The organism is Sediminibacillus massiliensis, assembly GCF_900156915.1.
Classification (GTDB): domain Bacteria; phylum Bacillota; class Bacilli; order Bacillales; family Amphibacillaceae; genus Sediminibacillus_A; species Sediminibacillus_A massiliensis.
The window spans coordinates 4,113,571-4,170,902 of sequence record NZ_LT732535.1 but is presented as its reverse complement, the minus strand read 5'-3'; the positions used below and the strand labels follow the sequence as shown (position 1 = coordinate 4,170,902).

Annotated in this window: 62 protein-coding genes and 2 riboswitches (1 of these 64 running past the window's edge); of the genes, 17 read left to right on the top strand and 45 right to left on the bottom strand. The window is 41.7% G+C overall.

Going from position 1 to position 57,332, the window contains the following annotated elements; translation table 11 throughout:
- Positions 1–26, bottom strand: the beginning of a protein-coding gene (locus CZ434_RS21265) for a YuzD family protein (protein WP_077624953.1). The gene continues 304 nt to the left of window position 1, outside the view; the window shows 26 of its 330 coding nt (coding positions 1–26); its start codon is at positions 24–26; the stop codon falls past the left edge of the window.
- 215 nt (positions 27–241) lie between these two features.
- Between CZ434_RS21265 and CZ434_RS21260 the strand changes: the two genes are divergently transcribed.
- Positions 242–466, top strand: coding sequence for a NifU family protein (locus CZ434_RS21260; RefSeq protein WP_425442088.1), 225 nt, complete (start codon positions 242–244; stop codon positions 464–466).
- A 64-nt stretch (positions 467–530) separates the two neighbouring features.
- On the opposite strand, the gene thrB is transcribed toward CZ434_RS21260, so the two are convergent.
- From thrB to CZ434_RS21240, 4 genes are all read right to left on the bottom strand, one after another.
- Positions 531–1,430: a homoserine kinase gene (thrB, locus tag CZ434_RS21255; RefSeq protein ID WP_077624952.1), complete on the bottom strand. Its 900-nt coding sequence runs from the start codon at positions 1,428–1,430 to the stop codon at positions 531–533.
- Positions 1,427–2,488, bottom strand: a complete 1,062-nt coding sequence (gene thrC, locus CZ434_RS21250; protein WP_077624951.1) for a threonine synthase — start codon at positions 2,486–2,488, stop codon at positions 1,427–1,429. Before thrC ends, thrB begins: the two co-directional genes overlap by 4 nt.
- Positions 2,489–2,490: 2 nt before the next feature.
- A complete protein-coding gene (locus tag CZ434_RS21245) occupies positions 2,491–3,786 on the bottom strand; it encodes a homoserine dehydrogenase (RefSeq protein WP_077624950.1) in 1,296 nt (431 codons plus the stop codon).
- 161 nt (positions 3,787–3,947) lie between these two features.
- A complete protein-coding gene (locus CZ434_RS21240) occupies positions 3,948–4,922 on the bottom strand; it encodes a protein kinase family protein (RefSeq protein WP_077624949.1) in 975 nt (324 codons plus the stop codon).
- 136 nt (positions 4,923–5,058) lie between these two features.
- Here CZ434_RS21240 and CZ434_RS21235 point away from each other — a divergent pair, with 136 nt between their 5' ends.
- Positions 5,059–5,568 (top strand): phosphatidylglycerophosphatase A family protein, encoded by a 510-nt coding sequence (locus CZ434_RS21235; protein ID WP_077624948.1) that lies wholly within the window; start codon positions 5,059–5,061, stop codon positions 5,566–5,568.
- 49 nt (positions 5,569–5,617) lie between these two features.
- Here the strand turns inward: CZ434_RS21235 and CZ434_RS21230 are convergent, their stop codons facing one another.
- From CZ434_RS21230 to CZ434_RS21215, 3 genes are all read right to left on the bottom strand, one after another.
- Positions 5,618–6,388 carry a TIGR01457 family HAD-type hydrolase gene (locus tag CZ434_RS21230; protein WP_077624947.1) on the bottom strand — a complete coding sequence of 257 codons (771 nt, stop codon included), beginning with the start codon at positions 6,386–6,388 and terminating at the stop codon, positions 5,618–5,620.
- 33 nt (positions 6,389–6,421) lie between these two features.
- Entirely contained in the window at positions 6,422–6,643 is a 222-nt protein-coding gene (locus CZ434_RS21225) for a helix-turn-helix domain-containing protein (protein ID WP_077624946.1), read from the bottom strand.
- A 545-nt stretch (positions 6,644–7,188) separates the two neighbouring features.
- Positions 7,189–7,626, bottom strand: a complete 438-nt coding sequence (locus CZ434_RS21215) for a DUF86 domain-containing protein (protein WP_077624944.1) — start codon at positions 7,624–7,626, stop codon at positions 7,189–7,191.
- Positions 7,627–7,798: 172 nt separating this feature from the next.
- Here CZ434_RS21215 and CZ434_RS21210 point away from each other — a divergent pair, with 172 nt between their 5' ends.
- Positions 7,799–8,068: a DUF3055 domain-containing protein gene (locus CZ434_RS21210; RefSeq protein ID WP_077624943.1), complete on the top strand. Its 270-nt coding sequence runs from the start codon at positions 7,799–7,801 to the stop codon at positions 8,066–8,068.
- A 63-nt stretch (positions 8,069–8,131) separates the two neighbouring features.
- Positions 8,132–8,413 (top strand): hypothetical protein, encoded by a 282-nt coding sequence (locus CZ434_RS21205; protein ID WP_077624942.1) that lies wholly within the window; start codon positions 8,132–8,134, stop codon positions 8,411–8,413.
- A gap of 53 nt (positions 8,414–8,466) precedes the next feature.
- On the opposite strand, the gene CZ434_RS21200 is transcribed toward CZ434_RS21205, so the two are convergent.
- Positions 8,467–8,742, bottom strand: a complete 276-nt coding sequence (locus CZ434_RS21200; protein WP_077624941.1) for a YutD family protein — start codon at positions 8,740–8,742, stop codon at positions 8,467–8,469.
- 151 nt (positions 8,743–8,893) lie between these two features.
- Between CZ434_RS21200 and CZ434_RS21195 the strand changes: the two genes are divergently transcribed.
- Together CZ434_RS21195 and CZ434_RS21190 are read left to right on the top strand one after the other, a co-directional pair.
- Positions 8,894–9,499: a YhcN/YlaJ family sporulation lipoprotein gene (locus CZ434_RS21195; protein WP_077624940.1), complete on the top strand. Its 606-nt coding sequence runs from the start codon at positions 8,894–8,896 to the stop codon at positions 9,497–9,499.
- 148 nt (positions 9,500–9,647) lie between these two features.
- On the top strand, positions 9,648–10,622 hold the full coding sequence (locus tag CZ434_RS21190; RefSeq protein ID WP_077624939.1) for a M23 family metallopeptidase: 975 nt from the start codon (positions 9,648–9,650) through the stop codon (positions 10,620–10,622).
- 37 nt (positions 10,623–10,659) lie between these two features.
- Here the strand turns inward: CZ434_RS21190 and CZ434_RS21870 are convergent, their stop codons facing one another.
- The 17 genes from CZ434_RS21870 to CZ434_RS21115 form a co-directional block, all read right to left on the bottom strand.
- Complete coding sequence (locus CZ434_RS21870) at positions 10,660–10,767, bottom strand: methionine/alanine import family NSS transporter small subunit (RefSeq protein ID WP_143262155.1); 108 nt, start codon at positions 10,765–10,767, stop codon at positions 10,660–10,662.
- Positions 10,767–12,284 (bottom strand): sodium-dependent transporter, encoded by a 1,518-nt coding sequence (locus tag CZ434_RS21185; RefSeq protein WP_077624938.1) that lies wholly within the window; start codon positions 12,282–12,284, stop codon positions 10,767–10,769. The genes CZ434_RS21870 and CZ434_RS21185 overlap by 1 nt, the downstream gene beginning before the upstream one ends.
- Before the next feature lie 212 nt (positions 12,285–12,496).
- On the bottom strand, positions 12,497–14,050 hold the full coding sequence (locus tag CZ434_RS21180; RefSeq protein WP_077624937.1) for a Na+/H+ antiporter NhaC family protein: 1,554 nt from the start codon (positions 14,048–14,050) through the stop codon (positions 12,497–12,499).
- A gap of 215 nt (positions 14,051–14,265) precedes the next feature.
- Positions 14,266–14,444, bottom strand: a riboswitch (Lysine riboswitch).
- 54 nt (positions 14,445–14,498) lie between these two features.
- Complete coding sequence (gene yunB / locus CZ434_RS21175) at positions 14,499–15,260, bottom strand: sporulation protein YunB (protein ID WP_077625296.1); 762 nt, start codon at positions 15,258–15,260, stop codon at positions 14,499–14,501.
- Positions 15,261–15,338: 78 nt separating this feature from the next.
- Positions 15,339–16,439 (bottom strand): HD-GYP domain-containing protein, encoded by a 1,101-nt coding sequence (locus tag CZ434_RS21170; RefSeq protein WP_077624936.1) that lies wholly within the window; start codon positions 16,437–16,439, stop codon positions 15,339–15,341.
- Positions 16,440–16,554: 115 nt separating this feature from the next.
- Entirely contained in the window at positions 16,555–16,860 is a 306-nt protein-coding gene (locus CZ434_RS21165) for a YunC family protein (RefSeq protein WP_077624935.1), read from the bottom strand.
- Between the two features lie 68 nt (positions 16,861–16,928).
- Positions 16,929–18,320, bottom strand: coding sequence for a bifunctional metallophosphatase/5'-nucleotidase (locus CZ434_RS21160; protein ID WP_077624934.1), 1,392 nt, complete (start codon positions 18,318–18,320; stop codon positions 16,929–16,931).
- Between the two features lie 11 nt (positions 18,321–18,331).
- Positions 18,332–19,153, bottom strand: coding sequence for a sulfite exporter TauE/SafE family protein (locus CZ434_RS21155; protein WP_077624933.1), 822 nt, complete (start codon positions 19,151–19,153; stop codon positions 18,332–18,334).
- Positions 19,154–20,064: 911 nt separating this feature from the next.
- Positions 20,065–21,462, bottom strand: coding sequence for a Fe-S cluster assembly protein SufB (sufB, locus tag CZ434_RS21150; protein ID WP_077624932.1), 1,398 nt, complete (start codon positions 21,460–21,462; stop codon positions 20,065–20,067).
- A 37-nt stretch (positions 21,463–21,499) separates the two neighbouring features.
- Entirely contained in the window at positions 21,500–21,940 is a 441-nt protein-coding gene (gene sufU / locus CZ434_RS21145) for a Fe-S cluster assembly sulfur transfer protein SufU (RefSeq protein WP_077624931.1), read from the bottom strand.
- Positions 21,930–23,150, bottom strand: a complete 1,221-nt coding sequence (locus tag CZ434_RS21140) for a cysteine desulfurase (RefSeq protein WP_077624930.1) — start codon at positions 23,148–23,150, stop codon at positions 21,930–21,932. The genes sufU and CZ434_RS21140 overlap by 11 nt, the downstream gene beginning before the upstream one ends.
- Positions 23,150–24,457, bottom strand: a complete 1,308-nt coding sequence (gene sufD / locus CZ434_RS21135) for a Fe-S cluster assembly protein SufD (RefSeq protein ID WP_077624929.1) — start codon at positions 24,455–24,457, stop codon at positions 23,150–23,152. Before sufD ends, CZ434_RS21140 begins: the two co-directional genes overlap by 1 nt.
- Before the next feature lie 17 nt (positions 24,458–24,474).
- Entirely contained in the window at positions 24,475–25,260 is a 786-nt protein-coding gene (gene sufC / locus CZ434_RS21130; RefSeq protein WP_077624928.1) for a Fe-S cluster assembly ATPase SufC, read from the bottom strand.
- 300 nt (positions 25,261–25,560) lie between these two features.
- A complete protein-coding gene (locus CZ434_RS22345; protein WP_179107339.1) occupies positions 25,561–25,731 on the bottom strand; it encodes a YuzK family famiily protein in 171 nt (56 codons plus the stop codon).
- A gap of 208 nt (positions 25,732–25,939) precedes the next feature.
- Complete coding sequence (locus CZ434_RS21125) at positions 25,940–26,812, bottom strand: MetQ/NlpA family ABC transporter substrate-binding protein (RefSeq protein ID WP_077624927.1); 873 nt, start codon at positions 26,810–26,812, stop codon at positions 25,940–25,942.
- 21 nt (positions 26,813–26,833) lie between these two features.
- Positions 26,834–27,502 (bottom strand): methionine ABC transporter permease, encoded by a 669-nt coding sequence (locus CZ434_RS21120; protein ID WP_077624926.1) that lies wholly within the window; start codon positions 27,500–27,502, stop codon positions 26,834–26,836.
- On the bottom strand, positions 27,492–28,520 hold the full coding sequence (locus CZ434_RS21115; protein ID WP_077624925.1) for a methionine ABC transporter ATP-binding protein: 1,029 nt from the start codon (positions 28,518–28,520) through the stop codon (positions 27,492–27,494). Before CZ434_RS21115 ends, CZ434_RS21120 begins: the two co-directional genes overlap by 11 nt.
- Positions 28,521–28,665: 145 nt before the next feature.
- A riboswitch (SAM riboswitch) is annotated at positions 28,666–28,776 on the bottom strand.
- A 188-nt stretch (positions 28,777–28,964) separates the two neighbouring features.
- Here CZ434_RS21115 and CZ434_RS21110 point away from each other — a divergent pair.
- Positions 28,965–29,381 carry a TlpA family protein disulfide reductase gene (locus CZ434_RS21110; protein WP_077624924.1) on the top strand — a complete coding sequence of 139 codons (417 nt, stop codon included), beginning with the start codon at positions 28,965–28,967 and terminating at the stop codon, positions 29,379–29,381.
- A gap of 10 nt (positions 29,382–29,391) precedes the next feature.
- Here CZ434_RS21110 and CZ434_RS21105 read toward each other — a convergent pair whose 3' ends face one another.
- The 10 genes from CZ434_RS21105 to CZ434_RS21060 form a co-directional block, all read right to left on the bottom strand.
- A complete protein-coding gene (locus CZ434_RS21105) occupies positions 29,392–29,718 on the bottom strand; it encodes a hypothetical protein (protein WP_077623585.1) in 327 nt (108 codons plus the stop codon).
- A gap of 112 nt (positions 29,719–29,830) precedes the next feature.
- Entirely contained in the window at positions 29,831–30,139 is a 309-nt protein-coding gene (locus CZ434_RS21100) for a thioredoxin family protein (RefSeq protein ID WP_077623584.1), read from the bottom strand.
- A 697-nt stretch (positions 30,140–30,836) separates the two neighbouring features.
- Entirely contained in the window at positions 30,837–31,463 is a 627-nt protein-coding gene (locus CZ434_RS21095) for a transporter associated domain-containing protein (protein WP_245831043.1), read from the bottom strand.
- 511 nt (positions 31,464–31,974) lie between these two features.
- Positions 31,975–32,322 carry a ribonuclease M5 gene (locus tag CZ434_RS21090; RefSeq protein WP_077624922.1) on the bottom strand — a complete coding sequence of 116 codons (348 nt, stop codon included), beginning with the start codon at positions 32,320–32,322 and terminating at the stop codon, positions 31,975–31,977.
- A 190-nt stretch (positions 32,323–32,512) separates the two neighbouring features.
- Positions 32,513–32,896, bottom strand: coding sequence for a glycine cleavage system protein GcvH (gene gcvH, locus CZ434_RS21085; protein WP_077624921.1), 384 nt, complete (start codon positions 32,894–32,896; stop codon positions 32,513–32,515).
- Between the two features lie 167 nt (positions 32,897–33,063).
- Positions 33,064–33,426 (bottom strand): arsenate reductase family protein, encoded by a 363-nt coding sequence (locus CZ434_RS21080; protein ID WP_077625295.1) that lies wholly within the window; start codon positions 33,424–33,426, stop codon positions 33,064–33,066.
- A 168-nt stretch (positions 33,427–33,594) separates the two neighbouring features.
- On the bottom strand, positions 33,595–35,379 hold the full coding sequence (locus tag CZ434_RS21075) for an acyl-CoA dehydrogenase family protein (protein ID WP_077624920.1): 1,785 nt from the start codon (positions 35,377–35,379) through the stop codon (positions 33,595–33,597).
- A gap of 27 nt (positions 35,380–35,406) precedes the next feature.
- Entirely contained in the window at positions 35,407–36,582 is a 1,176-nt protein-coding gene (locus CZ434_RS21070; RefSeq protein WP_077624919.1) for an acetyl-CoA C-acetyltransferase, read from the bottom strand.
- Between the two features lie 35 nt (positions 36,583–36,617).
- Entirely contained in the window at positions 36,618–39,017 is a 2,400-nt protein-coding gene (locus tag CZ434_RS21065; protein WP_077624918.1) for a 3-hydroxyacyl-CoA dehydrogenase/enoyl-CoA hydratase family protein, read from the bottom strand.
- A gap of 204 nt (positions 39,018–39,221) precedes the next feature.
- A complete protein-coding gene (locus CZ434_RS21060; RefSeq protein ID WP_077624917.1) occupies positions 39,222–40,139 on the bottom strand; it encodes a proline dehydrogenase family protein in 918 nt (305 codons plus the stop codon).
- A gap of 263 nt (positions 40,140–40,402) precedes the next feature.
- Here CZ434_RS21060 and CZ434_RS21055 point away from each other — a divergent pair, with 263 nt between their 5' ends.
- Both CZ434_RS21055 and CZ434_RS21050 read left to right on the top strand, forming a co-directional pair.
- A complete protein-coding gene (locus CZ434_RS21055; RefSeq protein WP_077624916.1) occupies positions 40,403–40,657 on the top strand; it encodes a hypothetical protein in 255 nt (84 codons plus the stop codon).
- A gap of 16 nt (positions 40,658–40,673) precedes the next feature.
- Positions 40,674–41,009 (top strand): spore coat protein, encoded by a 336-nt coding sequence (locus CZ434_RS21050; RefSeq protein ID WP_077624915.1) that lies wholly within the window; start codon positions 40,674–40,676, stop codon positions 41,007–41,009.
- Between the two features lie 39 nt (positions 41,010–41,048).
- Here the strand turns inward: CZ434_RS21050 and copZ are convergent, their stop codons facing one another.
- Entirely contained in the window at positions 41,049–41,255 is a 207-nt protein-coding gene (gene copZ, locus CZ434_RS21045; protein ID WP_077624914.1) for a copper chaperone CopZ, read from the bottom strand.
- 1,021 nt (positions 41,256–42,276) lie between these two features.
- On the opposite strand from copZ, the gene CZ434_RS21040 reads away from it, so the two are divergent.
- The 4 genes from CZ434_RS21040 to CZ434_RS21025 are packed head-to-tail and all read left to right on the top strand — an operon-like array spanning position 42,277 to position 45,276.
- Complete coding sequence (locus CZ434_RS21040) at positions 42,277–43,221, top strand: metal ABC transporter solute-binding protein, Zn/Mn family (protein WP_077624913.1); 945 nt, start codon at positions 42,277–42,279, stop codon at positions 43,219–43,221.
- Positions 43,222–43,243: 22 nt separating this feature from the next.
- Positions 43,244–43,999 carry a metal ABC transporter ATP-binding protein gene (locus tag CZ434_RS21035; RefSeq protein ID WP_095742948.1) on the top strand — a complete coding sequence of 252 codons (756 nt, stop codon included), beginning with the start codon at positions 43,244–43,246 and terminating at the stop codon, positions 43,997–43,999.
- Positions 44,000–44,011: 12 nt separating this feature from the next.
- Positions 44,012–44,866 carry a metal ABC transporter permease gene (locus CZ434_RS21030; protein ID WP_077624912.1) on the top strand — a complete coding sequence of 285 codons (855 nt, stop codon included), beginning with the start codon at positions 44,012–44,014 and terminating at the stop codon, positions 44,864–44,866.
- Entirely contained in the window at positions 44,863–45,276 is a 414-nt protein-coding gene (locus tag CZ434_RS21025) for a Fur family transcriptional regulator (protein WP_077624911.1), read from the top strand. The genes CZ434_RS21030 and CZ434_RS21025 overlap by 4 nt, the downstream gene beginning before the upstream one ends.
- A gap of 41 nt (positions 45,277–45,317) precedes the next feature.
- Here the strand turns inward: CZ434_RS21025 and CZ434_RS21020 are convergent, their stop codons facing one another.
- Positions 45,318–45,587 (bottom strand): glutaredoxin family protein, encoded by a 270-nt coding sequence (locus CZ434_RS21020; RefSeq protein WP_179107338.1) that lies wholly within the window; start codon positions 45,585–45,587, stop codon positions 45,318–45,320.
- A 134-nt stretch (positions 45,588–45,721) separates the two neighbouring features.
- Positions 45,722–46,522 carry a VLRF1 family aeRF1-type release factor gene (locus CZ434_RS21015; RefSeq protein ID WP_077624909.1) on the bottom strand — a complete coding sequence of 267 codons (801 nt, stop codon included), beginning with the start codon at positions 46,520–46,522 and terminating at the stop codon, positions 45,722–45,724.
- 138 nt (positions 46,523–46,660) lie between these two features.
- On the opposite strand from CZ434_RS21015, the gene CZ434_RS21010 reads away from it, so the two are divergent.
- The gene (locus tag CZ434_RS21010; protein WP_077624908.1) at positions 46,661–47,110 is read left to right on the top strand and encodes a GtrA family protein; all 450 of its coding nucleotides are present in this window, start codon (positions 46,661–46,663) and stop codon (positions 47,108–47,110) included.
- Between the two features lie 136 nt (positions 47,111–47,246).
- Here CZ434_RS21010 and CZ434_RS21005 read toward each other — a convergent pair whose 3' ends face one another.
- From CZ434_RS21005 to CZ434_RS20990, 3 genes are all read right to left on the bottom strand, one after another.
- Positions 47,247–47,666 carry a universal stress protein gene (locus CZ434_RS21005; protein WP_077624907.1) on the bottom strand — a complete coding sequence of 140 codons (420 nt, stop codon included), beginning with the start codon at positions 47,664–47,666 and terminating at the stop codon, positions 47,247–47,249.
- Between the two features lie 510 nt (positions 47,667–48,176).
- A complete protein-coding gene (locus tag CZ434_RS20995) occupies positions 48,177–48,725 on the bottom strand; it encodes a TRAP transporter small permease (RefSeq protein ID WP_095742923.1) in 549 nt (182 codons plus the stop codon).
- 1,418 nt (positions 48,726–50,143) lie between these two features.
- Positions 50,144–51,616, bottom strand: coding sequence for a SulP family inorganic anion transporter (locus tag CZ434_RS20990; RefSeq protein ID WP_077624905.1), 1,473 nt, complete (start codon positions 51,614–51,616; stop codon positions 50,144–50,146).
- 312 nt (positions 51,617–51,928) lie between these two features.
- On the opposite strand from CZ434_RS20990, the gene CZ434_RS20985 reads away from it, so the two are divergent.
- Positions 51,929–52,420 carry a YndM family protein gene (locus CZ434_RS20985; protein ID WP_179107337.1) on the top strand — a complete coding sequence of 164 codons (492 nt, stop codon included), beginning with the start codon at positions 51,929–51,931 and terminating at the stop codon, positions 52,418–52,420.
- 38 nt (positions 52,421–52,458) lie between these two features.
- Here CZ434_RS20985 and CZ434_RS20980 read toward each other — a convergent pair whose 3' ends face one another.
- Both CZ434_RS20980 and CZ434_RS20975 read right to left on the bottom strand, forming a co-directional pair.
- On the bottom strand, positions 52,459–53,421 hold the full coding sequence (locus CZ434_RS20980) for a D-2-hydroxyacid dehydrogenase (protein WP_077624903.1): 963 nt from the start codon (positions 53,419–53,421) through the stop codon (positions 52,459–52,461).
- 185 nt (positions 53,422–53,606) lie between these two features.
- Positions 53,607–54,527 carry a M14 family metallopeptidase gene (locus CZ434_RS20975; RefSeq protein WP_077624902.1) on the bottom strand — a complete coding sequence of 307 codons (921 nt, stop codon included), beginning with the start codon at positions 54,525–54,527 and terminating at the stop codon, positions 53,607–53,609.
- A 132-nt stretch (positions 54,528–54,659) separates the two neighbouring features.
- Between CZ434_RS20975 and crcB (CZ434_RS20970) the strand changes: the two genes are divergently transcribed.
- Together crcB (CZ434_RS20970) and crcB (CZ434_RS20965) are read left to right on the top strand one after the other, a co-directional pair.
- Positions 54,660–55,049, top strand: coding sequence for a fluoride efflux transporter CrcB (gene crcB, locus CZ434_RS20970; RefSeq protein ID WP_342745734.1), 390 nt, complete (start codon positions 54,660–54,662; stop codon positions 55,047–55,049).
- Positions 55,046–55,411 carry a fluoride efflux transporter CrcB gene (gene crcB, locus CZ434_RS20965; RefSeq protein WP_077624900.1) on the top strand — a complete coding sequence of 122 codons (366 nt, stop codon included), beginning with the start codon at positions 55,046–55,048 and terminating at the stop codon, positions 55,409–55,411. The genes crcB (CZ434_RS20970) and crcB (CZ434_RS20965) overlap by 4 nt, the downstream gene beginning before the upstream one ends.
- Positions 55,412–55,456: 45 nt before the next feature.
- On the opposite strand, the gene CZ434_RS20960 is transcribed toward crcB (CZ434_RS20965), so the two are convergent.
- Complete coding sequence (locus CZ434_RS20960) at positions 55,457–56,623, bottom strand: acyl-CoA dehydrogenase family protein (RefSeq protein WP_077624899.1); 1,167 nt, start codon at positions 56,621–56,623, stop codon at positions 55,457–55,459.
- Positions 56,624–57,332 lie beyond the last annotated feature (709 nt).

The window sequence follows — 57,332 nt, the reverse complement described above, 5'->3', positions numbered from 1 at the left end:
GTAAGAAAAACGTTGTTTTGATTCATCCCGACTCCCCCATTTCTAATATCCAACTACTTTCATTTTACAAAATCAGGTGAAAAATATAAAATAAAAGTAGCTGTAAAAGCATCTTGAGAAAGCGTAACTGAATATCTGCATGAGGTTATATCGCAGAATTAAACAAAAGGACACAATACCCGATAGATTTTTAGAACCAAACATTTTATAATAGGTATGTATTCAAGAAAGGAGAAGATGGATGATGGAGGAACAAGTACAAGAAGTTTTGAATAAACTACGTCCATTTTTATTACGTGATGGCGGTGACGTGGAGTTAGTTGACGTGGATGAAGGCATTGTTCGTCTTCGATTGATGGGAGCATGCGGAAACTGCCCAAGTTCAACAATCACACTAAAAGCAGGTATTGAACGAGCATTGATGGCGGAAGTTCCAGGTGTAACCGAAATCGAACAAGTATTTTAATAAATCATTGTTAAATAAAATAAAACAGGCCGGCCATATTATTATGTGGCCGGCCCTTTTTATTCTATGGCATTACATTTAACTTTTGACTTACTGCCCCTTCATTTTCCACTTTGAGCGGAAGCCATTCCATTTGCGGGTAATCCTGCTGCCACTCTTCCAACTTGTCATACAATCGGTCGGGATTGACCATTGCAATCATTGTCGGACCTGCCCCACTCAGGAAGAGTCCATGAACTTTTCCTTCCAAGTATGCTGCTAATTCATCATAATGAGGGATTAAAGATTTTCTATAAGGCTGGTGGAAAAGGTCTTTCTTCATCATTTCCCCCAATAAATCCCAGTTTTGGCTGCAGATTGCAGCTACACTGACATTAGCGATGCTGCTGGCATGGACACTTTTCTTATATTCCATCTGTTCCGGCAATACGGCTCTAGCTTCTGTAGTCTTTAATTCAAAAGACGGGACAATCGCTACAAAAGTCACTCCCTCGACAGGCAGCTTCAACCAGTTCAACTCTGTGTCGTAATGGCCGATTACACACCCACCCATCAGGGAAGGCGCTACATTGTCCGGATGTCCCTCGATTGCAGTAGCAATCTCCAATTTCTGTTCCTTATCGAGGTTCAGCTGAAGAATCTCATTGGCTAGTTCTATGCCGGCAATAATCGCCGTTGCACTGCTGCCGAGCCCCCTTGCCAGGGGAATATTGCTAGTCATTTCCACTTGGCATGGAGGCATTTCGCTATAACCAAACTGTTCTGCCACTTGGGATGCTATTTCATATACCAAGTTGTTTTTTCCAGTTGGAATTCCTTCCAGACTCTTGGACAATGGCACAAATTCCCACTGATCTGAAGCAGTGACTGTCAATTCTAAATATAGATTCAGGGCAAGGCCGATTGAATCAAACCCTGCACCTAAATTAGAGGTGCTTGCAGGAACTTTTATAGCCCAACTCATACCAAAACACTGCCCACTATTTCTTTAGTGATAATTTCTTCGTCGTTTGGTAATACACGCGGTTTGATTTTACTGTAATCGATAGCCGTATTCGGGTCTTTCAAACCATTGCCTGTCAAAACAGTGACTACTGTCGAGCCCTTTTCAACCTTGTTCTGTTTCAAGGCCTTGAATAGTCCTGCGACTGATGCACAAGATGCAGGTTCAGCGAAGATCCCTTCATTGGCTGCAAGCCACTGATAAGCTTCGATCATTTCTTCGTCTGTAATTTCATCGATCACCCCGCCAGATTCTTCCCTGGCATTGACCGCTCCCTGCCAACTAGCCGGATTACCAATCCGTATCGCTGTCCCAACGGTTTCCGGATTTTCAATGACACGATCACGGACGATGGCAGCAGCTCCGCTTGCTTCATATCCCATCATCTTGGGAAGTCCGGAATTATGTCTTTCATCGTATTCTTTGAATCCTTTCCAGTAAGCAGTTATATTACCAGCGTTTCCTACCGGAATAAATAAGTATTCGGGCGCTTTTGCCAAGCTTTCGCACACTTCGAATGCAGCAGTTTTCTGTCCCTCGATCCGAAATGGATTTACAGAGTTGACTAACGTGACATTTTCCTTTTCGCTTAATTTTCTGACTATTTTAAGCGCATCATCGAAATTTCCTTCAATAGAGAAAATCTCAGCTCCGTACATTACTGCCTGGGCAAGCTTTCCTTGAGCAATTTTTCCTTCCGGGATTACCACGATACATTTGAGACCCGCTCTGGCTGCGAACGCCGCAGCAGAAGCTGAAGTGTTACCCGTTGAAGCACAAATAACTGCTTTCGCCCCTTCTTCTACCGCTTTGGCAATAGCCATCACCATTCCCCTGTCCTTGAATGAACCGGTAGGATTTGCTCCTTCTACTTTTGCATATACATCAATCGATGCCTGTTCTGACAATTTATTTAATTTAATAAGCGGTGTATTGCCCTCATGGAGTGTTACTTTCGGTGTATTCTCATTAACTGGTAAAAATTCTCCGTAGTGATCAAGTAGTCCCTGCCAAGTCATTTCTATTCCTCCCCATCCACTCTATAATAGCTGATCAGCTTTTGGACTACTTCCAAATCGTCCAGTTTCTTTAAGCTGTTCAATAATTGCTGTTTACTGATTTTATGCGTTACCATCACTATTTCCGCAGATCCTTCCTTGCTTGCTGGCAGCTGCAGGATTTTAGCAAAGCTGACATTTTCACTTGTGAAGATGTTGGTCAATGACTGAAAAGTACCTGCCTGGTCATCTGCTTCCAGCCTTACATAATACCTCGTGTACTTTTCGTCGTCTGCTTTAAGCCTCGTTTCATATTGTGGAGATACATAAGAGCTCCCGCTAATACCAAGCCGGATGTTCCTGGCCGCTTCCATCAAGTCAGATACAACAGCAGTCGCTGTAGGCATGCTTCCCGCCCCTGGTCCATAAAACATGGTCTCTCCGACTGCTTCCCCGTACACATATACAGCATTGTATTCGTTTTTCACCAATGCCAATGGATGATCCTGCGGCAGCAGTGTTGGCTCGACACTTACCTCCACTTTGCCTTCCGAGATAGCTGCAATGCCGATTAGTTTGACAGTATAACCGAGTCTTCCGGCAAAAGTGATATCTTCCTGACTAACTGCTGTAATTCCTTTTACATCCACATCCGACAAATTGATGTTCATCTGAAATGCAAGATTGGCAAGCAGCGCCATCTTCCTTGCTGCATCTAGTCCTTCGATGTCGGAAGTTGGGTCTGCTTCCGCATAGCCCAGTTCCTGTGCTTCTTGTAACACTGCTTGGAAATCAGAATGTTCATCGGTCATTTTCGTCAATATGTAATTAGTGGTTCCATTGACGATTCCCATCATCTTCTGGATCCTGTCGGAGGCCAGACCATCAGTCAGCGATCTGATGATCGGAATGCCGCCTGCAACACTTGCTTCATAAAATATATCGCATTGATTTGCTTGTGCTAATTGTAACAGTTTTTGGCCATGAACGGCCATTAAATCTTTATTTGCTGTTATGATATGTTTCCCATGCTCAAGCGCCTTTTCCAATAATAGATAAGTATCTTCGATTCCACCCATCACTTCAATGATGATGTCGATATCTTCATCGGCATACAAGTCTTCTGGATAAGAAGTCAAAAGCCGTCTGTCAAAGTGGATTTCCCTTGGTTTATCGATATTATGTACAAGCACACGCTTTACTGCCAACTCGCACCCAAGTTTATGTTTTATCTCTTCTTTATTGTTTTCCAGTATTTTAATAACACCCGTACCAACTGTTCCGAGTCCACACAATCCAATATTAATTTGTTCCTTCATAATTACCGGCCTCCCTGTTCCCTCAAAAAATACACATGTTTATCTATAGAGGACATTATACGCTTGAGAAGGATGATTATCAAGACAGAATTTGCACTTTTTCGTCAATTTGGTCTTTCGGTACTGTCACAGGGAAACCGGATTATTTTCCGATTGGATTTCTACCAATCCAGGATAGGAATACCTGAACGTTCAAAATCCAATCCAACATCTGAAAAAAAATGTTTCAGCCTTTCTTCAAAAAGTATTTGATTTCGAAGCAGCTGCTTGTATTCCTTATAGACTTCCTCTGTATTCTGCCTGGTCAACGCTGTCTCAATAAAATCAAACAAGTGAACGGGAAGTAACAGCCTTGCATATACTAATCTCCAGCCAAATAGGGATAATGATTTGACTGATTGATACTCGGTGAAAAAGGTGCGGAGCCGGTCTGAATGGGTTCCATTTCCATCTAGGAGCATCCCCCGTATATATTCAGCAATATCTCTGGCAGGATGATCATATACAAAACTTCTTGGCCAGATTATTTTAGAGAATATTCCATTTCGACAGCGTTGAAAGGTGATTGTTGCCTGGTCACTTTCATCAAAACGCGTGTCTTCTTCGCTTTCTTGTAAGTACTGCAGGGCATTCTCTGTACAGCCGCTTATATAAGGAAATGTATCAATGAACAACCGCTGAAAATTGTTTACAGGCCTTTCATAATATTGCTGTTGATAAATTTGTTCAAAAGTAGTTAATTTATTCAGCCATAATGTTTTCCATTTGCCGTATGCAGACATCGTTGCCGGTTCATATGGATATCCTCCAGCTAATTGATGAAACACAGCCAGCTCATATGCGAAACTTGAACGTGTAGACTCTTCTGGCAGACGGCAAAAATGTACCACGTATCCAGTGTTTTCTGCCTTTGTTACGAGCTCCCCTTTCCTATTGACCATGGGCGTAGCGATGGACATATATCCGTGTTCGGCCAAGAATCGACAGACAGTCATTTGTTCATAATAAGATTCGCCACTCGCTTCTTCTGGTATAATAAATAAAAATGAATCACCATAATGATAACCTTCCATTCCATTAACCATTGTTTTTTTTCCGTCAAAGTCCGGAATATATTGAGACAATATTTCATTCATCGTACATCCCCCTTTGCATGCTTATGTTTGATTGTATGTGAAAATCGGGAAAAATCGAACACAGATCATTGATTTATCATTCACTGCGTTGGGTATTATAGTAAGAGAAATATAAATAAGTTAGGTGTGAATTTCTATGGATAAGAATACAAGTAAATCAGCATTGGAGATTAAAGCCAGGACCTGGCTGCAGGACAGGGGTGTGACACTGGACCATATCGCAGAGCTAGTCCACTATTTACAAAGCAAATACCATGATGATCTATCAATGGAAGAATGCAAAGAACATGTGGATCGCGTTCTAAGCAAGCGGGAGATACAAAATGCTATTCTAACCGGCATTCAATTAGATGTACTCGCAGAACAAAAGAAACTGGAAGAACCTCTTCAGCAAACAATCGAAACAGACGAAAGTCTATATGGGGTCGATGAGGTCATTGCCTTTTCGATTGTCAATGTCTATGGCTCGATTGGATTCACCAACTATGGTTATATAGATAAACAAAAGCCCGGCATTTTGAAAAAACTTAATGATAAATCAAGCGGGGAATGTCATACATTTCTTGACGATATCGTAGGAGCGATAGCTGCTGCGGCGTCCAGCCGACTTGCCCATAGTGCAGCAAACGATAAGGATATAGATTAATTAAAAAGAAGGTCGTCGATATACCATGACGGCCTTCTTTTTAATGAGCCTATATGAACTCCATCCATTCTTTTAATGTCGGAAATTGATAAGTCGGTTGAACATCAAACCCTGAAAGCTGCTCTTTGGTCGTCAATCCTGTAAATACCATAAGCGTATCAACGCCGGCATTAATGCCTGCCATGATATCGGTATGATAGTTATCACCGACCATCAAGATTTCCTGTTTGGAAAGACCTAGTACCTCCATTGCCTGATCCATGATGATTTTCTCGGGTTTGCCGGCAATTAGAGCTTGTTTTCCTGTACTCACTGTCACAACGGAAGTCAATGAACCGTTTCCTGGAAGCAACCCACGTTCGGTAGGAATGGCTATATCACCATTGGTGGAAATCAATTCAGCTCCACTACGAATATTAAGACATGCTTTTGCCAACTTTTCATAGGTTATCCCGCGGTCGATGCCCATAACGACATAATCACTATCTTCTTCCACAAGCTTCAAGCCGATTTTCTCAAGTGCTGAAAACAATCCGTCTTCCCCAATAGCATACACGCTCGCATCCGGTTTTTGTTCTTTTATATAGGTTGCGGTCGCCATGCTGGATGTAAATACATTTTCGGGCTGAGCAGGTATTCCCATCGAACGAAGCTTCTCTGCGATTTGCTCCTGTCTCATCGAAGAGTTATTGGTTAAAAACAAATGCGGTATCTTCTTTTTTATAAGCTTATTGATAAAATCCGGTGCGTCTTCGATACAATCTGTTCCACGGTACATTGTTCCGTCTAAATCTATTAAATAGCCTTTATAATGCTTCATTCAAAAACATCCTTTACTACGTGAATCATAATGTCATTTCAGGACGGCCTTACGTTTACCAATCAAAAAGCTGCAGCAATTAGAATCCACTGTCATAAAACTGCACATGGAAACATAGCTTCCATCTATAAGGCTTTCAAACAATTCCGCTTCCAGTGTGCAAATATCCTTATGATTGCTGGCAATGCTTCTTATCGGGCAATGGTATTGTTCCAACAGAAAGGACCCATCCTCGTTCTCCCTTAATTCTGTCATGTAGCCTTGTTTGTCCTGGTATTCTGCTAACTTGTGAACTGTTTCCTTAAATTGCCGCCATTCCCTAAAACTTCTTCATATGCATTTTTGTCATGATTTGCTACTTTCCTGAATAACTCCCGGAGTACCTTCTCACCTTGAAGTGCCTCCATTACATTCAGAAAGTCTAAACAGAATTTTTCATAGGCGGAAGGAAAGTGCTGGTTGCCTTTTTCTGTTAAGTGGTAATATGGACGACCGATCGACTGCTTAACTTCATGAATTGAAATAAGTCTTTCCCTCTCCAATGTATGCACATGCCTGCGCAAAGCAATCTCAGAAAGGGAAAAGCCTTGATGTAAATCCGAAAAACTCAGCGGCTGTTCTTTCTTTACTTTTCCATAATTTTATCTTTTACAGATGGTTTACCAGCCATTTACCTCACCACATTCTTTATATTATTAAAAAGGCTGTTTATTAAAGGTAACCAAAAACAAAACTTCCTCCCATCCTCTTCGGATTGAGTGGCAGTCCTAACAAGGAGTATTCCTAACCGTAACCAAGCTTTATTGGTTTGAAAAGGCGTTGGCGACTCCGCTTTCCCCATCCAAATAATCATTTATCCTCGTACTGAACATTTCCAACGAATATTGGTTTCTTTTCATTACATCAACAATCACCTGGTGGTCCAAATTCAAATAATCCTTCACAAGCATTTTCCTCAGTTGGATTACTTCTTTATAAGCATCAGACTCACCGGCAGGGAGTACTTCTTCGTCCACCAGTATATCGATGATATCCGTAAAACTGCCGGGGTCGCGCATAATAAATCCATCTATTATCATGTTACCGACATCAAGCAACGATTCAATCCACATATGTGAAATACGTTCCAAGCTCAGCTTTTCTAGAAATGATTCAAATGAATGCTGATCAAATTCCCGCAACAGCCCATCCATATACAGCAAATGTTGTTCAATTTTATTCCTGTCTACAAAATACAATGTGAATCCTCCTATATGTGCTTTGTTCCTTTTATTTCTATTTTAGCACACTACAGTTCCGACCCGATATTTACTTTTTTGATTGTAATTTGCTAAGATAGGAATCATACAATGGAAACGCTGTTACAATTTTTAAATTCGTTTTTAAAGTTGGGAAAGGAAGGGATACATAATGTCAGATGATCGACTAATCATAAACGACGAATCAGAAACTGTTCAAACCCGTTTTATCAGCTTTAAAGGTGACAATCACCGTTATGATTTGGCTATCGTATCATCGGAAAGATTCAATGACAAAAAAATGATACTGGATTTAAACGGACGGAGATTCGAGGTACTAAACGAACAAGAAATAAAAGAAGAGGGCATATTGGAGCATGCTTTCAACTTATCGGAAATAAAAGCAGCAGAACTGCGTAAATTCCTGTTGAAAATCTTTTAAGAACTCCACAGTGAATAACAGGACCTTTTTAAGCCCACAGTAAACGGGAGGAGGTCTGTTTTCATGTCAGAACAGGACAAGAAAAAATACTCTGATTTCTCCAATGTTGTGGATAGAAACAATTTTCTTACAGCCGAGGAGTTACCTGAAGGTCCTTATGGATCTCCGGTTAACAAGAATGAGGTCGTAAGCAATAAAAGCACTCCTTGGGATAAAGGCCAGCGCTTCCACAGTGCATTTAATTATCCGGACAAAGATTCTCACGACGATTTACCACGGCAAATGGAAGGCGCCCATCCACTTCATGACCATGAAGGAGATGTAGAACCACAAGAAGAGAAATAAACTTGGAAAGCAGCGAAACTCTTTGGTCCTTACCAAATTGGTTTCGCTGCTTCTTATTTGTCTATCCGCTTTAACACAAAATATGCACACCCGAAATTGCAATATTCATAAATGTAATCGTCAAGTGTACTGATTTTTGTATCGAAGGCAGCTTTGGAGTTTTGATCATCGTAAAAACCCTTCATACGAAGCTGCTCATATCCCCAGTCTCCTACAATGAAATCATATTTGCTTAATATATCACTGAACCGGGCCTCAAAAGCTTCCTGTTGAAAGCCATCTTTGACGTTTTCGATGACTTCATACTGTTTTCCCTGGATTTCGATCATGTTACTCACTCCTTAGATTGGTTATAGTGTATCACATTTTCCCGCCTCAAGGCATACCTATTCCCATCCCGGGGAAGATTTTCTAGCATGAAACATCCGAAAAATCCCACACTAAAACCGGGGAACAACATGCATTAAGGAGGTCGACTAAATGAAAAAGCGTATTTTCCTTCCATCCATCATGGCTTTGACTCTCATGGCATCTGGATGTGGCAGCAAAGGACATAATTTAGGTGGACAAAATGCAGATGAATTTGGGGAAGAACGCACGGGGCCTCAAACCACTGAAACAGAGAACGATATGACGAACAGGCTGGGGTATGTGAGATACAAACAGGATGAAATGAATATGGATCAAGAAAATCAGCAAATGGTGACGATCGATCGAAAAAAAATGGCCGATACGATTACACGAATGTTATTGCGCCATGGAGATTTTGAAGAAGCTGCAACACTTGTAACAGATGAAGAGGTATTGATTTCCTATTCAAAACCGGAGGATATGGACCGTGAAAAAGCGGCTTCGATTGCAAAGAAAACCGCAATGTCTGTGATGCCCGGATACTTTCATATATACGTCTCAGATGATCCCACTTCTTTCCGGCAAATCCAAAGCTTAAAAAACAGCACAACCACTGATAGAGAATATGACAACACTCTGGAAAGCATTATCTCCGATATGAAAAATTCTCCCCAAGGCGATGACTGGAAAGGTGCAGACGGCGAAAATATGAATATAAATCACCAAACTGACTAAGAGGGAGATGCCAGGATTATTCCTTAAAAAGGGAATTTCCTTGGCACCCCCTTCCCAATACATCGAAGTATTGTATATCTTACCAATTATCTTTCTTTTGTAGTAGTAAACAATAAGGTCATCCATTCCCGTTCAGGAGGTGATGAATATGCTAAAAAGATTGAGTCAGACCATTATCTTGGTTTTAACGCTTTCTGTGGTTTTACCAGGTAAAGGGGAAGCCGGTGATATCGATCCAGCAAAGGAAAAAATGGCATTGTACAAGAAGACCGAAGCACTGACTCACATACCTTGGTATTACTTGGCGGCAATCGACAAATATGAAGCAAACACGCAAAAAGAGACAGCCTCAGAAGGTGTAATCTCCATAACTTTTCCCGAAACTGACTGGTATGGTATTGGTAACCCCGGACGGGTATCCGATGCTTTCTCCATCGATATTTTTAACGGCTCTGGCCGTGATGGAAACGGAGACGGCCTAGCTCAATATACAAATGATGAAGATATCCTTTACTCAATGGCTCACTGGATTGAAACATATGGCACAACCAAACAAGATATCAAAATTGCTCTGTGGAATTATTATCAAAGGGAACTAACCGTACAAACAATCATGAATATTGCCAAGATATATGAAAAATTCGGTGAGATTAATTTAACTGATAATGATTTTCCACTGCCATTGCAGGCCAACTATAGTTATCGAAATACATGGGGAGATGCCAGAGGATTTGGCGGGAGAAGAATTCATGAAGGAACCGACATTTTTGCGAATTATGGTGTGCCTGTTAAAGCCACCACATATGGAGTAGTAGAAATGAAAGGATGGAACCGTTTCGGCGGTTGGCGGATTGGTATCCGTGATACTCAAAACAATTATCACTATTACGCCCACCTCAATGGTTTCAAGGAAGGCATAGCAGTAGGCGACGTAGTGAAACCTGGAGACGTCGTTGGATCTGTTGGAGCAACCGGCTATGGTCCGCCGGGTACATCAGGCAAATTCCCGCCACATTTACATTATGGAATGTATAAAGACAATGGTTACAGTGAGTGGTCTTTCGATCCTTATCCATATTTGAGGAAATGGGAAAGGGATGCAAGAAACAAGAAAAACGGTTAAAACCCCTTGCCATCATAATGATGGCAAGGGGTTTATTTTAAGAATTGGATTTCGCGACTTTCCTGGCATATGCAATACTGGTTATCAATCCACCCCAGATAACAACAATACCGATGATTGCCATTGTAATGGCTCCTCCTGACATTATTGAGCCACCTCCTTGTCTTCCGACTCAGTGCTGCTAGCCTCTGCTGCATTTGCCGGCCATTTTTTAAGCGTCATCAATGCTCCGGCAAACATAGCACCTATCGCAACTACCCATCCATAATTGAACAGAAACTCGATTGGATATCCACCATACGCTTCTGTCAATTCTGTTTTAAGATTTTGCAGCATCATAAATCCAAGTACTGCTGGTGTAATAATTCCCAAGCACAGCCTCCACCAGGTGCCCAATCGGATATCCGAAATGGAATTGGCGTGGTTTTGGAAGTCTTTCAGGGACTTTGCAAACCATGCTATGGCAACAACTTCAAACAAACCTGCCAAAGCAACACCATAGTTATTAATAAAATGGTCGACAGTATCAAGCAAGTTCAATCCATCTTGTGTTGCGAAGGCAAGGGACAATAATGCAGCCAAGCCGCCGCCCAATGCAACTGCCTTTCCTCTAGAGATATTGAATTTCTCCTGTACACCTGCAATATATGTTTCCGATATGGAAATCAAAGAAGACAGACCTGCTAACACAAGTGAACCAAAAAACAAAAATCCAAAGAATCCGGAGCCAGGCATTTGACTGATGATTTCTGGAAACACCATGAAAGCCAGCCCTACTCCACCTGCAACCACATCAGCAACCGACTGTCCGGATTGGGCAGCCATGAAACCTAGTGCAGCAAATACCCCGATACCTGCCAATAACTCGAAAGAAGAGTTCGCGAACCCTGTTATGAATGCATTGTTCGTGATATCCGATTTTTTCGGCAAGTAAGAAGAGTAAGTGATCATAATGGCAAATGCTATCGACAAACTAAAGAAAATTTGTCCGTATGCCGCGACCCAGACCTGCCCATCGGTAATACTGGACCAGTCCGGCTTGAAGAATGCATCCAAACCTTGTAGTGCACCATCCAGAGTGACAGCACGGATAACGATGATCAAAAAGATAACTGCCAGTGTCGGGATGAATATTTTATTGGCGACTTCTATTCCTTTTCTGACTCCCCTGCCGAGGAAAAATAAAGTGACAGCCCATACTGCAATTAATGGGATCAACACACTAGGCACAAGCGCGCCGAAAGTGCCCGGATCACCTAACTGCAAGTAATCCCCTACAAAAAATCCGGTTGGATCGTCTCCCCACTGTTGTCCGAATGAAAAATAAGCATACATGATTGCCCAAGCAATAATTACCGGATAATAAGTAGAAATAACAAAAGAAACAGCTACTTGCCACCAGCCGATCCATTCCATTCCTTTGCTGATTTTGCCGTAAGACCTCGGTGCTGATCCCCGGAACTTATGGCCGATTGTGTATTCCAGAATTAGCAATGGAATACCTGCTGTCAGCAGTGCGAATAGATAAGGTAAAAAGAAAGCACCGCCTCCGTTTTCATATGCAGTTGCCGGAAAACGCCAGATGTTTCCAAGCCCAATTGCAGATCCCATTGCTGCCAGCAGGAAACCTAATCTTGTTCCCCATTGTGAGCGATTTTCCATGTTTGTACCTCCCCTGTTAAGTTATTGAAACAAGTTCCCTACAGTCTATGTTGCGATATCTCAAGGAATGTTCCAATTTTCAATGTTTTCTGATATTTATGTTTGTATTATAGCTTTCAAGTGTGTCGATGTCAAAGGAAGATTTTGATTGTTGTAAGAAAATCTACCCATACAAAAAACCTTCATCCTGTTTGATGAAGGTTTTTCATAGTCTATTTGGCCGTCTTATGAGAAGAACGATGGATAACCACTGCTGTTCCGATAATGACCAAAATCATTATGGCAAATCCAAGCAATGCCTGGCCAGTGATACCTAAAACAAGATAACCTATCCCCGCTGCAGCAGCGCTTATAAAGGCGTAAGGAAGTTGAGTCAGTACGTGATCAATATGATTGGACCCGGCTCCTGTTGAAGAAAGGATGGATGTATCCGAAATAGGTGAACAATGGTCTCCGAAAACAGATCCTGCCAATACAGCCGCAAGAGCAGGTAAGACAAGACTTACATCAGTCAAGGCGGCGATTTCAGCTGCTATCGGCAGCATGATCCCAAAAGTTCCCCAAGACGTTCCTGTCGCCAACGCCATAAACCCGGCAACAAGGAAAACAATAAATGGCAAGAACGCAGGATTTAATGACGAATCAGCTATCGTGCCTGCAAGATATTCGCCTGTACCGAGACTGTCGATAACAGAACCGATCATCCATGCAAGCACCAATATATACAAGGCCGGCAGCATAGCTTTCATTCCTTCAAGAAAAACCTTACCAGAAGGCGACTTTTCACCTGATTGGTTAAGATAAAGGACAAAAGCAGCCACGACAGCAATCAATCCTCCAGTGAACAGGGAGATATTGACATTTGTATTTGCAAAAATATCGAGTATTCCTGGTGTGCCGTCTGTATTTTGAATACCTGTAACCACCATGGCTCCAATCGTTCCGACAATCAAAGCCAGGATCGGTGTGATCAGATAAGAGATCTTCCCATTTTGATTCGCTTCGAACACGTCGTTCAAGTCCCCGGGTACGTCACCACGTTCCGGATCAACGAGCTGGCCTGTATCCACAGCTCTGACTTCGTGTCGTTTCATGGCTCCGATATCCAACTTAAGAGTGGCAACAAGAAAAACCATCAATATGGCCGCAAAAGCATATAAGTTGAAAGGGATCATCCGAACAAATGCTTCCAATGGGGCATAATCTGTTATCTCGTTTGCTGCTAAAATACTCCCTAAAGTTCCGATGATATAGGCACCCCAACTTGATATCGGAGAAATGACGGTAATCGGAGCAGATGTAGAGTCAATGAAATAAGCCAATTTTGCTCGCGAGATTTTGTACCGATCCGTTAAGGGACGTGCAACTTGGCCTACCGCAAGACTGTTGAAGTAATCGTCTATAAAAATGATAATTCCAAGGACTGCCGGCATTAACTGCGCGCCTTTTCTAGTTTTTATTTTGTTGATGGCCCACTCTCCGAATGCTTTGCTCCCGCCAGAAGCTGTCATAAACGCTGTTGTCATTCCCAGTAATATCAAAAAGCCGAACAAATACAAATTGCCGAGATTCAAACTTCCTTCCGACACAAATATATTTTTGAAAACTCCCCAGATTTCTTTGAGAGTCCCGGTTAATTGAAAGTTGTGAAGCATAAGTGCCCCGACAACCACGCCCGCTCCAAGCGATAACAATACTCTTCTGGTCGCAATTACCAGAACTAGCATCAACACTGCGGGAATTAAAGAATAAATAGTTCCTTCCATGATGTAACCTCCGTAATTAAAATTGGAATGAATGATGTCTTGATGTATTGAAGGATGAAATCAGAAGGCTGTTCAAGTATTTGCTTCCTTTCTTAAATGGACAATAATGGATGGAGCAGCATGCTGCAGAAATTCCGTTCTGTCAATATAAAAAGGCAGCGATAGAAAATAACTATCACTGCCTTTCGATTAGCAACTTTTTGTTATCCTCCATTTCGATCAGTAGCCCTTCATGTGTTCTCATGACATGACAGTATATCCCCTATTTGGAAAATATACCAGTATGGAGAGAGTTGACGCTCTCTTCCAACTTCGGCAAAGTGTCCTTTCATCAACAGTCATCGTTGTCATCCTCCTGTTGACTACTTATTCACTCCGCGCCTCTACCTCACCGATCTGATAAGGTCTCGCTATTCAATTCCTCTGATATTGTATCAGCAAGAAAGCCTCATTGCAAGGGGTCTATCGGAATGGAAAAAGGTGTATCCGAAGCTCCGCCATTATTGTAAAATTCAGGCACCTCTCCAGGTAAATAGCGATCATCGATTTTAATATCCTGTGTAATCGTCGTTGGCCTTGTTTGAAAAGGGACTACTATTCTAAGATTAACCTCAAGGTGGACAAATAATTCAAAAAATACATTGTTGATGCCTAATTCCTTGTGCTTCATAATAGGTTCGGACTGCACATCTCCAATCACTTCAATTTGAACGGGTATTTTCGGACCCAAATTTGCAAGCAACGGGATTCCAAAAGCCTGACCTACCGGTATTTCAATAAGCGTGGGATTGTTTCTGACCGAATCGATAGATGAATTAGTTTCCGGTTCCAGTTCGACATCAAGCGTGCTGCCCGGTTCCGGTATCTCCCCATTTTCCAACTGACGCAGGAAATTCTGGACACGGAAAGTGGTATTCCTCACCACACGATTGGTAACCACAGAATTCCAGCCTACGGAAACCACCTTCCCCTCATTGTCTGTCTCTTCTTGGATTAATTGCTCGTAGTGCAGATCTTCCGCGATTTTTTTACTTACCGCTTCATTGATTGCAAGCCTTGTGAACTGTCTTGTCCTAGTTTCGGCAATATCCATAAGAGTTGGCTCAATGCCTTTATTTATCACCCAAATACTCAAGAAGGTGGATATGATAAAAAATACCAAGGTAAATACAAAAACGTGTCCAAGAGACGGCGGTTTTCTATACTTCATTTTGGAAGGCCTTCTCAAAATTAAATCCCCCCTCTAAAAGAACCTATGCTCTTTAGACGGGGGATAGAATCCTTGCTATTATTTAATTTTTTCCTTCCCAAGCGCTGTACGGCATGAAGAAACGACCACATCCAATTGCTTTGATAAATCCAATTCATACGGAGGAATTTCAACACCATGTTCTTCAAGCACCCGGATCACTGGCCTCTCGCACAGATTGTTATTCTGCCTGGCTACTACCCCTGTCCTGCCATCGCTCAATTCGACAGTCAACCCATTTGGATAGACAGCTATTGTTCGTCTGAACGCCTCGACCAATTCTTTATCAAATAAAGTTCCAGCTCCTGCGTACAGGATTTCCAGACCTTCATGCGGAAGCATAGCATCGCGGTAAACTCTGTCGCTCGTCACCGCATCAAATACATCTGCAATCCCCAATAATCTGGCATGAGGATGGATCTCCTTATCTTTCAATCCTCTCGGATATCCCGATCCATCGATTCGTTCATGGTGCTGAAATGCACAATGGGCTGCCAGCAACGGAACATTTGGTGTATTCCTTAGAAACTCAAATCCTGATTCGGTATGCCCTTTGATTATTTCAAATTCCTCCTCGGTCAATCTGCTCTGCTTCTGCAGGATGTTCTGAGGGATGAACATTTTCCCTACATCATGCAGCATCGCGCCAAGCCCTAGTTCTTCAAGCTTTGATCTGTTTAGTCCAAGCTCTGTACCTAAAGCCAAGGAATAAATGGTCACATTCAAAGAATGATTAAACACATAATTATCATTTACAAATACATCAGACAAAATCGAGACGACTTCATCCTGGTTTTGGATTTGCCGGAGAATTTCCTGGACAATATTGTTCATACGACTGCTATTGTCAAACAAAAAAGAATTAGAATGAAAACTTTCTTTGTTAAAGTCGGAGAAAGTACTTTTAATCATTTGATATGCTTCAATCCTCACTTCTTCCGAGACAGGAGGGTTCACCTCTATGTCATCTGTAAAAGCATCTTTGATATAAACATATGTAATATTATACTGGATAAGACGATTAAGCATCCGTCTTGTCAACTCAATATTTTTCTGAATCAATATTTTGCCCTTCTCATTATAAACCGCTTTCGCCAATTTTGTTCCAGGGTCGATTGATTTAGTGTGTACGAGTCTCATAACTTTCTCCTAACCATTCCAAATGCAGAATTATGTATCATTCGACAAAAATAAATCCTCTATACAAAGTATAGAGGATTTATTTGCTAATTAACAACTATTTTGTCATCCTTTGTCATTCAGCAATCTTTAATAAGGCATCTTTCCCTGACATTCCTTCTGACCATCCTGCTGCCCTAGCTGCGTCTGTGATTTTATCCAGAGGTGCTTCCATCAGCTGCTCAATTGTTTTAACACCGACCGCTCTTGCCGCGATGATTTTTCGGTCCGCAAGGCGCTCATTCAAAAGATCAACATCCAAGGCTCCGCACATTATATACCCTTTGTCATTTGAAATAATAAGCAAGTTGGTTTTTGGAAGTTCCACGCTTGTTGCAGTAAACGGAATACTATCAATATAAATCGGCTTAACGGAAATCAAACTCGACACACTCCTTTCACTTATTAATATATGGCAAGTGAAAAGGTGTGTGCGTTGTCTGCAGCTACTCAAAACTTGTATTTCAATGTGTGTGTAAGCAGATCCCTGATAAATTCCGGCATGTAAAATTTCTTATATTCCGATCTCGCAACTTCTGGAAGCAGTCTCCCTAATGTGAAGGTGTCGACAGTCGCAACATAGTATTCTTTATCTGGTTCAATTTGTTTTCCGTCCATTGTAACTTCCGAAACCCGTTCATGCCCATCAGGACCTTTGGTTGTTTTCACTTCCATCCCGGAAAAAACCATCCTCCCGATGACTTCCCCGCGAAAGCCGAACCCTTTTAACTTCAATTCCATAAATTGTTTCGATAGTGCGACCCTGACAACCTCTATCAATTCACTTCCAGTCAATTTGACTACACATGGATTCATGGGATGAGGGCAGATTCGATGGATATCGCCATATGTGACATTTCCTTTATCAAACCTGTCTAACAACACGCCTGCATTCAGCATTGCACAGTCTGCATCCGTCCATTCTCTCAAAGTATCCACAAACTTTGTCATGATCGGAGTCTCTTTGAACCATCCAAATTCCAAGTTGGTATTTAAATGGGTGACAGGTTTGTCGAGTACCTCATTTGCTTGTTGGTTAAAATTGGCCAGAAGTTCTTCGGTGCCCGGATGACTAGGAAAGTTTTCCACACTTGTCGCATACGCTTCTTTTTTTGTTAATTCTTTCCGATTCTGGTCCCAAGTCAAGATGACCTCACCGATATACTTTCCATGTTTACCGGCAGCTGTCAGCAATGTTCCCGATACCTCTTCACCATCCCGAAATAGATGGTGGGTATGCCCGCCGATGATTACATCAATGTCGTTATACCTTTTAGCAATTTCTTCATCATCGTGGATTCCCAAATGGGATAGCAGCACCACGATGTCATTTTCGGCTGCCAATTTTGGAATGTACCTATCAAGTACTTCCAAAGGAGGAGAAATATTCCACCCAACTAAATTATAAATGGCGTTAAACGGCGCTGTTAAGCCGATCACCCCAATCTTAGTGCCTTTATCGGAAATAAGTTGAGTGGTATGCTGCAACCATAAGGGATCAGGTTCTTTCATACTCTCCAAGTTTGCACATAGAAGCTGGAATTCAGCATGATCATATAAATGGTAAAGTTGATCATAATCCAACGTAATCCCCTCATTGTTACCTATTGTAGCCACGTTGAACCCCGAACGGTTAAGCAATTCCACGTTCGCTTTTCCCTTCAAAGCCTCCGATATGGGATGAGAAAGATCGACATGATCCCCAATATCAACCAGCCAATATGATTGACCGTTTTTCTTCCGAATCGCTTTCTCTGCCTCAAAGTGACCGATGATAGCCGGCCAATTTTCGAAATGGCTATGCAGATCATTTGTATAATAAAAGAATAATTTCTCTTCCATAAAAATTCTCCTTATCCAATCCCTTGCCAAATTAAACGAATACCAATAATGATTAGCAGGATCCTCAAAATCCATTCAACGGTCTGCCCTTTTAATAGTTGATTGACCTTAGCTCCTGCTGTTCCACCTATCCAAGCACCAGGAATAAACAACCAAACATATTGCCATGGGATATGGCCTAGTGCAATATGGGTGGTTGAACTAATTAGACTCAGAAATAAAATCATGAACATCGAGGTAGCTGTGGCTATATGGGGTGGAAATCCAAACAACAGGATCATTGCCGGAACCATTAGCGAGCCCCCTCCTATGCCAAACATACCAGATAACACCCCTACCAGCATTGCCAGAAAAAAAGCCCCAAGAAACGGATAAGAATAACGGTAGCGAGTACCGTCCATGTCCATTGTCCGTATGATGCCCCACTTTTTTCTTAATTGTGCCGGTTCTGTGGGTTTCTTTTTAATAAAAAACATGGACGATAAAATAAGCATTAATAATCCAAAATATAGCGAAAATGTATCATCTTCCGCAAATTGATTAAGCCAGGAGCCAAGTATGCCCCCAGGAATGCTGCCAGCCAGGAAAATGATTCCGCTACGGTAATCTACCCTGCCCTTTCGCATGTAAGAGATACTTGAAGACAGCCCGGTGAAAACCATCACTAATAAAGAAATGCCCACAATGTTATGGGGGTTTGCCCAGTGGAAGCTCTCAAGCAGCTGACTCAACACCAACATGATCGGAACAAGAATCACCCCGCCACCGAGCCCTGCTATACTTCCGACGAAAGCAGATAAAAAACCTATGAGGAGACTCAATATATATACCACAGTACTATCCCTTCTATTCAATATAATGATAATGCCGATAAAAAATGAAACATCAATAAGATATCCAAGTTAGACAAGTGATGGATTAATATGTATGTAAAAAGCGATTCTTTCTAATAATTAGCTGTGTTGGACAATAACCATGAACTACGACATAACTTCAGTATGGCTTCCTCCCATTCTTTTCGGATTGAGTGGTAAGCCGACGCTGCAGAAAAATACTCACTTTCCGTGGGGAACGCTTCAGCCAGGGCACTCCCTGAGTAGGCTCCTTTGCACCCTTTCACCGAGGAAGCTTACTACGAAGCGATACTAGAAGACGCAGGTGCATCACTGCGGGGTCTTCAGACTGTTCCTTACCCACTGGAGTCTCGCATTTTTCCTCCGCTTCATTCGTTTTTCTGATCAAGTGAGAAGTTGATCTAAAGTATGTCTAACATGAGGTATTCCTAACATCAAAATTCAGAAAAACCCTAACAGCGAAGGCAGAAGACGCAGACTCCTCGAAAATACAAATCGATTTTCTTCGTGCGATGTATTGCTGACGAAGCCTTCCTTATCCTGTGGTACCAGGGAATGTTCTTCGATGGGGCGAGAATCGCAGTCCCGCGTGTCCGAAGACCCCGAGTGACGGGTCTGCGTCTTCTAGTTCAGCTTCGTGGCAATTTCCTCGACCCATGGTTTTCGGTGGGACGAGTAATCGCAGTCCCAAAGGGAGCAAGGAAGCTTATTCAAGTATTCCCCTGGCTGAGGCGGTGCCCGCGGGAAGCGAAGTGTCAATTATAAACACTTTTATATTCAGACATTTTTGCGTAGTTGGGTAATTACAGCCCGTAAACATATTAGAAAGAATACAAAAAGAAAAAGAGTCCTTTTCAGGACTCTTTCTATTATTACATTAAATTAGGCAATTATCCAATGGAACCTTCCATTTCGAACTTGATCAAGCGATTCATTTCAACTGCATATTCCATTGGCAGTTCTTTTGTGAATGGCTCGATGAAGCCCATGACGATCATTTCTGTTGCTTCTTCTTCAGAAATTCCACGACTCATTAAATAGAAAAGTTGTTCTTCTGAAACTTTTGATACTTTTGCTTCATGCTCCAATGAAATATTTTCGTTCAATATTTCATTGTAAGGAATGGTATCAGATGTTGATTGATTATCCATAATCAAAGTATCGCATTCAATATTTGCACGTGCACCTTCCGCTTTACGTCCGAATTGAACAATACCACGGTAGGTTACTTTACCACCATGTTTGGAAATCGATTTCGATACAATAGTGGAAGAAGTATTAGGTGCCAAGTGGTGCATTTTAGCACCTGCATCTTGATGCTGGCCTTTTCCTGCCAATGCGATGGACAAAGTCATACCGCGGGCACCTTCACCCTTCAAGATAACAGCCGGGTACTTCATGGTCAGTTTTGAACCTAGGTTACCATCAATCCATTCCATTGTGGCATTCGCTTCACAAGTGGCACGTTTTGTCACCAGGTTGTAAACGTTGTTTGCCCAGTTTTGGATGGTAGTATAACGGCAGTAAGCATCCTTCTTAACATATATTTCTACGACCGCACTATGAAGAGAGTTGGTTGTATAGACAGGAGCTGTACAACCTTCAACATAATGAACAGATGCGCCTTCATCTACAATGATCAACGTTCTCTCGAATTGTCCCATGTTTTCAGAGTTAATCCGGAAGTACGCTTGTAAAGGTGTTTCAGTTTTTACGCCTTTTGGTACGTAAATAAATGATCCACCAGACCAAACAGCTGAGTTCAATGCTGCAAATTTATTATCAGAAGGAGGAATTACTTTACCAAAGTATTCTTTAAACAGGTCTTCATTTTCTTTTAATGCAGTATCCGTATCTTTAAAAACAATACCGAGGTTTTCCAAATCTTCCTGCAAGCTGTGGTAAACCACTTCTGATTCATACTGAGCGGACACACCGGCAAGGTATTTTTGTTCCGCTTCAGGAATACCCAATTTATCGAATGTTCTTTTGATTTCTTCGGGAACTTCATCCCAAGAGCGCTCAGATTTCTCTGAAGGCTTAACATAATAAGTGATTTCATCAAAATTCAGCTCGGATAAATCCCCACCCCATTGAGGCATCGGTTTCTTATAAAACTGTTCAAGGGATTTCAATCGGAAGTCGAGCATCCATTGTGGTTCATCTTTTTGTCTTGATATTTCTTCAACGACTTTTTTTGTTAATCCTCTTTCCGTACGGAAAATAGAAATATCTTTTTCATGAAAACCATACTTGTAATCTTCAATTTCAGGCGCTTTTTTCGCCATGCTGAAAACCTCCTTGTAGGTAATTTACCGAAAGCATTTATTGTTCTTCTTTTCCTACTCCTTGTTCCATTGCCTTCCAAGCAAGTGTGGCACATTTAATCCTGGCAGGAAATTTGGAAACACCTTGTAATGCTTCTATATCACCTAAATCGATATCTTCGTTATCTATCTCTTCGCCAAGCATCATATCAGAGAAAATCTTTGACATTTTCAATGCTTCGTCTACTTTTTTACCTTTAATCGCCTGAGTCATCATGGAGGCGGAGGAAAGACTGATGGAACAGCCTTCACCTTCGAACTTAGCGTCTTCTACCACGCCATCCTCCACTTGCAGGTGTACTTGGATTCTGTCTCCGCATGTCGGGTTGTTCATATCGATCGTTAAACTTTCATTCGACAAGGATCCCCGATTACGCGGGTTTTTATAGTGATCCATAATTACTTGCCTGTACAACGTATCGAGGTTATCAAAAGACATCTCCAAAATACTCCTTTGTTTTCTTTAGTCCCTCCACAAGACGATCAACGTCTTCCGGAGTGTTGTATAAATAAAAACTGGCCCGGGCTGTTGCAGTTACATCAAGCCAGCGCATTAACGGCTGCGCACAATGGTGTCCTGCTCTAACAGCAATTCCTTCCGCATCCAGCACAGTCGCCGTATCATGCGGATGGACATCGTCAAGATTGAATGTAATCAATCCGGCACGCCGTTCAGGACCATAAACAGAGATTCCATCTATAGTGCGAATCTGTTCCATCGCATAATCAATCAATTTTTCTTCATGGGCAAGGATATTGTCCATTCCGACCTCCTGGAGAAAATCAATGGCCGCTCCTAAACCGATCGCACCGGCTATGATTGGCGTTCCACCTTCAAATTTCCAAGGAAGCTCTTTCCATGTGGAGTCATACAAATGAACAAAATCAATCATTTCCCCGCCGAATTCCACTGGTTCCATATCCTCCAGTAATTCTTTCTTTCCATAAAGGACGCCTATCCCGGTAGGACCGCACATTTTATGCCCGGAGAAGGCATAGAAGTCACAATCCAAATCCTGAACATCTACTTTCATATGCGGAATTCCTTGTGCACCGTCTACCAACATAACTGCACCGTTGGCATGGGCGATTTCTGCAATCTCTTTGATAGGATTGATTGTTCCCAATACATTCGAAACGTGCATGGTTGCTACAATCTTCGTATTTTCCGTAACAGTTTCTTTTACGTCCTTCAAATCAATTGTACCATCCGGTTGCAATGGCAAATACTTCAATTCTGCACCTGTGGCTTTAGCCACCTGCTGCCAAGGGATTATATTGCTATGATGTTCCATAGGAGTAATGACGATTTCATCACCCTGGGATAGATTGGCGCGCCCATAGCTATGGGCTACTGTATTGATGGATGTGGTTGTTCCCCTGGTGAAAATTACTTCCTTTGTAGAAGCTGCATTAATAAACCTTCTCACTTTTTCCCTGGCGCCTTCGTATTTATCTGTCGCCCTGGTGCCCAGTGTATGGACACCCCGGTGAACATTGGAATTGTCTTGTTTATAGTATGCATCAATTGCTTCAATTACGGAAAGGGGCTTTTGGGATGTTGCCGATGAATCAAGATAAACCAATGGATGTCCATTGACCTCTTGATCCAAAATCGGAAACTGTTCCCTGATTGTTTTTACATCCATTAATATACTTTCCTTTCAATCACTTCTGTCAATTGAGACTTAACTGTTTCAATTGGCAGCTGATTCACCACTGGGGCAAGGAAACCATGGATAATAAGACGCTCCGCTTCTTTTCGGGAAATTCCGCGGCTCATGAGATAATAAAGCTGCATTGGATCAACACGTCCGACTGAAGCTGCATGTCCTGCAGTTACGTCATCTTCATCAATCAGAAGAATCGGGTTTGCATCTCCGCGAGCATCTTTGCTAAGCATCAAAACACGCGATTCTTGTTCAGCGTTGGATTTTGTCGCTCCATGTTCGATTTTACCAATACCATTAAAGACAGATGTTGCACTATCCTTCATCACACCGTGCTGAAGGATATAACCTTCTGATTGCTGTCCAAAATGGACAATCTTTGCAGTGAAGTTTTGGGATTGGCTTCCACGGCCGACAGTAACAGTTTTAGCATTGGAAACAGAATTGTCCCCAACAAGGTGGGTGATGTTTTCCGAAACAGTGTTACCATCGTTCATTTGTCCCAATGCCCAGTCAATATTGGCATCACGATATGCCACACCGCGCCGGTTGATATATGCAGTGGTACCACTCGCGAAATTATCGACAGCTCCGAAAGAAATCTTTGCATTGTCATTCGCAATAACTTCGGTAACGATGTTTGCTACAGTCTCTTCTTCCTCGTTATGGGAAATATAATTTTCCACATAAGTTACAGAACTGTTTTGCTCTGCAACTACGATAACATGATTGAAAGAAGAAGCCTTCGGATCTTCCTGCCAGAAAATGGATTGAAGCGGTTCTTCCACTACAACGTTTTTCGGTACGTACACGAACACACCGCCATTCATCAACGCTGTATGAAGAGCTGTCAAACGATTCTCATCAATTTGCACGGCATCTTTCATATAATAACGTTGAAGCAAGTCACTATGTTCTTGCATTGCCGTGAAGATATCGGTCAAGATTACACCTTGTTCCTCCAACTTAGACGACAGTGATTTATAAGCTACTGTCTGATTCCGTTGAATGACAATATTCTGATCTTTATTTTCTAAATCGACAAACACTTGGATTTCTTCAGGAAGATCCTCCAATGAATGAATTTCTTCCCCTTTAGCCGTGTGTTGGAATGTATTGAAATTCCAGCGTCTAATACTTGTTTTGTCCGGTTTGGGCATTGGCAGCGTATCAGCTTGCTCCAATGCTTGAAGGCGTAATGACTTCATCCATTCCGGTTCATTGTGCTCTGTCGAGAACTGGCTAATGTATTCTTTATCATATGGCAGCTTTGTTTCTACAGTCATGGTACCCCTCCTTACTGTTACGCTTTTTGCCCTACAGTTTCGTCTTCAATGCCTAACTCTTCTTTGATCCACTCATAACCTTCAGCTTCCAGACGCTGTGCCAGTTCAGGCCCTCCGGACTTCACGACACGACCTTGCATCATCACATGAACTTTATCAGGAGTGATATAGTTCAACAGACGCTGATAGTGAGTGATGATCAAGCATCCGAAGTTTTCATCACGGAGCTTGTTGATTCCTTTGGATACTACTTTCAAAGCATCGATATCAAGACCGGAGTCAATTTCATCCAGGATGGCGATTTCCGGTTTAATCATCATTAATTGAAGAATTTCATTGCGTTTTTTCTCACCGCCAGAGAATCCTTCATTCAAATAACGCTGTGCCATGTTTTTATCCATTTCCAAGTAATCCATCGCTTCGTCCATTTCTTTAATAAATTTCATTAACGAAATTTCGTCGCCTTCTTCACGTCTAGCATTGATGGAAGAACGAAGGAAATCGGAGTTTGTAACCCCGCTGATTTCACTTGGGTATTGCATCGCAAGGAAAAGCCCTGCCTGCGCTCGCTCATCTACTTCCATTTCAAGTACATCTTCTCCATCCAACAAGACACTGCCTTGTGTGATTTCGTATTTAGGATGCCCCATAATAGCTGATGCAAGTGTAGATTTACCGGTTCCGTTCGGTCCCATTACAGCGTGAAATTCGCCGCCCTTTATTGTTAAATTAACACCTTTAAGTATTTCCTGGTCTTCAATTGATACATGAAGATCCTTAATTTCCAAAGTTGAACCTGCCATACTGATATACCTCCAATTACCGTATTTATAAAATGTTAGAGATGAAATAACATCCATTCTCAATTTATTCTCATTATAATCTTATAACATTTCGAATCTATAATCAACATATACACTAATGGTTATAGTTTTCACCATTAATTCAAAAATATTGTAACAAATCAGGCGGAAAATAACACTTAATAACGGTTGAATACAGGAAATCTCCGTATATGTCCAAGATTACCTATGTCTACTGTAACACAAAACCCTTGCCGCTAAAATGGCGGCAAGGGTTTTGTGGATTATATTTGTTCAAAGTTATCTGTGGATTTTTCTTTCTACTTCATTGACGACTTGGCGACTTTTCTCATAGCTCTTTTCTCTCTCTTTTTCGACCTCTAGTCGTTTATCGAGCTTTCTTCCGTATTCAGCGTACCCAATTCCATGGTTCTGCTGCATCGCCTTTTCCATTTCGCTAGTGTAATTCATGTCTAAACCACTGTCCGTGATAATGAATCCTTCCTTTCTGTTTGTTTACAATGAAAATTGTACATGATTACAATTCCCTTAACAAACCGGCTGTAAACATACATAGAAGCAGGAAAAAACTTGAACCCTTTTGAAACATATATAGGTGTATTTTATAAACAATTTCACCATATACCTTCCATTTACTAGCGATTGAAGAAATATTACCTTATTCGCCCTCTGTGGCAGCCGGTACAATCGCGCCATCGTATTGTTCTTCAATAAATGTTTGGATCTCCTCGGACTGCAGAACTTCAACAAGCTTGTTCAGTGCTTCGTTGTCCTGGTCCTCTGTACGGGCAACGACCAGGTTCACATATGGCGATTCTTTTCCTTCGACGAAAACGGCATCTTCTGTAGGAGTAAGACCCGCTTCAATTGCATAGTTTGTATTGATTGCAACCAGAGCATCCTCCTCTGTTTCATACATCTCAGGTAAAACAGCCGCATCTACATCAGGAGAGAACGTCAAATTCTTCGGGTTTTCTACAATATCTTCAACAGTAGCAGTCACTTTGTCTACATCTTCAGCAAGAGTGATCAATCCTTCTTCTTCAAACATGGACAAAATACGGCCATGGTCTGGGATGGAACGACTGATGATCACTTCGGTACCATCGGGAATGTCGTCTATACTGTTGATTGATTTGGAATACACACCCATAGGTTCGATATGCACACCGCCAAGATTGACAAAATCGTAATCAAACTCTTCACGCTGATCATTCAAATATGGTTCATGTTGAAAATAGTTGGCATCAATTCTTCCATTTGACAGGTCTTCGTTCGGCAAAATATAGTCCTGATACTCTTCGATTTGCAAAGAAATCCCTTCTTCTTCGAGCATTGGCTTTGCTTCCTCAAGGATTTCAGCATGCGGAGTACTAGATGCGCCTACTACTATTTCTGTGCTTTCTTCTGAATCACCAGACTCGTTGTTTTCTCCGGTATTATCTTGTGCGGAATCTTCCTCAGATGTACCGCATGCTGCCAATACAACAATAAACAAAGCAGCGAATAGTAAAGTTAATAATTTCTTCATCTCTTGACTCTCCTTTAAATTTTATCTTTTATCTAATTTACTGGCGATGAAATCGCCGATAAATTGAAAAATAAATACAATAATAACGATTAGGACCGTACAAGCAAACACGACATCAAATTGACGGCGCTGGAAGCCATAGAAATAAGCAAAATCGCCAAGTCCACCGGCACCGATAACCCCAGCAACGGCCGTATAGCCAATTAAGGCAATCGCCGTTACAGTAATGCCGGAAACAAGCGCTGGCATCGATTCTGGTATCAATACTTTGAATATAATTGTACTTGTCTTGGCTCCCATCGACTTGGCAGCTTCGATTACTCCTTTGTCCACTTCCCTAAGACCGATTTCAACCAGTCTTGCATAGAAAGGTGCAGAGCCTATAATCAATGCAGGAAGTGCCGCTTTAGGCCCCCGGATCGTTCCCATTAAAAAATCGGTGAACGGGAATAATAGCAAAATCAAAATGATAAACGGAACTGCTCGGAGTACATTGACAACCGTCGCCACGACAATGTTGACTAGATAACTCTCCCAAAGACTTCCCTTTGAGGTAAGGTACAGCATCAAGCCAAGTAAGATACCGAATACGAGTGTACCGGCAACTGATATCAACGTCATGTAAAATGTTTCGCCAGTTGCTACCCATAAATCCTCGACTCTTACATTAGGAAATAATTCACTTAGCATTTACATCCACCTCCACTTCTACAGAAGTAGATGTTATATAATCAATCGCCTTCTTGATTTCGGCTTCGGCACCATCCATTAAGATAAACAATGTTCCATAAGCACCTTTTTGCGTCTGCGTCACTTTCCCGTGCAGGATGTTCACTTCAATATTGAATTTTTTTGACACTTGACTGATCAAGGCCTGGTTGGTCGTTTCCCCAACGAAATGAAGCCTGATGATTCTGCCGGCGTCATAAGTCTTCAACATTGTTTCCAGAGACTCGTCCTGGTCCTGGTCTCCCATTACCTGTTCGACAAAACGTTTGGTCACTTGTTCTTTCGGATGAAGGAATACCTCAAGGACCTCGCCCTGTTCTACTACTTTTCCTTGTTCCATGACAGCGACACGATGGCAGATTTTCCTGATCACATGCATTTCATGTGTAATCAAAATGATTGTAAGACCAAGTTTTTCATTGATATCAACCAACAAATCAAGGATCGAATCCGTGGTTTCAGGATCCAATGCAGAAGTGGCCTCGTCACAAAGCAGTACTTTCGGATCGTTGGCCAATGCTCTGGCAATTCCGACTCTCTGTTTCTGACCACCACTTAATTGAGACGGATAGGCATCTTCTCTACCGGCAAGACCGACCAGCCGGATGAGCTCGTCAACCTTTTCCAGTCTTTCTGCCTTCGGGACACCTGCTATTTCCAACGGAAAGGCAATGTTTTCTCTCACGGTCCTGGACCATAATAAATTGAAGTGCTGAAAAATCATCCCGATTTCCTGTCTGGAAAGTCTGAGCTGCTTTTTATTTAAGGCAGTGATTTCCTGATCATCGATAATGATCGTACCGCCGGATGGGTCTTCCAATCTATTGAGTAAACGGATGAAGGTACTTTTTCCCGCACCGCTGTACCCGATCACTCCGAATATTTCTCCCTTTGGTATTTCCAGATTCAAATTATCGACAGCTGTAATGTTCGATGACTTGGAAGGAAATACTTTTGACAAGTTCTTTATCGAAATCAACTTTCTTCCTCCTTGGGTATGAGGCAATGCCCACTCATATTTCTCTGTACGATACAAGAGCAGACTGCTTCTTTCCCTTTATACTTCATTAAAAAACGCCTTTCCATTCATGAGAACAGAAAGACGCAGCAATACGCTTCATGTTCTCTCATCTGCCAAAGCTCTTTGCTTCGCAGGAATTGGCACCTTTTTAAACACATGGTTTAACGGTTGCCGGGCTTCACAGGGCCAGTCCCTCCACCTCTCTTGATAAGAGATCCGCATATGAAATTACAATCGGTTTTTAACGCTAAATAGGATTGTAGCATGGGCCTGTTAAGGTGTCAATTAGTAAATCCTGCAAACATTTAAAATAGAATATGATGATTCTTTTTGAAAAACTTAATGGATCCGTGACTTGTATGGTAATATGGACACTAAAATCACCTGAAAGGAAAATGCCCCATGAAAGCACCTCTATTTGAATTGCCCTTTATAGACAGTAATGAATTATATCAGTTGGAAGAGGATAAAGGAAAGATCGTTGTCATCACTTTCTGGGTATCCTGGTGTCCTGATTGTGCTGTCGATCTGCCGAAAAAAGAACAGCTCTACCAAACGATGGATAGAGAAAAAGTCAAAATGATGACAATTAATGTAACTGGAAGAGAACGAGAAGAGAAAGCAGGGTTATCATACAAGGAAAAATTTCTAAAACAACCAACTCTCGCAGATGAGAATCGAAAGGTATATGAACGATACAATTGTGAAGGGGTTCCCTCCACCGTCATTATTGATCAGGATGGAGAACTAAGAGGACAGTTTGGAGAGAAAGCAAACTTCCTGGAAATCGTCAAAACCATCGGCGGCTTACTTGATTGACAGTCTGCAATCATGCCAAAAAGAGCAGTGTTTCAAAAAACAAACAATCCCGGTAACTTCCATTCCAACTGGCAAGTGTATTTGGAAATGAAGTGAGCCTTCCCTGGCCCTCAAACAGTTGGACTAATATGCCTTCGCTTACTTCAATAGATAAATCGGATTTCTCTACGAACCACTCTTTTGTAACAGTGATTACACCGGATTTAAAGATAATCCAGTACTCAAGGTCATTTCGGAGTTTCAACTGTACACAAAAGTTTTTATCATGATATAAAAATAGCAAATCACCATTTGCGCTCAATCGTTTCTGCCATTGATGGATGACGGCTTCGCCCATGTAAATCCCCCCTGTGAAATAATTCTACAAAGGGGGGATTTATCCTTTAATTAGTGGATCAATTCGTCAATAATGCAAGTCTCCATCAGCTGGTTAAAGAAATATATTCATCTCATTTTTCTCGAGAAAGATAGGGAGTAATTCTTTCGATGATATTTGGAATCGAGCGGAACGCATATATTTTTTCTTTCACAACCCCAGATTGCAGGATGATGAGACACGGAACACTTTCCACTCTTTGATTTTGCATGAACTCAGGAAATAAAGAAGCATTCATTTCATAAAAATTTATATCACTATCCATCTTTTCGATTGTAGCCAGCATCTTACTTGCCAGCTGACATGTTCCACAAAAAGGAGTCTGGACAAAAAGAAAACCAGTCCCCACGGAAGCTAGCGGATCTATATCAATTCGTTTCATAAAACCCTTCCTTTAAATGCCTTAAAATTGCCGCGATTACTCGTCCAACTAAAGATACCCCGCACTGACTCAATAACCATATACTGCGACATAACTACAGAGTGGCTTCCTTCCATCCTTTTCGGATTGAGTGATGAGCCGTCGCTGCGGAAAAATACTCCCTTTCCGGGGGCAGCACCTCAGCCTCCTCTTGAGCAAAAAGCGCGCTCACTGCGGGGTCTTCGGAAGCTGCTCTTCCCCCAGGACTTTGAAAAGACATCCATGCATTTACACCGCACGCAGAAAATCGAACTTTATTTTCAAGGAGTGTCGCATTTCCCCTCCGCTTTGGGTCGTTTTTCTGTTCAGGTGAGAAGTGATCCTATAATATCTTTAACATGGATTATTCGTAGCCGAGATTCAGAGAACTCCAACCAGCGGAGGTAGAATACGTAGACTCCTGCAGGAATAGCACGCGTCCGAAGATCCCGCAAGAAGCGCTTTTTGCTTCTGAGGAAGCTGAGGCCGTGCCCGCGGAAAGCGAAGTGTTCTGCCGCAGCGAGTCCATGCACTCAACAATCATCAGAACAACTAGAAATAAAATTGCAACTATGCGTTAGTTTCCCTCAACTCTACACAACATGTAACTTTTCTCTACTGGACAAAGTACTCAATTTAAAAAGGGTCGCTGTTAGGCAACCCTTTTTACGGAAGATCGTTATTCATTTGTTTGCTTGACGATTTCTATTGTTCTTAGTTTGTTGTCCTCCACTTCTTTTATCTCAAAATGAAGGTCTTCATATACATACGTATCTCCGACTTTGGGGAAGTATCCGAATTCACGTAATAAGAATCCTGACAAAATGTCCTCCTCTTCCGGTATGTCTGTTCGGAACACTTCATTCAGGCGGTGGAGAGAGATTTTACCATTACAAACGATCCGCGACTCGGAAAACTCCTCTATCAGTGCCTCTTCGTCCACGTCTGTTTCATCTTTAATTTCCTGGCCGATCATCGCTTCGATAATATCCTCATTCGTCAAGATGCCATTTGTTCCACCATATTCGTCCAGTACAATCGCCATATGTTTTCTTTCCTTTAACATTTGCTTGAATACTTTTTCGATTGAGTGAAACTCAAATACATATAATGGATTGTTATCCGTAAACTGCTGTAAGATTTGGGTTTGATCTAAGGACCAGGAAAGCAGCTGCTTGGCATGGAAGACCGCTATTATGTTGTCCATATTTTCTTCATAAATCGGATACCTGGTATGGTTACTGTTTAATACAATATCAAGCGCTTGTCCATAAGTGGCAGTCGACGGGATACCTATAATTTCCATTCTTGGGGTTTTCAGGGCGTCCCTTACATCCAACCGATGAANCTCACTGCGGGGTCTTCGGAAGCTGCTCTTCCCCCAGGACTTTGAAAAGACATCCATGCATTTACACCGCACGCAGAAAATCGAACTTTATTTTCAAGGAGTGTCGCATTTTTCCTCCGCTTTGGGTCGTTTTTCTGTTCAGGTGAGAAGTGATCCTATAATATCTTTAACATGGATTATTCGTAGCCGAGATTCAGAGAACTCCAACCAGCGGAGGTAGAATACGTAGACTCCTGCAGGAATAGCACGCGTCCGAAGATCCCGCAAGAAGCGCTTTTTGCTTCTGAGGAAGCTGAGGCCGTGCCCGCGGAAAGCGAAGTGTTCTGCCGCAGCGAGATCATACCACTCCGTTATCAACAGAACTACAGGAACAACATGAGAATAGAATTGTCACTATGTCGCAGTTTCCCTCAACTAAGAAAAACGCCCAAAATAAAGGATATGAAAAAATCCATGTGGGTGACATGGATTATAAATACATTGGGTTGACGGTAATTCTTCTGCTTAGTAGGGCAATGGCAAGTTCTGATTCTGGAGTCGCCGCCACTTCACGGAATGTTTTGTCAACAAAAATATGCTCTGCATGTGGAAGTTCTATCGACAATTGCTTTCTCAATTTCTGTCCGGCATTATCTTCATCCACCAGAATATACACCTCTTTGTTGTCGAGGTCATATTCAATCAACAGCTCTTCCAGGCGCTCAACGCCTAATGTTCCATTTGTGCAAATTATTTGCACCTGTTCATCAATAATTTTTTCAATCTGGATTTTATCTGTCCGACCTTCAACAATAATAACTTTCTCAGCATCTGTCATTCAGATCACCTGCTTTTATCATCTTCTTATGTAGTATATTCAAAAAAATAATTTTCGAATCTAACAATAATCCCCTGTCACATGAATGGGTAACAAGGGATTTCAATTGTTCTCTTTCTTCATTGTATTTATTTCCTCCTGAATCATGCAATCAGGATTTCTACAGAATGGCCGGACAAAGATGATCTGCTTATTCTTCTTCGATCATTGCCTGATATTGCTCGGCGGTCATCAATTCATCTACTTGAGATAAGTCATCTGTTTCTACAACAATCATCCAGGCTTTCTCGTATGGTGATTCATTAACAAACTCTGGGCTGTCATCAAGGTCTTCATTAACTTCTACTACTTTACCGTTGATTGGAGCATAAAGTTCGGAAACAGTCTTGACAGATTCCACACTACCGAACGGCTCATCAGCTTCGATTTCGTCTCCTTCTTCAGGAAGTTCCACAAATACGATATCTCCAAGTTCTGATTGAGCATGATCGGTGATGCCAATTCTAATTTTGTCTCCTTCTACTTTAACCCATTCGTGCTCTTCTGAATAACGCAAATCATTTGGTAAACTCATAATAAACACCCTCCGTATCAATCTTAATAAGGTCGTTGTTCAAAATAAAACAAGAAAAAACGGCTTATGTATAATTGTAAATATCACCTGTTTTTACTTGAGTTAAAACTTGAAACAACACTTTCTACTATAAAAGCTGCACAAACTAATTTCCAATGGTTTGCTTGTTATGCCTGCTTCCACTTGCTTTCAAATTCTTCTTCTTTAAAACCAACCGATACCTTTTCACCATTGGTGACAATTGGCCGTTTGATCAACATTCCATCTGAGGAAAGCCACTCCAATGCTTCGTCTTCCTCCGCATCCTTCAGTTTGTCTTTCAAACCGAGTTCACGATATTTTTTTCCACTGGTGTTGAAAAATTTTTTGATTGGCAATCCGCTAGCTTCTATCAATTCACCCAATTCTTCTTTTGAAGGAGTATTATCAACCAGATTAACTTGGTTGTATTCAACTTGATTGGCATCAAGCCATTTTTTCGCTTTTTTGCACGTTCCGCAATTAGGATACCAGTAAAAAGTCACACTCAACATAGATCCCTCCCTCTCTATTATCCCTATATTACCATAATTCATTTAAGGTCAGAAGAAAGATTGTGTCCTATTCCTTTTAAGTTGCACCAATTTCCTTTTATGCATCAACAAAATGCCAAAAACCCCGCCACTGTAGTAAGGCAAGGTTTTTTGGCATTATCTTCTTCAGACGATATATTTCTCTTCTTTTATAATAGTTTGAGCAATTTCCCGTTTAAGTGCGATGACATTTGCCGGGTCATGCCGGGTCAATTTCCTCATAGCAGACAGCATCATCCTTAGTGTGTCACCAGACTCGCTTGCGATCAATGTCTCTTTTGCGTGGCTCTCTATCCGGTTAAATGCTTCTTGGACATATACTTGCGTGTAAAGTAATTTTTGTCTGTTTCTGTCAGCACCATCTTTATTAACTGCTTTTTCCGTACGCAAGATAGCCGATTCCATGTTATAGACCTCGGATACAATATCCGCGATATTCGCCAGTAATTCCTGTTCCTGTTCCAATTTCGGACCATATTTTTGAGCAGCCAAACCCGCTGCAAGCAGGCCTATTTTTTTAGCATTTTTCAGCAGATATTTCTCCTGATCGAGAGGAGCTGTCCCTACTTCTTCCGGCATAAGCATCATCAATTCTTCCTGCAATGCCTGAGCCTTTTGCATGATCGGCAGTTCGCCTTTGACAGCTTTCTTCATTAAGGAACCCGGGATCAATAGACGGTTAATTTCATTTGTCCCTTCAAATATTCGCTGTATCCGTGAATCCCTGTACATTCTCTCTACTTCGTATTCTTGCATGAAACCATATCCTCCATGAATTTGTACGGCTTCATCTGCCACATAATCCATTAATTCAGTTCCGAACACTTTGTTCAGTGAACATTCGATTTGATATTCGGCTATCGCCTTTGCTACCGCGGCTCCATCCTTAAGTTCTTCTTCGGATAAGTTGCTCATCCTTTGTTCAAACAGACCAACAGTTCGATAAACGGCACTTTCATTTGCATATGTGTTTGCCGACATGGTTCCTAACTTTTCTTGTATAAGAGAAAATTTGGATATAGGAGTCTGAAACTGTTTTCTGGCATTGGCGTACTTTGCTGAAAGTTCAATTCCTATTTTTGCACCACCGACACCACCGATTGCCAGTTTGTATCGTCCTACATTCAAGATGTTAAAGGCGATAATATGGCCGCGTCCAATTTCACCAAGGACATTTTCGACCGGCACTTCGGCATCTTCAAGGATAACCGTACGGGTCGATGAACTCTTAATCCCCATTTTCTTTTCTTCCGGTCCAGTGGATACACCCGGATAATCCCTTTCCACGATAAAAGCAGTAAATTTATCGCCGTCAACTTTTGCATATACGATGAACACATCCGCAAAAGCCGAATTGGTAATCCATTGTTTTTCTCCATTCAGCAAATAATGGGTTCCAGCCCCGTTCAGTTTCGCAGTCGTTTTTGCACCTAAAGCATCCGAGCCTGAACCCGGTTCAGTCAGGGCGTATGCTGCCAATTTCTCCCCAGATGCCAATGCAGGCAAATATTTTTGTTTTTGTTCTTCATTCCCGAAGAACACAATAGGAAGAGAACCGATTCCTACATGAGCACCATGGGTGACAGAGAACCCACCTGCCTTTGTGAATTTTTCGGTAATCAAAGATGAGCTGATCTTATCTAGCCCCAGACCGCCATATTCTTCCGGTACATCCACACCAAGTAATCCCAACTCTCCAGCTTGCTTCAACAACTGGACCGAGTGCTCAAATTCATGATTCTCCAATTTTTCGAGTTTGGGAAGCACCTCCCCATTGACGAAATCTTCTGTTGTCTTAGCAATCATTACATGCTCATCAGTGAAATCCTCCGGTGTGATGATATCTTCAGGCCCTATATCTTCTATGATAAATGCTCCGCCTTTAAACACTTTTTCTTTCGTATCACCCATTTTTTTAGCCCTCTCCTTCATCCATCATTATATTAGTTCAAAAACCCCGGCAGCTCCCATACCGCCGCCAATACACATCGTGACGACTCCAAATTGTTCCTGTCTTCTCTTCATTTCGTGGATTAGACTTAGTGTCAGCTTAGTTCCCGTACATCCAAGCGGGTGACCCAGCGCAATAGCCCCTCCGTTCACATTCACTTTTTCTTCATCCAAATCTAGAGCACGGATAACACGGATAGCTTGAGATGCAAAGGCTTCATTCAATTCAAACAAACCTATATCTGACAACTCCAAGCCCGCTAACTGCAATGCTTTCGGAATGGCTTTGACAGGGCCGACTCCCATGATTTCCGGCTCCACTCCGGCAAGTGCAAAGGACCGGAACTTGACTATAGGAGTTAATCCGTCTGACTCCGCTTTCTCTTTATCCATTACGAGAACGGCTGCTGCCCCGTCACTCATTTGGGAAGAGTTCCCTGCCGTAACGGAACCATTCAATGCAAAGGCGGGTTTTAGTTTGGCAAGCACTTCCCTTGTCGTTCCTGGTCTGACCCCTTCATCCTGGCTGAATAGAAATGTTTTTTCCTCCAGTTTATTATCGGAACCTACCGACCGCTGAGTGACAGGAACAGGAACGATTTCATCACCGAACTTATTATCCGCCAAGGCTTTGGCTGCTTTTTCATGACTTCGGACCGCAAATGCATCCTGATCTTCCCTTGATACTTCGAACCTTCTGGCTACTTCCTCGGCGGTGTGTCCCATGGACATATAGTAACCGGGTGCATTCCGTACTAACTCGAGATTGGGCTTGATGACATGTCCTCCCATCGGAATCAGACTCATAGACTCTGCGCCGCCTGCAAGAATAGTATTACTGTGTCCTATCATGATTCGCTCTGCTGCATAAGCAATACTTTGAAGGCCTGAGGAACAGTAACGGTTAATGGTAACACCAGGAACCTCTAACGGCAGACCTGCAAGTCCCGCTATATTACGAGCCATATTCATTCCCTGTTCTGCTTCGGGCATGGCGCACCCAATAATGACATCGTCTATGTTTCCATCATAGTTATCAGCGCGTTTCAACGTTTCCTTGATTGTAAGCGATGCTAAATCATCTGGTCGCAATGCTGCAAGAGATCCCTTATTGGCTTTCCCGACAGGTGTTCTTGCACCAGCCACAATTACGGCTTCCTTCACGTTTTTTCCCCCTTTTGCAAATTTAGTTCATTATGTTAATTGCGGAGCGGCTTGCCTTTCAGCAGCATATGCTGCATCCGTTCTTGGGTTTTCCTCTCCCCAATCAAACTGAGAAAGGCCTCGCGTTCTAAATCGAGTAAATATTGTTCGTCAACGATAGCCCCTTCTTTCACAGGACCTCCGGACAGGACGAATGCCAGCTTTTCAGCAATTTTGACATCATGATCTGAAGCATAGCCCCCGTACCTCAACGTTTTCGCACCAAGCATCATTGCTGCCAAACCGGGTTCTCCGACTACCGGAACCCCAGTCCGCTTTGGTGCCGTGTAACCACTTTGGCTCAAAGCTAGAACTTTCTGCTTAGCGTCGTATAGCAAATGATCCTGGTTGACACTAATTGCATCACGGTGATTAAGATATCCGTTCTCCATTCCTTCCGCAGCAGAGGTGGATACTTTCGCCATAGCAATCCGCTCAAAAACTTTCGTCGCTACTTTCTGCAAGTCGAATTCTATTCCCTCAGGAAGATCACGGATCTGTTTAAGATATAATTCTTTGCTTCCGCCTCCACCTGGAATTAAACCAACCCCGAATTCTACTAACCCCATATATGTTTCCTGTGCCGCTTGGATCGAACTGGACGGAAGGCATACCTCAGCCCCGCCGCCGAGCGTCATCCCGAACGGAGCCGCAACAACCGGTTTTTCGGAGTACTTGATTTTCATCATGGCGTTTTGAAAATGCCTTACAACTAAATCTATCTCGAAAAAGTTATGATCTTGTGCTTCCATAAGCATCATTCCAAGATTCGCGCCAACGCAAAAATTTTTGCCCTGGTTGCCGATTACCAAGCCATGATAGCCTCGTTCCGCTTCCTCCACTGCATGGTTGATCATCTGGATAATATCAAGACCGATGGCGTTGCTCTTGGAATGGAATTCAAGTCCCAAGACACCGTCTCCTAAATCGAGCAGACTGGCCCCAGCATTCTTCTTAATAACTCCTTTGGTATCCTTTAACCTCTTTAAGTGGATTTCTTTAGGATTGAATGATTGTTCTGCATAATCTCCATCATGATAAAAAGAGACGTTGCCATTGTCATGTTTATAGAAGGACTGAACTCCTTTTTCCAGCATCCCGGCAACCCAGTCAGGGATTTTTTCCCCGTCTCTCTTCATCCTTTGTACAGATTCCTCTATCCCTATTGCATCCCAGATTTCAAAAGGGCCCAACTCCCAGCCGAACCCCCACTTCATTGCCTTGTCTACAGCAGATATATCATCCGCTATCTCTCCAAGCAATTCTGCTGAATAGAGCAAGACAGGTTTTGTGATTCCCCACAGAAAATCAGCAGCAGGATCTCCTCCGCTTTTTAAAAGCGCTTTCATTTTATTGCTGACGCCCTTCTCTTGTTTCGCTAATTCGGTTGCTTTCGTCTTCAGTTTTTTCCGTTTTTCATATTCCAAAGTAGAAGGGTTCAGTTCATAGATTGCACTACCGCCTTCCTCTTTCTTTTTTAAATAGAATCCTTGTTGGCGTTTTGCACCCAGCCATCCCTTTTTCAACATTTGATTCATAAAGTCCGGGACAGCAAATACTTCTTTTTCCTTGCCTTCAACCTGGTTGTGTACATTTTCAGCCACATGAACAAACGTATCAAGCCCGACAACATCTAATGTACGGAAAGTTGCGCTTTTCGGGCGGCCGATCAGCGGTCCTGTAACCGAGTCCACTTCTCCTATACTCAAACCACATTTAAGCATTTCCCGTACAGTCACCAACAGGCCATAAGTACCGATTCGGTTGGCGATGAAGTTTGGGGTATCTTTTGCCTCAACGACCCCCTTACCCAGTACGTCCTCCCCAAATTTTTTGATAAAGTCGACTACTGTTTGATTCGTCCATTTTGTAGGAATCACTTCCAACAGCTTCAAATAACGTGGCGGGTTGAAAAAATGCGTTCCCAAAAAGTGTTTTTTAAAATCTGGTGAACAGTCCTCGGCCATTTTTTCAATTGATATTCCGGAAGTATTGGAACTAACGATAGCCCCTTGTTTTCGGTGTTGATCTATCTGCTCGAAAACTTTCTTTTTCACATCGAGATTTTCGATTACAACCTCTATGATCCAATCTGCTTCACCCACCCTATGCATATCATCTTCCATATTGCCTACTTCGATCAGATCCAAATTCTTTTTTGTAGTCAGTGGTGATGGTTTTTGCTTCAACAATGATTGCTTGCCAGCAGCCGAAAGCTTATTCCTTACTTCTTTATCCTCCAAAGTCCGGCCAGCTTGCTGCTCTTCTTCTGTCAGTGCCCGAGGTACAATATCAAGCATCAAAGTCGGGATACCAACGTTCGCCAAATGGGCAGCAATCCCGGATCCCATAACACCGGAGCCTAGTACTACAGCCCGCTTGATTCTATGTTCCATCAATTATTTCCCCCCACTTCTTATTTGAATGAATACTCATTCATTAAACGGTTAAAAAAAGGAAGATAGTTCCCTATCTGCATCTAATTCAACTATAAAGTATTTTCAGACATTTCGCAATCCTTTTTAGCATGTTTCCTGATGATTAAATACAAGCCTCATAGATGAGAATCAGCATTCCATGAGACTTGTGTTTGATAACGCTTACTTCCCGATTACACCTTTAAGTACGAACGCAACATTTGCCGGGCGCTCAGCAAGCCGTCTCATAAAATATCCATACCAGTCATTCCCATAAGGAACATACACTCTCATTTTGTACCCTTCTTCAACAAGCTCTTCCTGACGTTCGGTCCGGATTCCGAAAAGCATCTGGAATTCAAATTGGGAACGGGGTATATTGTATTCTTTTTCTATTTGCTTCGTATATTCGATCATAGCGTCATCATGAGTCGCCACAGCAGTATAGTTACCATTCAACATGTGCATCTTAATGATTTTTTTGTAATTGTTGTCCACGTCTTTCTTATCTGGAAATGCTACTTTAGGAGATTCCTTATATGCCCCTTTAACAAGCCGGAGATTGGGTTTGAATTGGTTGAGATCCTCGATGTCCTCTACGGTCCGATAGAGATAGGATTGAAGGACTGTACCTATATTTTCATAATCCTTTTTCAATTGCTTGAATATATTGATGGTCTTTCCGCATCTTTGATAATCTTCCATATCGATGGTCACAAACACGCCGTGTTCCTCCCCGGCATCCAAAATCCTTCTCATGTTCTCCATTACGAGTTCTTCCGAAATATCCAGACCCATCGATGTCATTTTCAAGGATAACTGGGCATCAAGTTTATCCCGGGCTATTTTTTCGATCATTTCTATACACTCTTCAGCGGCATTGCGTGCTTCCTCTTCACTGTCAATGAATTCACCAAGGTGATCCACTGTAACAAGCATGCCTTTTTGATTGAGCTGACTTATCACTTCTGCTGCATTTTCTACAGTCTCACCTGCTACAAATCTTCCGGCACCAAAACGAAGACCATATTTTTTTGCCAATTTTGTGAAAAGTTTGTTTTTGGATAGAAATAAAAAAAAGTTGCGCAGAATTTGTTCCATTGTCAGTCCTCCTAAGTAATGATTAATTAGTACATTTCCTTGGACAACTTGTCCTGTGTTTTCCACTGGGTAAAAATGGTTGACTTCTACACTATTATTTCGATGAGTCAATTCTATCATTTTAAATTATTTTGAGATATATTTTCCTACTGAACATACGGTATTTTTTCAATTTTTCAACTTTTCACAAACAGATATGGGCGGCATATCTGTTTAGCAGTTGGGCAACGTAATCCTAAATTGTTATAAAGGAGGAAGAATGCATGCAAATGCAAAATCAAACAACTAGTTCACAGCCGATGCAGCAGCCGCCCAATATGGTCAGTACAAAAGATTTGCTTTATTTAACAGATATTCTTTCCTGGAACTTGAACGCTTGCAAAAAAGCGCACTTCTTCGCTGAACAATGCAGTTCTCCCGATATTAAAAATGCCTTGGAGCAAGCCTGTCAAATGCACGAAAGACATTACAGCCAAATATTGCAGCATTTGAACAAACAACCAAATACATTAAATTGATGGAAAGGAGAAAATAATGGATTCCCAAAAACAACAAAACCAAAAAGTACAGAATCCAGAAACACAAGTCCCCAAAACACCTCAAATGAACGAAAGGGATTTTGTGAATGATGTGTTGTCAACGGAAAAATACATGACCGCCTCGTATAGTGTTGCTCTGAATGAAGCGAGCAACCAGGCTTTTTATCAAGATTTGGCAGCTATATTCAAAGAAACGCAAGATTGCCAGCGCAACTTATATAACCTCATGTTTCAAAAAGGCTGGTATTCTTTGGAATCAGCTGATTTGCAAAAAGTACAACAGTCTTACCAGCAATTTTCGGGTTATACAAACCAGCTTCCACCGCATTAGACTAGCAAAGCCCTGCTGTTTGGCACAGCAGGGCTTTTATCACGCTACGACGTCATATCCTTGATCTTCGATTGCTTCCGTCATGTTTTCTTTTGTAACTTGGGCGTCATCATAGGCAACATCCACTCGCCCAGAATTCAAGTGTACTTCTACCCCTTTTACACCTTCCAAGTCTTCCAACGCGCCCTTGACCGCTTTTTCACAATGTCCACATGTCATACCTTTTACATGTAACGTAATTTCCACGCTTAGTCACCTCTCTATTTAAATCTTGAGTAGTATTTATAACACCCTGCATTCATGGGATGAAAACCCAGTTGCTATTGGTATACCCGCATGACCGTAAGCTAATGCCCAAAGTGGCTTATGATAAATATTTTTTCATAGCATGGCTGACTTCCCACATCCTCACAAAGTAGAATCAACCTTTATGGCGGCAAAAAAGCAAAGGGTAAAAGAACATCAGCTGTACAGTAGAGGCAAATTGCGACATAGTGAAAATTCTATCTAGTGAGCTTTCTTTTGTTCTGATTTTAGATGAGTGCTTGACTCGCTACGGCATAACACTTCGCTTTCCGCGGGCACGGCCTCAGCCTCCTCATCAGCAAAGTACGCTTTTTGCGGGGTCTTCGGACGCGTGGGACTGCGATTACTCGCCCCATCGAAGACCTTTTGCTGTTCCTGCAGGAGTCTTCGTGTTCTGTCTACGCTGGTAAGAGTTTTCTGAATCTTGTCTGGAAATATGCCATGTTAGACATATTTTAGACCACTTCTCAATTGAACAGAAAATCTATATGAGTTTGGTGTAAATGCATGGATGTCTTTTCAAAGTCCATGGTGTCCCGAAAGCAGGGAGTGCTGTTCCCCCAAGAATACCATGTTCTGCCTCTCACTCCGTAGGAAGAACCTTGTTAGAAATATTTGAGGACACTCTCACCTGATCAGAATAACTACTAAGCGGAGGAAAAATGCGAGACTCCTGTGGGAAAGGAACAGTCTGAAGACCCCGCAGTTGGCGCTTTTTGCCAACGAGGAGGCTGAAGCGTTCCCCGCGGAAAGCGAGTATTTTTCCGCAGCGGCAGCTTAGCACTAAGTCCGAAAAGGATGATAGGAAGTAACACTAAAGTTAGTTCGCAGTTTATATTGATTAAGCATGACCCAGTATTTTCTGAAAACAGAAAAGATTTAAAACGTAATCATTATTATTTACAAATCAAAACGATTACGATAAGATTGTAATTGATTTTTGCAGAAAAGAGGAAATTACATGAAAGGAATTTTATATGGATTTTTGCTCTTCGGTGTCCTTTTCTTTTTAGCCGGATGCAGCGAAAATGCCGGACAGCCTAATGATGATGACAGCAATTATACAATTAAAACAACCATATATCCAATTCAATATATAGTGGAAAGACTCGGCGGAAACGCCATAAATGCTCAAACAATATATCCGCCCGGCAGTGATGCCCATTCTTATGAACCAACGTCAAAAGAAATAACCGAAATCGCGAACAGCGATACGTTCATTTACCTTGGCGAGGAGCTGGAAACATTTGCATCCACCACAGCAGATGCACTAAAATCTGAAAATGTTCAATTGATCGAATTGGCCGGTCACGAAGAATTGTTTGACCAGTCAACAGACAATAAATCTGGCCATGATCATTCTCATGCCAACCATTCTCATTCGGATCATGATCCACATATTTGGCTTGACCCTATGCGAATGCTTACAATGGCTGAAATAATCAGCGGGGAATTGACCAACCTTGCTCCTGAACTCGAACAATCAATAGAAACCAACCTTTCCGAGTTAAAAGATGATTTGCAGGCACTCGATAAGGAGTTTAAAACAAAAGTGGCATCGAAGCAACACAAAGAGATACTTGTCTCCCATGCCGCATATGGATATTGGGAGCAACGCTATGGTATAGAGCAAATTGCCATAAACGGAATCAGCAACAGCAGCGAACCTTCTCAGCAGGACTTGATCAGGATAATCGATCAGGCCAGAGAACTGAATATGGAATATATCATTTTTGAACAAAATGTATCCAACAATGTTTCCAAGGAAATTCAAAAGGAGCTCAATGCAACTCCTTTAACGATTCATAACTTGGCAGTGTTGACGGAAACCAACATAGAAGAAGGCCATGACTATTTATCGCTAATGGAAGAAAATATCGAGGTGCTGGATAAAGCAACCCACTGACCCATGTAAAGGAGGAAATCTATTGACAAAGCCAGTAGTTAGAATGAAGAATGTCCAATTCACTTATGATAACAAAAAAGCATTGGAAGATATCGATTTCGAAATTCCGGAAGGGGCTTTTATGGGACTGGTAGGCCCTAATGGCGGCGGCAAGACTACTCTGCTCAAGCTACTGCTTGGATTGTTGAAACCCCAGAACGGTGCAATCGAATTATTCGGAACACCTATTAACAAATTTAAAAACTGGAATAAAATCGGATTTGTGTCCCAGAAGGCCAATACTTTCAATAGAGGGTTTCCCGCTACCGTGCACGAAGTTGTATCCATGGGCTTGACTGCCAAAGTCGGTTATCTAAAATTTTTCAATAAACAGCATAGACAAAAAATAGAGCAAGCCGTTGAACAAGTCGGTATGAGGGATTATTTGCATGAAAATATCGGAGATTTGTCGGGTGGACAGCAGCAAAGGATATTTATTGCAAGGGCCCTGGTTAGCGATCCCAAGTTATTGATTTTGGATGAACCGACAGTCGGCGTTGATGCGGAGCACGTCCAAAAATTTTACGAATTGCTTCACAAACTTAATGATCAAAAAGATATCACCCTTTTGTTGGTGACCCATGACACAGGTACGATGACACATCATGCCACAGATATTGTATGCTTGAACCGGACATTGCATTTTCACGGAAATGCCGAAGAATTCACTACACTTTCGGAAGGTGACCTTTCCAGTTTTTACGGTCATAAACTGAATGTCGTTTCCCACAACCATTAAGGAGGCCAGACAATGCTTGCAAATTTTTTTCAATATGAATTTCTACAAAACACTTTTTATACCGGCCTTCTCATTGGATTGATCGCACCGCTGCTCGGATCTTTCATAGTAGTCCGCAGATTATCACTTATAGCAGATGCCCTGTCCCATGTCACATTGGCAGGAATTGCATTCGGACTGTTACTGGAAAAAAAATTCGCAATGGGAGTCATTACTCCGTTCTATACAGGAATGGGGTTCTCGGTAATTGCTTCGGTGTTCGTCGAGCAATTAAGACGAGTCTACAAGGCATATCAGGAACTGGCAATACCGATTATTTTATCTGGCGGTGTCGGTCTTAGTGTCATTTTCATTTCGCTAGCCAATGGCTTTAATACCGATCTGTTCAATTATTTATTCGGATCCGTTTCAGCAGTAAGCCGACAGGATTTATGGACCATTATCGGAATAACGATCATTGTCCTGACGGTTCTTATTCTGTTTTATAAAGAATTGTTCATGCTTTCTTTTGATGAAGAGCATGCAGTCGTATCCGGAATTCATGCCAAAAGAATTCATTTCTTGTTTATTTTATTGACCGCTTTGGTTATTGCAGCTTCTATCCGGATTGTCGGAGTCCTGCTTGTATCGGCTTTGATGACACTGCCGGTGGCTGCAGCGATCCGCCTTGCTAAAGGATTCAAACAAACGATCATATTATCGGTGCTGTTCGGTGAGATAGCAGTTATCACCGGACTGGTATCCGGATACTATTTTGAAATTCCCCCGGGAGGCACCATCGTTATGACATCAATCGCGATCTTGCTTCTATCCATGCTAGCCAAGCGCTTTAATATGGAAATTTCGTTAAAGAGGGTGAAACAATGAATAAAGAAGAAGCTTTAGATTTATTGAAGAAAAAAGGGTATAAATATACTGGTAAACGAAAGGATATCATTTCTTTTTTTGCTATGGAAAACGGTTATCGCACAGCCAAGGATCTTCTTAAATTCATGGAACCGGCATATGGCAATATAAGCTTTGATACCATTTATCGAAACTTGCATTTGTTTCATGATTTAGGCATCCTGGAATCAACCGAATTAAACGGGGAGAAACATTTCCGAATCAGCTGTGTCGGCCACCATCATCACCATTTTATTTGTAATGAATGCGGGGATACGAAAGAAATTGAAACATGCCCGATGGATAAATTGGAGTCGGAACTGAAAAACTTCGCCATTGAGGGCCATAAGTTTGAAATCTATGGAAGATGCCCGCAATGCCAGTCGTCCTAAAAGGAGGAGAGAGCTTTGAAAGCTTTCTCCTCCTTTTTTCTTTAATGTTTTAATGTATTGTCTATTTGCTTTTTGTTCGTTGTAAACCCGTGAAAAATTTGCTGCTTCTTTTTCCCGATAAGTTTCTCTTGCTCAATTGTAACTGCCGGGATGATATTCTTTCCTGTGGCACTTACAAGTTGTCTTTTCTTCTCGCCATTTTCGGTTATATCGACTTCCAAATACGGCACCTCATCCCTTGCAAGAAAATCTTTCAGCGCTTGGCTTTCCGGACAGTCAGGCTTCGTAAAGATCGTAACGACTTGTTTCACTTCCACCTCTCCTTTTTTAATAGGATTAGAAGGCAAAATCAGTATAGCGATTTTGTTAGTTGGTCAATTCCCAATCCAAACAGGGGTTAAAACATAAAAAAAAGGCCATCATCGAAAATGATGGCTTTGAAGTATTATGCAACAATCTTCTCTATGACTTTGGATTCTTCGTGCTCAAGCATGTTTTTGCCTTCTACTTTATAAATGTCTTTGTTCATATATTCTTCCATATCTTTAGCTTCTTCTTTTTCCCCTACCAGATAAATCCTGTTCCAGGAGTTACCCTTTGCCAATTTGTCCAGTTTAGGTGCAATACTCTTATACCATCTTTTCTGATTCTCATTCAGACGGGCACTGAAATTGTCCTGACCAAGATTTTTACCGCCTTTTCCCATCGAAACAGGTGTTTTTTGAGGTGTGGTGATTTCTTTCCAGTCTTCGGTATCCAGGTCAAGTTCATAATGCTTGGTTTCTAATATTTCTCCCATTTCTGCTTCGATTACCTTCACTTGATTCTGTTGCACCAGGATGATACCTAATTTCGGGAATTGCGTTTCCAACTCTTTAAGTTGGTCTGTTTGAGGGGAGGCTTCCCAAAAAAATTGGTTTTCAACCCTCATTTGAATCCTTTCCGCAAACCAGACGGAATTGTCTGCTGAAGCAAACAGAACGATTCCCTTCCTTAAAGCCTGTTCATTATCTCTCACGAAGTTTTCCACTTTATCTTTAACTTTTAAGAAGTTGTCAAATTCCTCTTTATCTTTACTCTCTTGCAGATAGCTTTCAAAGTTTTTCAATCCGTTTTTCAGGTGTATTTTCCATTCTCCGCCTTGCTGTTCCGGGTCAGATGGATCGGTATTCAAATACATGGAAAACACACGATTCGGTTTTTCCAATTCGATATTGTCCAACTCTTTCAGCTGTCTGTCTATCATGGAATATCCTCCTTTGAAAGGTAATAACTCTATATAAGAAATGTAACCTCATAAGAATTAATTAAAACGTAAAAGTGTTATAAGAACGCGGAAAATGATAAACTAAAAACCTAACTTCATGGAAAGAGACGATAATAAATGATCAAAAAAGTAAAAATGCAAATCATGCAATTCAGTTTTATCGGCCTGCTTAATGCAGGAGTAGACATCGGTTCCTTAAATTTGTTCTTGTTAATATGGCCAACGGACAAGCCGATGACTTTGCTTATGTATAATACAATTTCCTACGTGCTTGCGATTATTAATTCATACTTTTGGAATACAAAATATACATTCCGACAGCATGCCAATTTGGACTTCAAAGAAATTGGACTGTTCCTCCTTCAGGCTGTTGCAGCATTGATTGTCAATAATGCCGTTTTTATTGGTCTTTATGAATTATTGCTTTATATTGATATTGTTCCATTACCTAATTTCATCCTTCACAATATTTCCAAGGGTGTTGCCATGTTTCTCTCTTTTTCCACTAGCTTTTTCTTACTGAAATTTATTGTTTTTAAGCGTACAAAAAAGCACAGCGAGGGCTGAGACGGGAAGTGCTCATACCTCCCTCTCAGCTTGCAGTCAATCCTGCCTTCCTTCATGAATAGAAAAAAAGTCTGAAAGAGCCCTCACTGGCATCCTTCAGACTAGGAGCGGGAAAAAGCACAAAAGCTTATATCCACTATTTAACTATCATAACCGGGCATTCCACCCGTTTTGCGACCTTATGGCTGACACTTCCAAGCACCATTTCTTGTAATGAATTAAGGCCTCTGCTTCCAATCACACATACATCAAAATGATTCTCGTTCGCATATTTCACGATGCTTGGCCCTGGTTCACCATGCAGGATTTTTGTATTATATCGCACGTTTGCATGCTTGATCTTTTGTTCTGTAAACAAAAGCTTTTCTTTACGTTTTTTATCGATGTCTACCGAATTCCAATTATGAAGGACATCAGATTTAGACTTAGATCCATCCACTACATATACAATGTCGATAATGGCATTAGGATTTGCGCCCGCTAACGAAAGCGCTTTTTCAGCGGCTCTGATTGAGTGCTCAGAACCATCGGAAGCTAGCAATATTTTAGTAAACATACATTATCCTCCAGCTCGTATTCTTCTGTTCATTATAACAAAAAGAATAAAGCTAAATAAAATATAGTTCTGCATTTTTAAGGAGAATTACAATTCTCAGATAAATTGCTTTTTTAGCTAAACAGTTGAGAGAAATTGCGACATAGTGAAAATACACCTTAGAGAAACTTTCTGTAATCCTTTACGGGTTAAGTGCTAACCCGGCGCTACGGTAAAATACTCGCTTTCCACGGGGAACGCTTCAGCCTCCTTGAAAATACAAATCGATTTTCTGCGTGCGATGTTTCGCTGTCGAAGCCTTACTTGTCCTCGCTGGTNCTTCAATCCCTGTTTCCAGCTGGCGCATCATCAGCATAGGATCCATCATTGGAAAATATATAAACAGGATGACCAATGGCGCCGCGATCAGCGGAATCATCATTGGAAAATTCAATAACAATAAGACGATCATAACCGTCATCAATGTGGCTAGCATTTTCAGTTCCTTTCTTCTGCGTATTTTAGTAAATATTAAACATGTGTCTGATCTGTCACACTAGAATCATCGTTATAGTCTTTAAGATCTGTACCTAAGTAAACCTCTTTTTCCCGAATGTTAATCCACACATTTCGAAGATACTGGATACCGCCCATAAAGAGCCCGATCGGTATGAATATGGAGATGTAGTAGGACGGCAATTGAAGAGCGGTAGTTACCCTTCCGCTTTCATAGATTGATATAACATGTAAGGAAGAATAATAGGTAAGTACGAAAAGGATAATGGCTGTCACGGCAGGTATAAATATCGCCAGTGCTTTACGTACTTTAAAAGGAGCCAAATCATAGAAAGCCGACATACTGATATGCCGTCCTTTCCGGGCCGCATAGGAGATTCCCATAAAGGTAGCTAAAACGATGGCAAATTTACTGATCTCATTGGAGAACGACCAGCTGGAACCGGTGATAGCCCGGCTTAGTACATTGCCGACAACCATGACTGCAATCAGGAGCACAGCATAGCTAAGGATAATTTCTTCCAACTTTAATATAAATTTGTCAATTGCTCTAAAGAATTTCAACGCTTGTCTTCCTCCTCTATTTTTAGGAGAGTTTTTTTAATGTTTACGGTAAGACTTTTCCTAAGTCTGCTTTCGTTATGTATATCTACTTTCCTATTTCCGAGCTGACTGTTGCTTTTACACTCAACTTTTTTCCTATATGCATCTGGAAAAACCAAGGAATTATTGGGTTTCTACTTCCAGATACCTTTCATGTTACAGAAATGTTTCAAGGGTCTCAAATTGTATTTTCACTTATTTTTCATAATTATCCGATAAATATATGCCTGAGTTGACTATGTGCTGCTCTCCTTTAAATATAAAGCTATATACTCCAAATAGTTGCCGTATGCTCCACCTGCCGTTTTTGGAAAAAGAGTGGTTAGTAATAAATACCCACTCCCCTCGCCGCCTAAACCTCTCTTTTATTCTTTCGATCAGACACATTCCGGACTGCTTTAAATGATTTATAGGAATTTATACAGTTGAGGGAAACTGCGACATAGTGACCATTCACCTTAGAGAGACTTTCTGTAATCCTTTACAGGTTAAGTGCCAACCCGGCGCTGCGGTAAAATACTCGCTTTCCACGGGGAACGCTTCAGCCTCCTTGAAAATACAAATCGATTTTCTGCGTGCGATGTTTCGCTGTCGAAGCCTTACTTGTCCTCGCTGGCAAAAAAGCGCCAACTGCGGGGTCTTCAGACTGTTCCTTTCCCGTAGGAGTCTCGCATTTTACCGCAGCTTGTATCGGCATTCTGTAATAGTAAGAGGAAATAACAGTTGAGAAGTTATAGAGATTTTTCTACCCAAAATGCAGAAACTTACAAACAGCGGAGGCTGAACACTTCGCTTTCCACGGGCACGGCTACGGTTACTCGCCCCATCGAAAACCTTTTGGGACTGCGATTACTCGTGCCATCTAAGATCTTTGCTGTTCCCGCGGGATAAGGAAGGCTACGATAGCATCGCTTCGCACGAAGAAAAATGGTTTGTATTTTTCGAGGAGTCTTCGCTGCCTTGGCTGTAAGGGGCTTTCTCATTTTTGGTTGGAAATACCGCATTTACACATAACTTAGGATTACTTATCACTTGATCAGTTAACTATCCAAAGCGGAGGAAAAATGCGACACTCCTTGAAAATAAAGTTCGATTTTCTGCGTGCGGTGTAAATGCATGGATGTCTTTTCAAAGTCCTGGGGGAAGAGCAGCTTCCGAAGAACCCGCAGTGGGCGCTTTTTTGCTCAAGAGGAGGCTGAGGTGCTGCCCCCGGAAAGGGAGTATTTTTCCGCAGCGTCGGCTTAGCTAAGTCCGAAAAGGATGAAAGGAAGTCTCACTGAAGTTATATCGCAATATATGGTTTTTACGTAATAAACATGTATATTGGGAAGACAGTAAAAAAGCTGGATTCATCATTTTATGATAAATCCAGCTTTTTATTAGTGATTAGCGATTTTTGCTCCCGGTTTGTCGTACACTGCACGTTTTTCAACCAATGTGGAACTTTCTTTGTTAAGACCAATTACTTTTACATCCACTCCATTATCCTGATATTTCAGGACAATTTTGTCTATGGCACCTACTGCCGAGTCATCCCACAAGTGGGCTCCGCTAAGATCAAGCTCAACAGCATCAAGTTCTTCTTTAAAATCAAAGCTTGAAACAAAATCGGTCACAGAAGCGAAGAACAATTGTCCTTGCACTCTGAAAATTTTCTTCTTGCTTCCTTCCACCATCATACTTGTTACATGGACTTTGGAAATCTTTGCAGCAAAGAAAATGGCACTTAAAATTACACCTGCCAAAACACCCTTGGATAAATCATGAGTGTACACAACAGTACCTACAGTGACTACCATGACGATTGCATCAGTTTTTGGCATTAAATGAATTGTTTTAAGGGAGGTCCAATCAAACGTTCCGATGGAAACCATGATCATGACACCGACCAATGCGGCCATCGGAATCTGAACCAGCAAATCATTGAAGACCAGGATTAATACCATCAAGAATACACCTGCAGTCAACGTTGATAGTCTTCCTCTACCACCTGACTTCACATTGATAACAGATTGTCCAATCATTGCACAACCAGCCATCCCGCCAAAGAAGCCTGCAACAATATTTGCAATCCCCTGGCCTTTAGCTTCCTTATTCTTGTTGCTTTCCGTATCTGTCATATCATCGACAATTTGAGCAGTTAATAACGACTCAAGCAAACCGACTACAGCCAAAGCAAGTGAATAAGGGAAAATGATCATCAATGTTTCAAAATTCAATGGAATTTCCGGCAGTAAGAACACCGGCAATGCCTGGGTCAATTCACCCATATCGCCAACAGTCCTGACTCCGCTTCCTGTATAAATCGCCACAATAGTTATTACTACGATAGCTACCAATGGTGCAGGGACCACTTTTGTAAAACGAGGTAAAATATAGATAATTGCTAAAGCACCCGCAACCATCGCATACATTTGCCATGACTCACCGACAAAGTGCTGTAATTGGGAAGTGAAAATCAAGATAGCCAAAGCATTGACGAACCCGATCATGACAGAACGTGGTACAAATTTCATGAATCTCGCCAGCTTGAAAACACCCATGACTATTTGTATAATACCAGTTAAAATCGTTGCAGCTAGCAAGTATTGCAACCCATGATCAGCAACAAGTGTTACCATTACAAGTGCCATTGCACCGGTAGCAGCAGAAATCATTCCAGGTCTGCCTCCGACAAAAGCAATTACAACCGCAATACAAAATGAGGCGTACAATCCGACCATCGGATCAACCCCTGCAATTATAGAAAAAGCAATAGCTTCAGGAATCAAAGCAAGTGCGACGACCAAACCTGCCAAAATATCTCCTCTGACATTGCCAAACCAATCTTCTTTTATTGTAGATAAGTTCAAATCTACACCTCTTCCTAATTATTTTATTTTTTATGGCTTTCAACTCTCATGAAAGCCGGACCGTTGTAAACAAGCTGTATAGTAACACATATGCCCGCGAAATCAAAATCCAATGTAAGCGTACGTCATTCCTGATTTTCTTTTATTCCCTTCAATTTACGTCTTTTTTCTTTATCTTTCTCATTTCGAGTCTTACGATGTCTTTTTAGAAGTGATTATTTACCTTTATGTTCCTTAATAATTTTCTCATCTTGTAAAACAATAAATGTAAATAAGCCCTTGATGAAACGAGGGCAAGAAAGGAGAAAAAGTATGGATCATATAAAAGCTCTGGCGATTAAATTTGTAGCCGTTGCCGTTGTTCTTTATTCCATCTTGGGTATCTTTTATACAGCTACCTTAGGCGAAATCTTCATGATAAGCTTACTTGTAACAGGAGTTGCCTATGTGGTGGGGGATTTATTCATTCTGCCCCGTTTTGGAAACTTGACAGCAACCATAGCGGATTTCGGGCTGTCATTTGTTGCTGTATGGTTTCTAAGCGCAATGCTAATCGAGGGAGACTTCGCCTTTTTAAGTGCAGCTTTATTTTCCGCGTTGTTTATCACCGCTATAGAATCGCTTTTCCACATGTACATGCAAAGACATGTGTTGGATGAGCAGCAGGACAACAAGGAAGAAAAAAACCGGATGACCACACAGCAGCTGCAGACAGAATTTGCGGAAGAAGATGAAGAGCAGGGAATTATCAAATTGTCTGACGAAGTAAGAAAGAACGAAGAAAGTGACAAGGCAGGAGAATAACTCCTGCCTTTGAAGTATCCAGGTATGTCTGTATAAGTTCAATAACCTTTTTTGTAATCCACTAAATTAATGTCAGGGTTGCTTTGTTCAAGATATTTTTTCAAATTCGGTACAAAAATATCTTCGATAAGCCGCTGATCGTAGAATTGATTGGAACCGGCAGTATGAGGAGTAATAATGACATTTTCCATTTCCCATAGTGGGCTTGATTCCGGCAGTGGTTCCTGTTCAAATACATCCAAACCGGCTCCGGCAATCTGATTTTCCTGAAGGGCCTTAATCATAGCCTGCTCATCAACGATTTCTCCGCGCCCAATGTTAATGAAAAAGCTGGTATCCTTCATAGCTTGGAATTGCTCCCGACCAAACAATGCTTTCGTATCCTTCGTAAGCGGTAAAGTGACAACGATATAATCACATTCAGGAAGAATGTCTGCGAGTTTTTCAATTTTTACAATTTCATCTGCATACTCATCTGGTTTATCCGAGTTTCTTACACCGATAACTTTCATGCCAAAAGCCTTCGAAATTTTGGCCGTTTCTTTTCCGATTGCTCCCATACCGAGAATACCGACAGTCTTTTCGTGAAGTTCCAAATTCATATGGGCATGATGCCATTTCTTATCGATTTGGTTGCGGACATATGAATGAATCTTTCTCGTTAATGCCAACATCAAGCCAAAAATCGTTTCGGAAATCGGATAGGCATGGACACCATTTGCACTCGTAAGCAGAATATCTTTTTCTGCAAGCCTTTCCAATGGAAAGTTGTCGACCCCTGCACTCCAGCTTTGAATCCATTTCAATTTCGATTCACCGGTTAAACAAAATGGTTCCATATTCTTATTCCAACCCGCAATAATTTCCGCCTCTTGTAATTGGTCCTTCCAATTGTCCGAGTCTTTTCCGGAAAAGATTTCCCATTCATCCGGAAGTAGGTCAGCGACTTCTCGATATAATTCCTCACTAAGTTCTTGTCCAATGACGAGTTTTCTCTTCATTACCACACCTCTTTTTTGAAATCTTCTCTTTTATCATACCAGTAAATGGTCTCTTGCCAAATTTAATCGCATTAAAACGCTCACTTTTTTTAGTAGTCAGTTATTATGTTTTTTCCATACCTAAAAGAGTCCCGATCATATAACTTCCAGGACTCTATTCGGCATATAATAGGAAATTTACTTAATTAACAATTTGTCGCTTCCTGAGCCAATAACAGGCCCACTGTACAGTTTTCTTCCCAAATCCTATCGAAATTTTCCAACGGAACAGGTCTTGGTCCTACATAAGGAGATATTTCCGGAGTAAATGCCGGTCTTTGGAAATGATCCAGAAACCAATCAGTATAACCACCACCGCTTGGATTGTCGCCAGGATCCACCAATTTATAACCAGTTTTTTCGCGAAGTTTCTCCGCTAAAAATTTTGCATAAACCAGTAGCTTTCCACTTGCTTTATATTTCCAATAAAGTTCCTCCCCCGAGGAATGATAAGCTGCGGCAATAATGAAATCGTGTTCGTTTGTAAATTGATATACTGCCTTTGTCTCCGGCTCACTTAGTGGTGCCGGGCCTTTGTAACACTGAGGGCTTGGGCTTCCGACATCATCCTGGATATTATCCCAATCGGCCGGATATTGGCGGTTCAAGTCAATGCCGCGAATGTTTGCTTTCCATGAAGAGAAATCCATATTTCCATTATTCATCTTCAAAACCTCTTCTGTATGGACCACTGCATTCGGCCCTTTCTGTACCAACGTAACACCATCAGGGTTGACCATCGGTACAAGCCAGATCGAGGTATCAGTAAGAATTCGTTGTACATTATATCCCTCAAAAGGTTGACGAGCGGAAAAATGTTCACAATAAGTTTCAAGCATTTTCATCAATAAGGCCGTCGTCAGCCATTCTCTCGCATGGTGCGCTCCATTGAGAAATATTTCCTTCTTTCCCTTACCGATCTTGACAGCATGGATTGCTCTACCCTCCACAGATCTGCCGATTATATGTGAAGTAACCATGTCCGGATAAACCGCCTTTAAAGTATCTATGTCCAATTCCATTTGTTCGAAAGTGTACAGCTGTTTTGGATTAACGATTGTTGTCATGACACTCTCTCCTTGTTCATGGTCATTACTATAATCTATGAATCATTGGGTGATTGTGTTTTTATTTCACCGGACTATTAAAAGTGGTAAGATACCAAAATAGACAACATGGCGTTTACTGCAAATTTGGAGGTGTGTGAATTGGTCTATATTCTGGTGGGGGTCGCCGGTTCTCTTGGTGCAATTTTAAGATATTTAGTGGGAGTACTCATGGCCGGCCAAGACACTGTATTCCCCTTTTCCACTCTTACTGTCAATCTTCTAGGTAGTTTTGTGCTGGCATGGCTGACTGTTGGTTTGTTCAAAAAAATCACTCGGTTGTCTGCCCAGATAAAGACCGCGATTGGCACTGGCTTTGTCGGTTCTTTCACTACTTTTTCTACTTTAAGTGTGGAAACAGTGATGTTATGGCAACAAGAAAGAATGGCTCTGGCCGTTTTATATATCCTTGCCAGCCTTCTGGGAGGATTGGTGTTGAGTAAAGCAGGTTTTCTGGTTGGTGAAAGGATGAATGCCAGATGAACTTTTTATCGTTTTTATTTGTAGGTATTGGTGGGTTTGCAGGCGCGATATCCCGTTTTGCAGTAAGTAGGCTAGTCAACCGGTACCGATCTTCCCAATTGCCCGTTGCCACTTTGATTGTTAATTTGGCCGGCTCATTTCTTTTAGGTATTGTTACCGGTGCAGGTTTTGATGGATACTCAGCTTTATTGGTCGGGACAGGTTTCATGGGCTCGTTTACTACATTTTCCACTTTCAAACTTGAAGGCATTCAGCTTCACCTTGGGAAAAGAAAAAAAGAGTTTATTTTATATAACCTGCTAAGTTATGGGGGAGGAATCTTGTTAGCTTTTCTTGGTTGGTGGTTTGGAACCAAGTTATAAGTTTGTAAAACACAGCGCCCGAATTAATTCCGGGCGCTTGTTTGGTTATTCTATTTCTTTTATCGCCCTTCCGGCTAGCATTTGAATGACCATATCATCCATAGGCGGATTATGAAGTCCAGCACGGACATCACGGTAATATTGCTCGAATCGATACTTTTTGGATAAACCGCGTCCTCCGGCAATCCGCATCGCCAAATCGACGACTTCGTTGGCAGCATTGGTGGCAGCAGTTTTTACCGCTGCAAGTTCAAGAGCAAGATGATCACGGCTGGAAGGTTTCTCATCCCACTTGGATGCCACGGAATAAAGGAAATGATGGGCCTGCATTAACTTCAAATCCATATCTCCAATTTTTTGTTTGATATGTGGTACTTCTGATATAGGTGTATCCAGGCTGTTCGGCTGGTAACTCTTCGCAAATGAAACAGCGTCCCGTCTGGCAGCTGACGCTATGCCTAAGTAGCAGGCCGGGATATGGAGCAGCCATCCTTTTGGCCCTGACTTCTTTCCCTTATTTAGTTCTACTAAGAGATCCTCAGACAACCTAACATTCTCCAATACCAAATCATCGCTTCCGGTTCCCCGCATACCAAGCGTGTCCCAAGTATGATCCACCCGGATGCCCGGGGTGTTACAATCAATCAAAAAAGAACCGACTGCATCCTTATCCTGCACATAGGCTGTAACAATGTAATAGTCAAGGACAGAGGCCATCGTCGTAAAAGTCTTGCGGCCGTTTAGAATATATTCATTCCCTTCCCTGACAGCGGTCGTTTCTGGAATACCTCCCCGGGTCGGACTTCCTGTAGCAGGTTCTGAGGCGGCCCTGTTGACAACCTTTTTGTTTTCTCCGATATCTTTAGCAAAAGCTTCGAATGTCTCCTGCTCCCATAGTTCTTGTTCGCTCAATTCCATCACAATACCCATATGCCAGCCGATTGATAGAGCCGCAGAACCATCCCCTTCTGCCAGCTTTTCCTGTAATAGTAAAAACTCATAAAGAGAAAGCTCTTCCCCGCCGAACTTTCGGGGTAACGGCAAAGTAACATAATCTTCCTTCTTCAAATCGGACAAATTGGCCTCCGAGAAAGACGCCGTTTGTTCTGTTTCTTTTGTTCTGCCAGCAAATCGATCTGCTAATTTTTGTGCTTTTTCAAGCAATCTTCGCTGGCGGTCATTATTAATGAATGGTTTTAATAGATCTGACATGGTTTTCACTCCAATTCAGTTCATACTAGGGATTATGTAATACATTTTTCGTCATCTTCCTGTATCTATTGTACAAATGAGGAGTCGATATCTCAATTTTAACGCGCTGAACAGCTCTTCCTCATTTTTAAACCTTTACCAGTTTATCAGATTGCTATAGTATAAAAAGATGCTCTAAAAAATAAGCTGAATCCTACATAGGTGTTCTTAATATTCATTAGGCTGATTGCTTCGTACGAATTTTAATTTCTGGTACATAATATCCACAAACTGCGAACTAACATTCTTTAGCATGACTTCCTTCCATCCTGAATAAGTCGGGTGCTAATCAACCTCTGCGGCAGAACACTTCGCTGATCGAAGTTCTTTGAACTTTGGTGGGAAGAACCCATGTTAGACATATATTAGGACCTCTTCTCACTTGACCAGAAATCTATCCAAAGCGAAGGAAAAATGCGACACTCCTTGAAAATAAAGTTCGATTTTCTGCGTGCGGTGTAAATGCATGGATGTCTTTTCAAAGTCCTGGGGGAAGAGCAGCTTCCGAAGACCCCGCAGTGAGTGCATTTTGCTCACGAGGACAATGGTTTTCGGTGGGCCGAGTAATCGCAGGCCCAAGTAAGGCTTCGACAGCTAATCATCGCACGCAGAAAATGGCTTTGTATTTTCAAGGAGGCTGAGGTGCTGCCCCCGGAAAGGGAGTGTTTTT

Excerpts from the sequence above, each read along its gene's own strand:
- CZ434_RS21260 (WP_425442088.1), top strand. The coding sequence starts at position 242 with ATGATGGAGGAACAAGTACAAGAAGTTTTGAATAAACTACGTCCATTT.
- thrB (WP_077624952.1), bottom strand. The coding sequence starts at position 1,430 with ATGAGTTGGGCTATAAAAGTTCCTGCAAGCACCTCTAATTTAGGTGCA.
- thrC (WP_077624951.1), bottom strand. The coding sequence starts at position 2,488 with ATGACTTGGCAGGGACTACTTGATCACTACGGAGAATTTTTACCAGTT.
- CZ434_RS21245 (WP_077624950.1), bottom strand. The coding sequence starts at position 3,786 with ATGAAGGAACAAATTAATATTGGATTGTGTGGACTCGGAACAGTTGGT.
- CZ434_RS21240 (WP_077624949.1), bottom strand. The coding sequence starts at position 4,922 with ATGAATGAAATATTGTCTCAATATATTCCGGACTTTGACGGAAAAAAA.
- CZ434_RS21235 (WP_077624948.1), top strand. The coding sequence starts at position 5,059 with ATGGATAAGAATACAAGTAAATCAGCATTGGAGATTAAAGCCAGGACC.
- CZ434_RS21230 (WP_077624947.1), bottom strand. The coding sequence starts at position 6,388 with ATGAAGCATTATAAAGGCTATTTAATAGATTTAGACGGAACAATGTAC.
- CZ434_RS21225 (WP_077624946.1), bottom strand. The coding sequence starts at position 6,643 with ATGACAGAATTAAGGGAGAACGAGGATGGGTCCTTTCTGTTGGAACAA.
- CZ434_RS21210 (WP_077624943.1), top strand. The coding sequence starts at position 7,799 with ATGTCAGATGATCGACTAATCATAAACGACGAATCAGAAACTGTTCAA.
- CZ434_RS21205 (WP_077624942.1), top strand. The coding sequence starts at position 8,132 with ATGTCAGAACAGGACAAGAAAAAATACTCTGATTTCTCCAATGTTGTG.
- CZ434_RS21200 (WP_077624941.1), bottom strand. The coding sequence starts at position 8,742 with ATGATCGAAATCCAGGGAAAACAGTATGAAGTCATCGAAAACGTCAAA.
- CZ434_RS21195 (WP_077624940.1), top strand. The coding sequence starts at position 8,894 with ATGAAAAAGCGTATTTTCCTTCCATCCATCATGGCTTTGACTCTCATG.
- CZ434_RS21190 (WP_077624939.1), top strand. The coding sequence starts at position 9,648 with ATGCTAAAAAGATTGAGTCAGACCATTATCTTGGTTTTAACGCTTTCT.
- CZ434_RS21870 (WP_143262155.1), bottom strand. The coding sequence starts at position 10,767 with ATGTCAGGAGGAGCCATTACAATGGCAATCATCGGTATTGTTGTTATC.
- CZ434_RS21185 (WP_077624938.1), bottom strand. The coding sequence starts at position 12,284 with ATGGAAAATCGCTCACAATGGGGAACAAGATTAGGTTTCCTGCTGGCA.
- CZ434_RS21180 (WP_077624937.1), bottom strand. The coding sequence starts at position 14,050 with ATGGAAGGAACTATTTATTCTTTAATTCCCGCAGTGTTGATGCTAGTT.
- yunB (WP_077625296.1), bottom strand. The coding sequence starts at position 15,260 with ATGAAGTATAGAAAACCGCCGTCTCTTGGACACGTTTTTGTATTTACC.
- CZ434_RS21170 (WP_077624936.1), bottom strand. The coding sequence starts at position 16,439 with ATGAGACTCGTACACACTAAATCAATCGACCCTGGAACAAAATTGGCG.
- CZ434_RS21160 (WP_077624934.1), bottom strand. The coding sequence starts at position 18,320 with ATGGAAGAGAAATTATTCTTTTATTATACAAATGATCTGCATAGCCAT.
- sufB (WP_077624932.1), bottom strand. The coding sequence starts at position 21,462 with ATGGCGAAAAAAGCGCCTGAAATTGAAGATTACAAGTATGGTTTTCAT.
- sufU (WP_077624931.1), bottom strand. The coding sequence starts at position 21,940 with ATGTCTTTTGATAACCTCGATACGTTGTACAGGCAAGTAATTATGGAT.
- CZ434_RS21140 (WP_077624930.1), bottom strand. The coding sequence starts at position 23,150 with ATGGATGTAAAAACAATCAGGGAACAGTTTCCGATTTTGGATCAAGAG.
- sufD (WP_077624929.1), bottom strand. The coding sequence starts at position 24,457 with ATGACTGTAGAAACAAAGCTGCCATATGATAAAGAATACATTAGCCAG.
- sufC (WP_077624928.1), bottom strand. The coding sequence starts at position 25,260 with ATGGCAGGTTCAACTTTGGAAATTAAGGATCTTCATGTATCAATTGAA.
- CZ434_RS22345 (WP_179107339.1), bottom strand. The coding sequence starts at position 25,731 with ATGAATTACACTAGCGAAATGGAAAAGGCGATGCAGCAGAACCATGGA.
- CZ434_RS21125 (WP_077624927.1), bottom strand. The coding sequence starts at position 26,812 with ATGAAGAAATTATTAACTTTACTATTCGCTGCTTTGTTTATTGTTGTA.
- CZ434_RS21120 (WP_077624926.1), bottom strand. The coding sequence starts at position 27,502 with ATGCTAAGTGAATTATTTCCTAATGTAAGAGTCGAGGATTTATGGGTA.
- CZ434_RS21110 (WP_077624924.1), top strand. The coding sequence starts at position 28,965 with ATGAAAGCACCTCTATTTGAATTGCCCTTTATAGACAGTAATGAATTA.
- CZ434_RS21105 (WP_077623585.1), bottom strand. The coding sequence starts at position 29,718 with ATGGGCGAAGCCGTCATCCATCAATGGCAGAAACGATTGAGCGCAAAT.
- CZ434_RS21100 (WP_077623584.1), bottom strand. The coding sequence starts at position 30,139 with ATGAAACGAATTGATATAGATCCGCTAGCTTCCGTGGGGACTGGTTTT.
- CZ434_RS21095 (WP_245831043.1), bottom strand. The coding sequence starts at position 31,463 with ATGGAAATTATAGGTATCCCGTCGACTGCCACTTATGGACAAGCGCTT.
- CZ434_RS21090 (WP_077624922.1), bottom strand. The coding sequence starts at position 32,322 with ATGACAGATGCTGAGAAAGTTATTATTGTTGAAGGTCGGACAGATAAA.
- gcvH (WP_077624921.1), bottom strand. The coding sequence starts at position 32,896 with ATGAGTTTACCAAATGATTTGCGTTATTCAGAAGAGCACGAATGGGTT.
- CZ434_RS21075 (WP_077624920.1), bottom strand. The coding sequence starts at position 35,379 with ATGGGTGATACGAAAGAAAAAGTGTTTAAAGGCGGAGCATTTATCATA.
- CZ434_RS21065 (WP_077624918.1), bottom strand. The coding sequence starts at position 39,017 with ATGGAACATAGAATCAAGCGGGCTGTAGTACTAGGCTCCGGTGTTATG.
- CZ434_RS21060 (WP_077624917.1), bottom strand. The coding sequence starts at position 40,139 with ATGGAACAAATTCTGCGCAACTTTTTTTTATTTCTATCCAAAAACAAA.
- CZ434_RS21055 (WP_077624916.1), top strand. The coding sequence starts at position 40,403 with ATGCAAATGCAAAATCAAACAACTAGTTCACAGCCGATGCAGCAGCCG.
- CZ434_RS21050 (WP_077624915.1), top strand. The coding sequence starts at position 40,674 with ATGGATTCCCAAAAACAACAAAACCAAAAAGTACAGAATCCAGAAACA.
- CZ434_RS21040 (WP_077624913.1), top strand. The coding sequence starts at position 42,277 with ATGAAAGGAATTTTATATGGATTTTTGCTCTTCGGTGTCCTTTTCTTT.
- CZ434_RS21030 (WP_077624912.1), top strand. The coding sequence starts at position 44,012 with ATGCTTGCAAATTTTTTTCAATATGAATTTCTACAAAACACTTTTTAT.
- CZ434_RS21025 (WP_077624911.1), top strand. The coding sequence starts at position 44,863 with ATGAATAAAGAAGAAGCTTTAGATTTATTGAAGAAAAAAGGGTATAAA.
- CZ434_RS21015 (WP_077624909.1), bottom strand. The coding sequence starts at position 46,522 with ATGATAGACAGACAGCTGAAAGAGTTGGACAATATCGAATTGGAAAAA.
- CZ434_RS21010 (WP_077624908.1), top strand. The coding sequence starts at position 46,661 with ATGATCAAAAAAGTAAAAATGCAAATCATGCAATTCAGTTTTATCGGC.
- CZ434_RS21005 (WP_077624907.1), bottom strand. The coding sequence starts at position 47,666 with ATGTTTACTAAAATATTGCTAGCTTCCGATGGTTCTGAGCACTCAATC.
- CZ434_RS20985 (WP_179107337.1), top strand. The coding sequence starts at position 51,929 with ATGGATCATATAAAAGCTCTGGCGATTAAATTTGTAGCCGTTGCCGTT.
- CZ434_RS20980 (WP_077624903.1), bottom strand. The coding sequence starts at position 53,421 with ATGAAGAGAAAACTCGTCATTGGACAAGAACTTAGTGAGGAATTATAT.
- CZ434_RS20975 (WP_077624902.1), bottom strand. The coding sequence starts at position 54,527 with ATGACAACAATCGTTAATCCAAAACAGCTGTACACTTTCGAACAAATG.
- crcB (WP_077624900.1), top strand. The coding sequence starts at position 55,046 with ATGAACTTTTTATCGTTTTTATTTGTAGGTATTGGTGGGTTTGCAGGC.
- CZ434_RS20960 (WP_077624899.1), bottom strand. The coding sequence starts at position 56,623 with ATGTCAGATCTATTAAAACCATTCATTAATAATGACCGCCAGCGAAGA.